Raw genomic sequence first — 57,022 nt, 5'->3', positions numbered from 1 at the left:
ACGCCGACTGGGCCTACTGGGAGCGGATGATCGACGTCCTGGCCCTGCACGGCTGCAACGAGGTCCTGGTGATAAGCGGGCACGAGGCGGTCTACGAACGCGTCCTGCGCGACTTCGGCTACACCGACGCCGAGGCCCGCGGCTGGCTGCCCGCCCCCTCCCACCAGCCGTGGTGGCTGCTGCAGAACCTCAGTGGCTACGGCGGCCCGCTCAGCCGCAGGCTCATCGACGCGCGCGCCGCCCTCGGGGCCCGGATCACCGCCCGGCTGCGCGAGCTGGGCATGGCGCCCGTCCTGCCCGGCTACTACGGCTCCGTGCCCGAGGGCTTCGCCGCGCGCAACGCGGACGCACGCGTCGTCCCGCAGGGCATCTGGCACGGCTTCCGGCGACCGGACTGGCTCGACCCGCGCTCCGGCGCGTTCGCCGCCGTCGCCGCGTCCTTCTACCGCCACCAGGAACGCCTCCTCGGCCCCGCGCGGCACTTCAAGATGGACCTGCTGCACGAGGGCGGCGCCGCGGGCGACGTGCCCGTCGCGGCCGCCGCCCGCGCCGTCGAGAGGGCCCTGCGCACCGCGCACCCCGAGGCGACCTGGGTGATCCTCGGCTGGGAGGACAACCCGCTGCCCGAGCTGCTCGGCGCCGTCGACCGGCAGCGGATGCTGATCGTCGACGGCATCTCCGACCGCTTCAAGGGCGTCACCGACCGCGAGAAGGACTGGGGCGGCACCCCGTACGCCTTCGGCAGCATCCCGAACTTCGGCGGGCGGACCACGATCGGCGCCAAGACGCACGTGTGGGACGAGAAGTTCTTCGCGTGGCGCGACAAGCCCGGCAGCGCCCTGGCCGGCACGGCGTTCATGCCGGAGGGCGCCGACCGCGACCCCGCCGCCTTCGAGTACTTCTCCGAGCTGGCCTGGCTGGAGCGGGCGCCCGACCGGGCACAGTGGTTCGCCGCGTACGCCGCCTTCCGCTACGGCCGTGCGGACAAGGCGGCGCAGGAGGCGTGGGCCGTACTGGGCGACACCGCCTACCGGCAGAGCGCGCCCGGACGCAGCGACCCGCACGACAGCCTCTTCGCCGCCCGCCCTTCCCTCGGCGCCGACCGCGCCGCCGAGTACGCGCCGAACGCCCCGTCCTACGACCCGGCCCGCTTCGACACCGTCCTCACCTCGCTGCTCGGCGTCGCCGCCGGCCCGCGCGGCACCGACACCTACCGCCACGACCTGGTCGACGTGGCCCGGCAGGCCGTCGCCCACCGCAGCCGGCAGCTCCTCCCCCAGCTCAAGGAGGCGTACGCGCGCAAGGACCTGACCGCCTTCCGCGCCCTGTCCGCGCTGTGGCTGAGGCTGATGCGGCTCGCCGACGACATCGCGGGGACGCACAAGGCGTTCCTGCTCGGCCCCTGGACCGCGGCCGCCCGGGCCATGGGCACCGACCCCGGCGAGGCCGCCGAGCTGGAGCGCACCGCGCGCGTCCTCGTCACCGTGTGGGGCGGGCGCGGCACCTCCGACGGCGGAAAGCTGCACGACTACGCGAGCCGCGACTGGCACGGCCTCGTCGGCGACTTCTACCTGCCGCGGTGGCGCCGCTGGCTGGAGGAGCTGGAGGACGCCCTGCGGGCGGGGCGGGCGCCGCGGGCCGTCGACTGGTACGCCATGGAGGAGTCCTGGACGCGCGAGCGCACCGAGCACGCGCAGCGGCCGGTGGGCGACCCGTACCGCACGGCGGTGCGGGTACGGGACACGCTGGCGGCCGCGCCCTACCAGGGGGCGCTCGCGGCCGCCCTGGAGCCGGCGGCCGTCGCGCCGGGCGGCACGGCGGTGCTCACCGTCTCCCTCGCCAACGTCAACGGCTTCCGCGCCACCGGCCCCGTCGCCCTCGCCGTCTCCGGCCTCGCGGCCGCCGCGCAGGGCCCCACGTCGCTGCCGCGCCTGGACCCCGGGGCCACCGGCTCGGCCCGCTGGCGCGTCACCGCCCCCGCCGCCCCGCTGGAGCGGCCGCTGCAGCCCCTGCCGTACGAGGTGAGCGCGTGCTACGGGCCGCAGGGCGAGGAGCCGGTGCGGGCCGTGCGCTCCGGGACGCTCTTCCTGGCCGGGCCCCTGGCCCCCGGGTGGCGGACGTTCACCAACAACGGCGCCGTCTTCGGCCAGTTGGGCGCGGACCGCTTCGCGATCGACGGCTCGGGCGACGACCTGTGGAGACGGACCGAGGAATTCGGTGCGGTGTACCGGGCGGGCGCCCTGGCGGCCGGCGCGGCCGCCCGGGTGCGCGTCCTCAGCCAGACGGACACGGGAAGCTGGGCGCGTACGGGCATCCTCGTGCGCAACGCCCTCGGCACGCCGTGGTCGGCGGGGGCCGTGAACCTGGCGGTGACGCCGGGGCAGGGCGTCGTGCTGTCCTACGACGCCGACGGTGACGGCACGTTCGAGACCTACCGCCAGGTGAAGGGCGTCCGCGCCCCGGTCTCCCTGCGCCTCACCCGCACCGGGAGCGGCACGTTCGACGCGGAGTACGCCACGGACGGCGAGACGTGGCTCCCGGTCGCCACGGCGACGGTGCGGGGTGCTGCCGCGTGGCAGGACGTGGGGTTGTTCCTGACGGCGGGCAACGACGGCAGCGGGGCGCGGGGGACCGCGCAGTTCGCGGACTGGGCGGTGGACGCGTAGGCCGGTCCGGCACCGCCGGATGCCGCCGTCGTGGTGGAGCGCCGTTGCGGCGGGAATCCTCCTGCCTGCGGCAAGTACCCCCGCACGGCTCTGGCCCGGGCCGCGTTCCCGGGTGACCATGGGCCGGTGATTTCCTTGCCCCGCATGTCTCAGGTACGCCTCGCGCCCGTCTACGTCGGCGGGCTGCTCGCCGGTTCGTACGCCGTGCACCGGATGCTCACGCCCGCCGCGCGCGAGCGCGTCCTGCGCCGGTGTTCGACCAATGTCGACAATCTCGACGCCGGGCGCTGGGACACCCTGGCGACCAGCGCGCTCCTGACCGAGGGGCCGCTGGAACTGCCCTACGCGCTGCTGCTCCTGGCGGTGCTCGGGTACACGGAGTACGCGTACGGCGCCTGGTGGGCGGCGGGCTCGTTCGTCCTCGGGCACGTGGGCGCGTCGCTCCTGGTCTACCGGGGGCTGCGCGCCGTGCGCGCCCCCGCGCGCACGCGGTCCGCGACCGACGTCGGCCCGAGCTACGGGTATTACGCCGCCCTCGGCACGCTGGGCGCACTCCTCCCTCGGGGCGCGGCCCGCACGGGCGCGTACGCGGCCCTCCTGGCCCTCTGCGCCCGCCCCCTCCTGCACCGCCGCCCGGCCTTCACGGACGCGGGGCACCTGGCGGCCCTGGGCCTGGGAATCGGCCTGGGGCTGGGGTGCGAGCGCGGGCTCGCTCTCCGTTCGGCACAATAACGATAGATAAACGGTAGATATCTGATCAATATCAGACACGCTGTGCGCTACAGACACAGGAGACGCCCGCATGCCGCAGTTCGACGCCTCGACGATCATCAACCTCCGGGACCTCGGAGGCATCGCGCTGGCCGGCGACTCCGCCGTCCGCCCCGGCCTGCTGCTGCGCTCCGGCCAGCTCGACCGGCTCGACCCCGCCGCGGACCCGGCGGTCGCCGCCCTCGGCATCCACACGGTCGTGGACCTGCGTACCGAGCACGAGCGCGAGGAGCGGCCCGACCAGGTGCCGGACGGCGCCCGGCTGATCGTCGCGGACGTCATGGCCGACAGCGCGGCGGCCCGCGCGGCCGCCGGCGACGACGTGCCGGCCAGGCTCGACTCCGTGCTGGGCAATCCCGCGATCGCCGAGGAGCACCTGGGCAACGGCAAGGCCGAGAAGCTGCTGTGCGAGTCGTACCGTGCCTTCGTCTCCTCCGAGTCCGCCTGCTCCGCCTACGGCCGCCTGCTGTCCGCGCTCGCCGAGCCGGACTGCGGCCCGCTGCTCTTCCACTGCACGGCGGGCAAGGACCGCACCGGCTGGGCCGCCGCCGTGATCCTGCTGCTCCTGGGCGCGGACGAGGAGGCGGTCCGCGCCGAGTACCTCGCGGTGAACCCGGCCGTGCGCACCGCCTTCACCCCCCTCATCGACCGCTTCACGACGGCGGGCGGCGACCCGGAGATCGCCGACGCGATCCTGGGCGTGCGCTCCGCCTACCTCACGGCGGCGCTGGAGGAGATGGACCGCGCCTACGGCGGGGTGGAGGCCTACGTCCGCGACGGCCTCGGCCTCCCCGACGACGCCGTCGACCGCATCCGCGCGCGCTGCATCGCCTGACGCAGCAGCACCGGGGGCCCCACCCAAGGGTGAGGTGACCATCTCACCATTCACTCGTTCTACGGATCGTGGAGCAGCAAGCAACAGCCCCCCGCCCCCTCCCCTCCCCCGTCGACGTCGAGCAGGCCGAGGCCGCGCTCATCGAGCACTACCCGCGCCTGGTGCGCCTCGGGTATCTCGTCCTGCCGCCGTCGCTGGGCCGCAACCGCCGTGTGCTGACCGCGCACGCCCTCGCCCAGCGGGCCCTGCCGCGCAACCGCGTCGCGGCGGGCGAGCAGTCCGGTCTGCCGGTGCCGCCGCCGCGCGGCCCCGACGGCTCCCCCGCCGACCCCGGCTACGCCTATGTACGGCTGCGGGTCCTGCGGGCGGCACTGGAGGCCGGCCGGCCGCGCGGGCGCTGGCAGTTGCCGCGCCCCGGCCAGCTGCCTCCGCTGCTGCCGCAGGTGTGGGGCCTGCGGCTGTTCCCCCGCTCGGGCGGGGCCGACGAGCTCGCGCTGGACCAGGCCCTGTCCGCCCTGTCGGGCCCCGGCCGCGCGGCGTACGTCCTGCGCGCCCTGGAGCTGCCCGCCGACCGTGACGTCCGCCAGGTGCTGGCGGCGGCGGGGGTGGAGGATCCCGGGGCCGCCGTCCTCGAAGCGGACGGGCTGCGCGCCCCCGCCGGCAGCCGGGACGCCTCGCTGCTGGAGTCGATGGAGTTCGACCCCTGTTCCCTGCAGGCCCGCCCGACGGACCTGATGCGCCGCCGCCAGCACACCCGGGCAGCCCTCGCGGCCCTGGCGGCGGCCGCCGTGTGCGGGATGCTCCTGGCACTGCCGGGCGACGGCTGGGGCCCCGACGGGGCGGCCGCCCCGCCCTACGCACAGAACGCCGCGGCGCAACAGGCCCTCGACCCCGCCAAGTTGACGAAGGCCGCGCCGGGCGCCTGGAAGACCGCCGACCGCCCCGGCTTCGCCGCCTGGCCCGCCCGCGGCGACCGCCTCGGCGACCGCGAGCTGCTGCACCGCGCCCTCGCCGTGTGGGCGCGGCCCGGCCGCTCGGTCCGGGTGACGGCCACGCCCGGCACCCCGTCGGGGCCGGCCGCGGGCCCGCCCCAGCTGCTGTACGCGGGCGAGGTCGGCCAGGCCGCGGTCGTCCTGCTCCACGACGGGCTGCGCGTCGTGCGCTACGCCGAGTCGAAGAGCGGCGGCGGGGCCGCCGCCCTGGACTTCGCCCGGACCGACGCCGCGGACGCCGACACCGCGACGGCCGTCGTCGTGGGCCGCGCCGACAACAACGTCCGCTACCTGACCGCCCCTTGGGTCGACGAGGTCTCCGTGCGCGACCTCCTCAAGCCCGGCGAGGCGCCGATCCCGCTCCGCCGCGGCGCCGACGGCGTCACGGACCCGACGCCCAGCCCCGCCCCCACCAGCGACTGCCACGGCTGGCCCGCCCTGCAGCTGGGCGGCCGCCTCGTCACCGACCTGGGCGAGCTGACGCCCGCGCGCCTGACCACCGGCACCCCCGCCGCCCCGCGCGACGTCAGCGACCGGGCCCGGGCCGGCTGGGCCCACGCCGCCTGCCACCTGCAGACCATGCGGGGCCAGGGCGTGCGCGCGGTCAACGCCTGGCCGTACGCGGTGCAGCAGCTGCCCGGCGGCGCCGGCAGCGCCGAGTGGACGTGCGCCAGGGCCGAGACCTGGCGGGGTGCGGGCAGCCGGGCACTGGGACTGTTCCAGGTGCCGGGCGCGCGGACCGCGGCGCCGAGCACCGTCGTCGCCCGCGCCGAGGACACCCCCGCCTGCGGCGCCCGCGACCCGCACGTCCTCGCGGGCGTCCTGTGGAAGTCGGCCGCGGGCACGTGGTACGCCCTGGCGGCGGCAGGAGGCGGCGACGTCCAGTCGGTCACGGCCTCGGGCGGGGTCCGCGGCAGCGCCCCCGGCGACCGGCTGGCGGTTCCGGCCAGGGCCGGGGCCCAGGCCGAGCTGAGCGCGCGCCTCGCCGACGGACGGCGGATTTCCACTCTGCGATAGCGGCGCTCCAGTAGCTGAAATGGAGTCAGCAGGCCGGAAACCAGAGGAGAATGACGGTTTCCGGTCTGCCCTAAGATGACCGCCATGAAGACCGGGATACGTCGCAGGATGGGTGTCGAGCAGCGCCGTGAGCAGCTGATCTCGGTCGCGCTCGAGCTGTTCGGGCACCGTTCCCCGGACGACGTCTCCATCGACGAGATAGCAGCCGCGGCCGGGATCTCCCGGCCGCTCGTCTATCACTACTTCCCCGGGAAGCAGAGCCTCTACGAGGCCGCGCTCGGCCGCGCCGCGCAGGAGCTGTCGGCCCTCTTCGAAGAGCCCCGCGAGGGCCCCCTCGGCGCCCGCCTGCTGCGGGTGATGGGCCGCTTCTTCGACTACGTGGAGGAGCACGGCACGGGCTTCGCGGCCCTCATGCGCGGCGGCCCCGCGGCGGGGTCCGGCAGGACGTGCGCCATGATCGACGGGGTGCGGCGGGCCGCGTACGCCCAGATGCTCGACCACCTGGGCATCCCCGCCCCCGGGCCGCGCCTGGACCTCGCCCTCCGGTCCTGGATCTCGCTCACCGAGACCACGGCCCTGCTCTGGCTCGACGGCCGCCGCATCCCGCGCGGCGAGCTGGAGCTGCAACTCGTCCACGCCTTCGCGGCGCTCGCGGCCGTCAGCGCCGCCCACGACGACGACATGGCGGCCGTCCTGCACCGCATCGTCGAGGACGAGCCGGTCCACGGGCCGTTCTCCGACCTCGTGAACCGGCTCGGCGGGGTGGCGCCCCGGCCCCAGCCCCAGCCGTCCTGACCTGCCGTCCTGACCTGCCGTCCTGACCCTCCGTCCCGACCCGCTAGCCGGCCCTGAAGACGGCGACGGTCCGGGCCGGGACGGTGAAGGTGCCCGTCGCGGGTGCGCAGGCAGCGGCCTTGACGGTCTCGTCCGCTCCGGCCGCCTGCACCGGGTGCAGGGCGCAGGGCCGCCCGGCGAGGGCCGCGATGTGCTGGTCCTGCCGCTGCGGAGTGGCGTTGAGGACGACGACCAGGCCGCCCAGGCGCATCGTGACGACGCCGGGCGTCTCGTCCGGGCCGGACAGCGGGAAGGACAGGGCCTCCTGGACGGCCCCGGCGGTCGCCAGGCCGAAGGCCTTCTCGGTCGTACGGATCCGCAGCAGGTCGCGGTAGGCGGCGGAGGCCGCCTCGACGGGGCCGCAGCCGGCCTTCAGCGCCGGGTCGGCGAGGAGCGGCCGGGCGTGGTCCCACTTGGAGGCGTTGTCGCGCGCCGGGGGCAGGCCGCGGCCGAAGCCGTTGCCGGCGGCGCAGTTCCACTGGATGGCGTTGAACCAGTCGCCGCTGTCGTAGGAGTTGCGGTCCAGCGACTTCGAGCGGAGCCGGTCCGTGCCGGCCTGGGAGAGCGCCGGGCCCTGGGACAGCGCGGCCGTGGCCATCGCGAGGACCTGCATGCGCGCCCGGTCGGCGGGCGACGTGCCCTGCGGGAGCTTGAAGGCGAGCGCGTCGTAGAGGGTTTCGTTGTCGTGGGCGTCGGCGTAGGCGAGGGCGTCCCCGGGGGCGGCGGCGTAGCCGGCCGGCGAGCCGTTGTAGTCGACGTCGGCGCCGCTGACGCTGCGGCCGGCGGAGTCGGTGAAGCGGTAGCCGGCGAGGTTGCCCGTCAGGCCGACCTTGATGAGGTCCTGCGCGTGCAGGAGCCGGGCGCGCTGCTCCGCCGGGGTGCCCTGCGGGGCGCCGTTGGGGTCGGTGAACAGCCCGGAGGCGAAGCCCTGGACGCGGGGGTCGGCGTCGAAGGGGCCGCCGCCGCGGACGGCGTCGCGGGCCCGGTCGGAGAAGGTGGCGATGCCCGTGCCGGCCATGTTCTTCTGCGTGGCCTGGACGAAGCGCGCGTCGTTCGCGGCCTCGCCGAAGTTCCAGCCCTCGCCGTAGAGGATCACGGACTTGCCGTCGACGCCGTCCCGGGCCGGGGTCAGGGCGTCGAGGGCCTTGCGCACGGCCAGGACGTTCGCCTTGGGGTGGTGGCCCATGAGGTCGAACCGGAAGCCGTCGACCTTGTACTCCTTCGCCCACGTGACCACGGAGTCCACGACGAGCTTGCCCATCATGGCGTGCTCGGGGGCGGTGCCCGCGCAGCAGGTGGAGGTCGCGACGCCGCCGTCGTCCAGGAGGCGCTGGTAGTAGCCGGGCACGATGCGGTCGAGGACGGACTTGTCGTCCTGGCCGGAGGCGGCGGTGTGGTTGTAGACGACGTCCATGACGGTCCGCAGCCCGGCACCGGCCAGCCCCTGGACCATCCGCCGGAACTCGAGGGTGCGGCCGGGACCGTCCGGGTCGGAGGCGTAGGAGCCCTCGGGGACGGTGTAGTGCAGCGGGTCGTAGCCCCAGTTGTACGCGTCGCGGGCGGCGGCCTTGCCGGTGCAGTCCTGCTGGCGGTCCGAGTCGGCCGGGAGCGCGGCGAGGTCGCAGGGCGGGGTCGCCTGGTCGGCGCGCCGCTCGGGGACGGTCGCGAAGTCGAAGGCCGGGAGGAGGTGGACGTAGGAGGTGCCGGCGCCGGCGAGCGACGTCAGGTGCCTCATGCCGGGCGAGGACCGGTCGGTGAAGGCGAGGTAGTCGCCCTTCGGGGAGAAGTCCCGGATGTGCAGTTCCTGGATCTGCGCGTCGCGCAGCGGAACGGCCTTCGGCTTGCGCAGGCCGCGCCAGCCCGCCGGGGCCAGGGCCGGGTCCGCGAGGTCGGTGACGAGGCTGCGGGCCGAGTCGGCGGTCAGGGCGGTGGAGTACGGGTCCGTGACGCGGTTGGTGACCACCTTGCCGGCGGCCGGGGCGTGGACGGTGACGGCGTAGCGGTACGGCTTGCCGGTCCAGTCGCGGCTGCCTGTGGCGCTCCAGACGCCGCTGTTGTCGTCGCGGTGCATCGGCACGGTGCGGCCGTCGAGTTCGAGCGCCACCCGGCGGGCCGTGGGGGCCCAGACGGAGAGCGTGGGGCGGCCGTCGCGGAAGGACGGGCCGAGGGCCGCCTTGCCGGCGGCGGACGCGTACAGGTCGTCGAGCACGCCGGGTATCTGGACGCCGGTGGCGACGTCGCCGGCGACGGCCGTGAGGGCGCCCTTGAGCGCGGCCTTCTCCTGGCCGGGGGTCGCGCTGACGCGGTAGGCGTCGTATCCGGCGAGGTGGGGGTACTTCGCCCGCTGGGCGGGGGTGAGGCCGCCGGGGGTTGCCGTCAGCTCGAAGCTGCCTCTGTCGTGCAGGAGGTGGTGGGGGCGGGCCGGGTCGCCCAGGCCCTTGGGCCAGGCGAGTGTGGTGCGGTCGATCCACTGGACCTTTGCCCCTGTCGGGGGTGGGGTGGCGGCGGTGGCCGTGCCGCCGCCGGCGAGTGGCACGAGGGCACCTATGGCTGCTGCCAATGCGGCCAGTCGTTTCACGGAGAGCTGCTCCTTCGCCTGAGGTCAAAGATGGAGGTCTCCCCTGACCCGCCCCTTCCCGTAACCGGGGGCAAGCCCCCGGACCCCCGTATCGCGCTGAACGCGCTCGTCCTCAAGCGCCGGACGGGCTGATTGGTGGCCGGGAAGGGGCGGGTAGGGGAAAAATCAACCGCACGTACGCGCCCCGGCATGCAACGCCAGCGCCGTGTTGGACGCCACGGTCGCCGTGAAGCGGCCGTTCGCGTCCACCGTCACCCGTCGCCCGCTCTGCACGTCGCAGTAGTCACCCCCGGGAAGCCCCGTCTCGAAGGTGCGCGTCAGCGCGGACTTCTCGTGGTTGACCACCACGTAGCCCTTGTCGCCGCGCCCGAACGCGACGGCCTGGTACCCGTTGTCCCACCAGTTGCCGACCGCCGTGCCCCGCACGGCATTGCGGAAGCCCACCATGCTCCGGATCTCCGGCCACTTGTGCTGGCACTTCCAGCCGTCCTGCCAGCAGGCCCCCACCGCACCGCCGTTCGGCGGCCCCGCGTCGCGGTCGGTGAATTCGTAGCCGGAGTGGACGTCGGGTGAGCCGTAGGGCCAGGCGAGCATGAAGACGTTGGCGAGGGTGTAGTCGGCGCCGTCCTTGTAGCTGAGGGTGTCGCCGCCGCGTTCGGTGTCGTGGTTGTCGACGAAGACGGACGCCTGCCCGCCGGGGAGGTAGCCCCAGCCTTCGCCGTAGTTCTTGAGGTAGGCCAGCCGTTCGTGCCGGAAGACCCGCTTGAGGTCGCGCGCGTAGCGGAACTCCTGGGCGTCGCCGGTGCCGAGGTACTCCTCGGGCCGGACGGCTTCGCCCTCGCCGTGGATGGTCTCGTGCTTCCAGTGGACATCGGTCCGGCTCAGCCGGGACTTGATGTCCGCGAGGTCCGCCGCGGGGACGTGCTTGGCGGCGTCGATGCGGAAGCCGTCGACGCCGAGCGACAGCAGGTCGTTCAGGTACCGGGCGATGCGCCCGCGCACGTGCTCCTCGCCCGTGTCCAGGTCGGCGAGGCCGACGAGTTCGCAGTCCTGGACGTTGCGCCGGTCGCGGTAGTCGCTGACGACGGCCGTGCAGTCGTCCATGTCCTGGCGCTGGTACGTACCGGGGTAGTCGTACTTCGTATACGCGGAGCCGCCGGTTCCGGTGCCGGATCCGGCCGCCATGTGGTTGACGACGGCGTCGACGACGACCTTGACGCCCGCGTTATGGCATGAATTCACCATGTTCGCGAAGGCGGACCTGTCCCCGAGCCGGCCCGCGATCGCGTAGCTCACCGGCTGGTACGAGGTCCACCACTGCGGTCCCTGCACGTGTTCCTGCGGCGGGGAGACCTGGACGTAGCCGTAACCGGCCGGGCCGAGGGCGTCCTTGCACTCCTTCGCGACCGCGTCGTACTTCCACTCGAAGAGGACGGCCGTGACGTCCTTGCCGCCGGGCGCGGCGGCCTCCGCCCGGGGGGCACAGACCGTGACGGCGGCCGCCAGGGCAAAAGCCGCAGAAAGGGTTCTTTGGGCTGTCGCAGGCATGCGGAGCTCCTGGGGGTGGGGGATGTGCAGCAATGAAGGTTCTTGCGCAAGCCGTTCGCAAGCCATCCGGAACCTGCTGCGCACGAGACCGTACGAGCCGGGTAACGGCCGGTCAACCCCTAGGACACGAGACGGTTACCACCGAGAAATCTCGCCGTTTCGTTCTTGCAAACCCTTTCGCAAGAGATTGCAGCCTGTTACGTTCCTCCACAGCTCGGGGCCGCCCGCGACGGTCGGCCTCCTTCATGAGGAGATCCATATGCGAAGAGGCATATCGGTCGCTGCCGTCGTCGGTGTGCTGGCTCTCACCGCGACCGCGTGCGGCGGTGACGGCGGGGGCGGGAACGACGGCGCCAAGGCGGCGAGCGACCCGGGCAGTGTGAGCGGCACGGTGACCTGGTGGGACACCTCGGACGCCACCAACGAGGCACCCGCGTTCAAGAAGCTGGTCTCGGCGTTCGAGCAGAAGTACCCGAAGATCAAGGTCGAGTACGTCAACGTGCCGTTCGACCAGGCCCAGCAGAAGTTCAAGACCTCCGCCGCCACCGGCAAGGGCGCCCCGGACGTGCTGCGCTCCGACGTCGGCTGGACGCCCGGCTTCGCCCAGCTCGGCTACCTCAAGGACCTCACCGGCACGCCGGCGCTCGACAAGCCCGAGGACTTCCTGGAGGGCCCGCTGAAGAACGCGGCGTACCAGGGCAAGACGTACGGCGTCCCGCAGGTCACCGACACCCTCGGACTGCTCTACAACAAGGAGCTGTTCCAGAAGGCGGGCGTCGACAAGCCCCCGGCCACCTGGCAGGAGGTCAAGGACGCCGCCCTGAAGATCAAGGAGAAGACGGGCGCCGAGGGCATCGGCCTCAGCCCCGACAGCTACTACTCGCTGCCCTTCCTCTACGGCGAGAAGAGCGACATGGTCGACGTCGCCAAGAAGAAGATCACCATCTCCTCGGCCGCGTCCCGCAAGGGCATCGAGACGGCCGTCGACCTGGTGAAGTCCGGCGCCGCGCCCAAGCCGGCCGGCACCGACGGCTACAACGCCCTCAAGACGGACTTCAAGAACGGCAAGCTGGCGATGCTGCTCGACGGTCCCTGGGCGACCAAGGAGATCTTCGGCGGCGACGCGTACAAGTCCAAGGACAACCTGGGCATCTCGGCCGTCCCGGCCGGTTCCACGGGCACCGCGGGCGCGCCGGTCGGCGGCCACAACCTGGTGGTCTATGCCGGCTCGAAGAACTTCGACGCCTCCTACCTCTTCACGCGCTTCATGACCGACGCCGCGCAGCAGGAGCAGGTCTCGACCGGCGTGGGCGTGCTGCCGACGCGCAAGTCCGCCTACACCAAGGACGTCCTGGCCGACCCGGTGCGCAGCGCGTACCACCAGGCGCTGTCGAAGGCCCACCCGCGGCCCGCGATTCCGCAGGGCGGCGACCTGTTCACGGACTGGCTCCAGCACTACACGAAGATCCTCACGCTCAAGGAGGAGCCGAAGGAAGGGCTGGACGCCACGGCCAAGGCCTGGCAGTCCGCGCTCCTCAAGGACTACGGCATCGAGGAGTAGGGCCTGATGGCCACTGTCGTCACCAGGGTCCGGCGCTCCTTCGGCACCCACTGGTACGCGTGGGCGATGGTGCTTCCCGTCGTAATCGTCCTCGCGGTCCTCGTCGGCTACCCGCTGGGCAAGGGCGTCTACCTGTCCTTCACCGATGCCAACGAGGCGAACGTCGCGCGCACCATCGGGGTCAACCACATCGAGGCGACCTACCGGTCGGTCGGCCTGGACAACTACTGGAAGGTGCTCTCCGGGCAGGAGGGACACTTCTACTCCCGCCTCGGCTGGACGGTGGTGTGGACCGCGTCGTGCGTGTTCCTGCACTACACGCTCGGCCTCGGGCTCGCCCTCCTGCTCAACCGGCCGATGCGGTTCCGGGCGCTGTACCGGGTGCTGCTGATCCTGCCGTGGGCGGTGCCGGCCTTCGTCGCCACCTTCTCCTGGCGGCTGATGTTCAACGAGAAGTACGGCGTGCTCAACGTCTTCCTGACGAAGCTGGGCATGGACCCGGTGGACTGGCTGGGCGACGCGACGCTGCAGAAGGTGTCGGCGGTGGCGGTGAACGTCTGGCTGGGCGTGCCGTTCATGATGGTCGCGATCCTGGGCGGGCTGCAGTCCATCCCGCGGGAGCTGCACGAGGCCGCGGAGATGGACGGCGCCACCCCCTGGCAGCGCTTCCGGCACGTGACGCTGCCGGGGCTGAAGTCGGTGAGCGGGACGGTGATCCTGCTCGGCGTGATCTGGACGTTCAACATGTTCCAGGTCATCTACCTGCTGATCGGGCAGGGCGCGAGCTCCGAGAGCGAGATCCTCGTGACGTACGCCTACCGGCTCGCCTTCCAGGGCGTCCGCGACTACGCGGGCTCGGCCACGTACGGCATCCTCATCCTCTCGCTGCTGCTGGTCTTCGCCGTCTTCTACCGCCGGATGCTCACCCGACAGGAGGCCGTGCGATGAGCACCGCCCAGCCCGTACGCCCCCTCCGGCACCGCCCGCGCGAGCAGCGCTCGCGCACGGCGTCGGCCGCGCTGCACACGGCGCTGGCCGCCGCGAGCCTGGTGTCGGTCTTCCCGGTCGCCTTCATCGTCTTCGTCTCGCTGCGGGGGCGCGACGGCTGGCAGGAGCCCGCGCGGTTCGTGGGCTTCGACGTCTCCAACTACAGCCACATCCTCGGCGAGACGAAGTTCCTGACGTGGTTCGGCAATTCGGTGATCGTGGCGCTGGGGGCGACCGTCCTCGGCGTGCTCATCGCGGCGACCGCCGGCTACGCCGTCTCGCGGATGCGCTTCCCCGGTCACCGGCCGCTGATGTGGACCTTCCTGGTCGTTCAGATGTTCCCGATGGCGGTGCTGATCGTGCCGCTGTACAACATTCTCGGTGAGCTGGAACTCCTGGACTCCTACACCGGGCTGATCGTGACGTACTGCTCGATCTCCGTGCCGTTCTGCGCGTGGATGCTCAAGGGGTACTTCGACACCGTCCCCGTCGAGATCGACGAGGCGGGGCGGGTGGACGGGCTGACCCCCTTCGGGACGTTCTGGCGGCTCATCGTGCCGCTCGCCCGCCCGGGCCTGGCCGTGACCGGCTTCTACTCCTTCATCACCGCCTGGGGCGAGGTCGCCTTCGCCACCCAGTTCATGAGCAGCGAGGAGCACTACACCCTCGCCGTGGGCCTGCAGACGTTCGTCGGCCAGCAGAAGGCCGAGTGGGGCCTGATGACGGCCGCGGCCGTGCTGATCACGGTCCCGGCGGCCCTGGTGTTCTTCGTCGCCCAGCGGCACCTGGTGGCCGGCCTGACCGCGGGCGGCACCAAGGGCTGACCGCCACCGGCACCCGCTGACCTTGTCCGCCCGCCGTCGTTGACCCGTTGGGATCCACGAGATCCACCGCTTCCGCCTCCGCAACCGAATCGATAGGACGTACATGACCCAGGACCTCGCGCCCTCCGTCCGCCCGGCCGCCGCCGCCCCGTCCGAGGCCGTATCCGAGGGATGGTGGCGCAGCGCCGTCATCTACCAGGTGTACGTGCGCTCGTTCGCCGACAGCGACGGCGACGGCATCGGCGACCTGCGCGGGATCCGCGACCGCCTGCCGTACCTGGCCGAGCTGGGCGTGGACGCGGTGTGGCTCACGCCGTTCTACGCCTCGCCGCAGGCGGACGGCGGCTACGACGTCGCGGACTACCGGGCCGTGGACCCGCTGTTCGGGGACCTGTCCGACGCGGACGACCTGGTGCGGGAGGCGCACCGGCTGGGCCTGCGGGTGATCGTCGACATCGTGCCCAACCACACCTCCGACCAGCACGCCTGGTTCCGGGCGGCCCTCGCGGAGAGAGAGGGCGGTCCGGCCCGGGAGCGCTACCACTTCCGGCCGGGCCGCGGCGCGTCCGGGGAACTTCCGCCGAACGACTGGGAGTCGGTCTTCGGCGGCCCGGCGTGGACGCGCACGGCGCGCCCGGACGGCACGCCCGGCGAGTGGTACCTGCACCTGTTCGCTCCGGAGCAGCCCGACCTCAACTGGGAGAACCGGGAGGTGCGCGAGGAGTTCGAGTCCGTGCTGCGGTTCTGGCTGGACCTGGGCGTGGACGGCTTCCGCATCGACGTCGCGCACGGCATGGTCAAGGCGCCGGGGCTTCCGGACATCGGGCTGAGCGAGCAGGCGAAGCTGATCGGGGCCCAGGTGCTGCCGTTCTTCGACCAGGACGGGGTGCACGAGATCCACCGCGCCTGGCGGAAGCTGCTGGACTCCTACCCGGGCGAGCGGATCGGCGTGGCGGAGGCGTGGGCGCCCACCTCGGAGCGGCTCGCGCTGTACGTGCGCCCGGACGAGCTGCACCAGGCGTTCAACTTCCAGTTCCTGACCTGCGACTGGGGCGCCGGCGCGATGCGCGCGGTGATCGACGACTCGCTGGCGGCGACCCGCTCGGTGGGCGCGCCCACGACCTGGGTTCTCTCCAACCACGACGTGGTGCGGCACACCACGCGCTACGGCGGCGGCGAGCGGGGACTCGCGCGGGCGCGGGCGGCGGCGCTGCTGATGCTGGCCCTGCCGGGCTCGGCGTACGTCTACCAGGGCGAGGAGCTGGGCCTGCCGGAGGTCGTGGACCTGCCGGACGAGGTGCGCCAGGACCCGGCGTTCTTCCGCGGCGACGGGCAGGACGGCACGCGCGACGGCTGCCGGGTGCCGATCCCGTGGTCGGGCGGGGACGCCCCGTACGGCTTCGGGCCGGGCGGCAGCTGGCTGCCGCAGCCGGAGCAGTGGGCGGAACTGTCGGTGGCGGCGCAGTCCGGCGACCCGCGCTCGACGCTGGAGCTCTACCGCTCGGCGCTCGCCCTGCGCCACGAGCTGCCGGGGCTGGGCGACGGGGAGATGACGTGGCTGGAGGCGCCCGAGGGCGTGCTGGCCTTCGCCCGGCCGGGCCTGGTGTGCACGCTGAACACGCGCGAGGAGGAAGTGGCGATGCCGGTGCCCGGCCGCCCGGTGCTGGCCACGGCCGCCCTGGAATTCACCGGTGGTACGGTCCGTATCCCCTCTGATTCATGTGTTTGGTGGGCAGTCTGAAATGCGACCGGTAAGGTCCAGTCCCGTGACCGCACGGCTGGCCGACATCGCGGCCCAAGCGGGTGTCAGCGAAGCGACCGTCAGCCGGGTACTCAACGGGAAGCCGGGGGTCGCCGCCTCCACCCGCGAGTCCGTGCTGGCCGCGCTCGACGTCCTGGGCTACGAGCGCCCCGTGCGGCTGCGGCAGCGCAGCGCGGGCCTGGTCGGGCTGATCACGCCCGAGCTGGACAACCCCATATTCCCGGCCTTCGCCCAGGTGATAGGCCAGGCCCTGACGCGCCAGGGCTACACCCCGGTGCTGGCCACGCAGACGCCCGGCGGCTCCACGGAGGACGAGCTCACGGAGATGCTCGTCGACCGCGGGGTCTCCGGCATCATCTTCGTCTCCGGGTTGCACGCCGACACCTCGGCGGACATGCAGCGCTACGAGCGGCTGCGGGCCCAGGGCGTGCCGTTCGTGCTGATCAACGGCTTCTCGTCGAAGGTGCGGGCGCCGTTCGTCTCGCCGGACGACCGGGCCGCGGTGCGGCTGGCCGTCACCCATCTGGCCGCACTGGGGCACCGGCGGATCGGCCTGGCGCTGGGTCCGCGGCGGTACGTGCCGGTGCAGCGCAAGATCGAGGGGTTCCTGCGCAGCATGCGCGAGGAGCTGGGCATGGCGGAGGCCGAGGCCGAGCAGCTGGTGCAGCACTCGCTGTTCACGCTGGAGGGCGGTCAGGCGGCGGCAGCGGCGCTCATCGAGCGCGGCTGCACGGCCGTGGTGTGCGCGAGCGACATGATGGCGCTGGGCGTGATCCGGGCGGCCCGTCAGCACGGTCTGGAGGTCCCGCGCGACGTGTCGGTCGTGGGCTTCGACGACTCGCCGCTCATCGCCTTCACGGACCCGCCGCTGACGACGATCCGGCAGCCGGTGCAGTCGATGGGGCAGGCCGCGGTGCGCGCGCTGCTGGAGGAGATCGGCGGCACCCCGGCGCCGCACAGCGAGTTCGTCTTCCTCCCCGAACTGGTGGTTCGGGGTTCAACCGCATCGGTCCCGGAAACCCGGCCGAAAGCGGGCGAAGACCAGACTTGGGGATGATCTGCCGCAGGCCGGTTTCTGGCAGACTGTTTCCCTATGGGTGAAGCGACGGCAAGGACACTGGAAGGCCGGACGGCCGCCCCGCCACCCACCGAGGAGCGAGCGGACCGGCCGCCGGCGGATGGTGCCACTCAGCAGCGGACCGGCCTGCGGAGGCTTCGTGCTCCGCGCAGGCCGCGTCTGTGGTTCGAGGTGCTGCTGATCGCGGTGAGTTACTGGACGTACTCCCTGGTGCGCAACGCCGTTCCCGAGCAGCGGGCGGCCGCCCTCCGCAACGCGGACTGGATATGGCGGGCCGAGCACACGCTGCAGATCGCCGTGGAGAATTCGATCAACCACGCGGTGAATTCGGTGACGTGGCTGATCGTGGGCATGAACTACTACTACGCCACCTTGCACTTCGTGCTGACGATCGGCGTGCTGGTGTGGCTCTACCGATGGCATCCGGGCCGATATTCGGCCGCCCGGCTGGCCCTCTTCGCCACCACGGCCGTGGCGTTGCTCGGCTATTACCTCTTCCCCCTGGCCCCGCCCCGGCTGATGCTGGGCGAGAGCTTCGTCGACACCGTCGTGGTGCACCACACCTGGGGCTCCATGGCCTCCGGCAACCTGGCCGACATGTCCAACCAGTACGCGGCGATGCCGTCGATGCACATCGGCTGGTCCACCTGGTGCGGCGTCATCATCGCGATGGTGGCGCGCCCGGTGTGGGCGAAGGTCCTCGGCCTGCTGTATCCGCTCGCCACGCTGGTGGTCATCGTGGCGACGGCCAACCACTTCTGGCTCGACGCGGTGGGGGGCCTGCTCTGCCTCTCGTTCGGCTTCGCCGTCTCCTTCGCGTGGTTCGGTGCGACGCCCGGCCGGCTCGAGCGGCGCGTGGCCTAGCCTCGCCGGGGGCCCGGGCCGCAAAGCCCCGGGCCGCGGTTCACGCCCCGTAGAACAGCTCGTCCACGACGGCGCGGGCGCGCCGCGTCGTCCGCCGGTATTCGTCGAGCATGTCCCCCACGTGGCCCGGCTCGTAGCCGAGGTAGCGGCCCACGGCCGCGAGCTCCCGGGGCTCCGTGGGGAAGGTGTCCCCGGACCGGCCGCGCACGAGCATGACCGCGTTGCGCACGCTCGTCGCGAGAACCCACGCATCATCCAGGATGGCAGCCGCCTCCGTGCTCAGCAGCTCGGCGGCGCAGGCCGCGGCGAGCGCCTTGCGGGTGCGGGTCGTGCGCAGCCCGGGCTCGGCCCAGGCGTGCCGCAGCTGCAGCAGCTGGACGGTCCACTCCACGTCCGACAGGCCGCCGCGCCCGAGCTTGGTGTGCGTCGTGGGGTCCGCGCCACGCGGCAGGCGCTCGCGCTCCATGCGGGCCTTGAGCCGCCGGATCTCGCGCACGGCGTCCTCGCCGAGGCCCTCGGCGGGGTAGCGCAGCGGGTCGATCAGGTCGATGAACCGCTGCCCCAGCCCGGCGTCGCCCGCGACCGGCCTGGCGCGCAGCAGCGCCTGGCTCTCCCACACCAGCGACCAGCGCCGGTAGTAGGCGGCGTACGAGGCGAGGCTGCGCACGATGGGGCCCGACTTGCCCTCGGGCCGCAGGTCCGCGTCGATGTGCAGGGGCGGATCGGTCGTGGGAAGTTGGAGGAGGCGGCGCATCTCCCCCGCGACGGCGGCGGCCGCCTTGGCCGCCTCCTCGTCGGGGACGCCCTCGCGGGGCTCGTGCACGAAGAGCACGTCGGCGTCCGAGCCGTAGCCCTGCTCGTGGCCGCCGAAGCGGCCCATGCCGATGACGGCGAAGCGCGTGGGCAGGGTGTCGCCCCACTCGGCGCGCACGGCGGCGCGCAGGGCGCCCGCGACGGCGGCGGCGTTGAGGTCGGAGACGGCGTCGCCGACGGTGTCGACGCGGACGTGGGGGTCGCGCTCGCCGTTGGGCGTGCCCGCGCCCTGGGAGCCGTTGCGCTGCCCGTAGGCCCCGATGATGTCCGCGGCGGCGGTGCGGAACAGCTCGCGGCGGCGGACCCCGCGGACGGCGACGATCGCGGCCTCGGCGTCCCCGGAGCGGTTGACGGCGGCCAGCGTCTCCTGTTCGAGGGCCTCCCGGCCGCGCGGGCGCAGGCCCTCGGGGTCGCCGAGCAGGGCCACGGCCTCGGGGGCGCGCAGCAGCAGGTCGGGGGCGAGGCGGCCGGCGGAGAGCACGCGGGCGAGGTTCTCGGCGGCGGCGCCCTCGTCGCGCAGCAGCCGCAGGTACCAGGGGGTGCGGCCGAGGGCGTCGGAGACCTTGTGGAAGTTGAGCAGGCCGGCGTCGGGGTCGGCGGAGTCGGCGAACCAGCCGAGCAGGACGGGCAGCAGGGTGCGCTGGATGGCGGCCTTGCGGGACACGCCCGAGGCGAGCGCCTCCAGGTGGCGCAGGGCGGCGGCGGGGTCTGCGTAGCCGAGGGCCTGCAGGCGGTTGCCCGCCTCCTTGGCGCTGAGCCGGATCTCGCCGGGCTCCAGCTGGGCGACGGCGTCCAGCAGCGGCCGGTAGAAGAGCTTCTCGTGCAGCCGGCGCACCTCGCGCGCGTGCCGCTTCCACTCGCGGCCGAGGCCGTCGACCGGCTCCGTGCCCGGCGGCCACTGCAGCACGCGGGCGAGGGAGCGGCCGAGGCGGCGCTGGTCGGCCTCGGCCTCCGGCATCAGGTGCGTGCGGCGCAGGCGGTGGAGCTGGATGTGGTGCTCCATCGTGCGCAGGAAGCGGTAGGCGGCGTCGAACGCGGCGGCGTCGGAGCGGCCCACGTAGCCGCCCGCGGCCAGGGCGGTCAGGGCGTCGAGGGTGCCGGGGGCGCGCAGCGTGGCGTCGCCGCGGCCGTGGACGAGCTGCAGCAGCTGCACGGCGAACTCGACGTCGCGCAGGCCGCCCGGGCCCAGCTTGAGCTCGCGGTCGACCTGGCCGGCGGGGATGGAGGCGATGACGCGGCGGCGCATCTGCTGCACGTCGGGCACGAAGTTCTCGCGCTCGGCGGCCTGCCACACCAGGGGGGCGACGGCGTCCGCGTAGGCCTGCCCCAGGGCGAGGTCGCCGGCGACCGGGCGGGCCTTGAGCAGGGCCTGGAACTCCCAGGTCTTGGCCCAGCGTTGGTAGTAGGCGAGGTGGCTGGAGAGGGTGCGCACGAGGGGGCCGTTGCGGCCCTCGGGCCGCAGGTTGGCGTCCACGGGCCAGATGGTGCCCTCGGGCGTGACGTCGGAGCAGACGCGCATCATCCGGGAGGCCAGCCGCGTGGCGGCCTGCAGGGCGGGGCCCTCGGCCGTCCCCTCCTTCGCCTCCGCCACGAAGACGACGTCCACGTCCGAGACGTAATTGAGCTCCCCGCCGCCGCACTTGCCCATGCCGATGACCGCGAGCCGGCAGGCCGCGGCGTCCCCGGGCCGCTCCTCGGCGGCGATGCCGAGCGCGGCGCGCAGGGTGGCGGTGGCCAGGTCGGCGAGCTCGGCGGAGGTCTGGGCCACGTCGGTGGTGCCGCACACGTCCCGCGCGGCGATGGTCAGCAGGCAGCGGCGGTAGGCGGCGCGCAGGGCGTCCGCGGCGTCCAGCCCCGTCTCCCGGCCGACGCGCGCGCCGCCGGCCAGCGCCTTCTCGAACTCGGGGATGCCCGGGTTGAGATCGGCCGCCTCGTAGGTGACGAGCGCGTGCCAGTCGCCGGGGTGGCGGGCGAGGTGGTCGCCGAGGGCCTCGGAGGCGCCGAGGACCCCGAGCAGCCGGTCGCGCAGCGGTTTGGCGGTGACGAGCGTGTCCATCAGGGCCTGCCGGTCGCCGCCCTCCCTGGCGTCGAGCGCCTCCGCGATCCGCACGAGGCCGTGCAGCGCGAGGTCGGGATCGGCGGTGGCGCCGAGGGCGTCGAGCAGGACGGGGTCGGTGCGTCTCGCCGCGAGCGCCGGAGCCTCCAGCCGCCGCTCCGCGGCCGCCGGATCGGTGAAGCCGTACTTCAGCAGCCGGGTGTACGAGCTGCTGCGACGCCCTTCAGGCAGTGTCATCGGCACCTCTCGCTCGCGCGCTGCGGCCATGATAGCCGCGGGACCTCACGGCCCCGCGGCCCCGGCTCCCGCCTACAGCACCGGCAGCATCTTGCGCAGCTCGAACGCCGTGACCTCCGAGCGGTACTCCTCCCACTCCTGCTTCTTGTTGCGCAGGAACTGATCTCCCGGACTGCCTGCCTCGATCGATTCGCTGGAACACCGCTCTGACCAGCCTGAATGCCGTCGTTGGTCGTCGTCGTTGGTCGTCCTTGGTCACCTTCGCACGGCCCACAGGCGGCCCGGGACGGACCCTGGGCAGAGTGCTCGGCGTTAGCCTGCTGCCCCGCTAACGTTAGCGCCCCCGCTAGCGGCACAAAGGGCAACTGATCAGCATGTTAGCGGTTAGCGGCACCCGCGGCAGATGGACAGAATCTGGCCTGTGAGGGGTGCGGGAGCCCTGGGGGCCGCGCGCCAGGGCGAGCCTGGACGCTGACGAACCGCGCGGCGAACGCGCGGCAGCGCGTGGCAGGAGACAGAAGGCGCGCGGCAGCGCGCGGATGCCGCGCGGATGCCGCGCGGCTGGAGGATGGCACCGCGCGGCACAACTGCTGATCACCCAGAGCCGCAACTCACAGTGACGGACACCGGGCGTGTAGGGCACATGTTCTTTCTGTCGGGCTTACGGCGTAGGCATCTCGCACACGATCGCGTTTGCGCTGGTAAGCCGGTTCCGGGCGGGTGGATCGGTATGCGACAGATGTCGGGCACCGGGTGTGAGAAGGCCAGCTGTCAGAGGATGGCGGAGTCGAGCCTCACTGCCGGCGCTGTGAGCGAGGCGGTCGCCGACTGCCGGGCGGCCGGTAGCGTGAGCCCCGACTTCGCAGAGGCAGAAGGGCTGATGGAGGGGTTCACGGTGTGGCTGGCGCGGCACGTGATGGATCAGGACGTCGTCGGTGAGGTCGCCAGGGGGGCGGCAGCCGATCCGAACTGGCCCGAGGGCCCGAACCGGCTGGAGACTTTCACCGATCACCTGGAAAGCCGCGGTGCTTCTGAGACGGAGCTCCAGAGCCTTATGGACGCCTGGATTCGCTATGCCTCCCACTGAGGCCCTCGAACCGCGGCTGGCCAGTGAGGTGCTGACCGGATGCCGACGTCCCGATCCAGAGTGACGCAACTTCCAGTTTCTGCCGTGAAGTTGGATGGCCCCGCCGCTGTGGAGCCTGCGCAGGTCAGTCACAATATAGCTCGAACAGTTCCGTTGACGGTGTGAGGGAAAACATGGGCTTTGCGCGGCTTCGTGCAGGAGTTGTTGTGTCGGCAATCGTGGTGACCGGAACGATGGCGGTGCCTCCGGCGACTGCCGCCTCGCAGCCGCCGAACTGTAGACCCGGGCTCCTGTGTCTCTACCGGGACTCCTACTTCCAGAGTGGTCAGCTGAACATCCTGTCGCACAACCTGGCCAACGTCGGTCCCAGCGGCTACCGGAGTTCTCTTGGCCTCTTCAACAACGTGACATCGTCCCTTTCCAACCAGACCAACATGCGGGTCTGCCTGTACAGCGGGCAGAACCGGACGGGCAACGTCATGGCTGTCGGACCGTACGAGAACTGGGATCAGCTTCCGTTCTGGGCCGTTGACGACATCGAGTCCGTCTTCAAGTGTGAGTGAGCAGGTAGAGGGACTACCTGATGATCTTGTGGCTCTGGCCCCGCCGAAGGCGGGGCCAGAGCTCTTTTGTGCAGGTGTGACACGGCGAAGCCGTGGCGACGGAGCCACCCCGTTGCGCCCGCAGGTCGTGAGTTTGAGAGGAAGGGGGCTGGTCAGCCTGTGCGGTAGGTCTGTGACGACACACCGCCGACAGACTGCCCGGCTCTGCTGTTCAGCGGGATCGGTGAGGGGCGCTGTTCAGCTGGGTCATCAACTCCCGGTTGGTGGTCCGGGCAGCTCGGAGGTCACCTACAGCGGCATCACGCTCACCAGTGGCGCCCGCATTGAAGAAAGTCGCGTCTCAACGCGTCTCACGGGCTACGGAAACTCTCTGAGACGCGATGAGACGCGACCCAGCCCATTGCAGCTCCCACACGGCGAACTGCCTCTGTGCGCGGGATGCGGTGAGCCGTTCGAGGCGATCGAGCCCGGCCAGACCACCCACCCCCTATGCAGCCCGGTCGGCGAAGGGATCCCGCGATGAGCAGCGCCCTGCCCGACCGGTACCTCACCCCCGAGGACATCGCCGCCCTCTTCGATGTGCCCCTGGAGACCGTCTACCAGTGGCGCCGCAAGCGCATCGGCCCTCCCGGGTTCCGCGTCGGCAAGCACCTGCGGTACGACCCCGCCGACGTCCAGCGCTGGACCGCCGAACGCAAGGCCGCCCACTCGGCAGCCTGACCCGCTAGGCCTAGCAGCCGCCCCTGCTAGGCCTAGCACCTCCGCTAGCACCCCACACCACAGCTGATCTGCGATCTAGCACCTAGCGGCCTGGCGGCCGGCACCCCCGCAGACCGCCCCAGGGGGCCTCTCCGCCCTCGTGCCGGGGCGCTAGGCACCCTCCTCACTAAGAGCTACCGAGTACTGGGTAGTGGGGCGCGCCCCACTACCCAGTAACTCCCCCTCAACCCGCACCACCAGCTGCCGACCGGCAACTTTCCCCAGTACCCCACTACCCACTACCCAGTACCCACTAGCTGCACCAGCTACAGAACGTAGCCAGCAACACCCTGCGGCAGCCGGGACGTGACGACGAACCCCGTCGGGACACGCCCCGGCCGCTGCGCCCCGAACCACGCAGCGAACTACCCGATCACGCGAAAGCGAGGCAGTTCGCCCATGGCAGGCCACGTCCAAGACCGCTGGTACAAGACCGAACCCGGACCCGACGGAAAGCCCACCCGAGTGAAGACCGACCGCCACGGCACTGGCAAGCGCTACCGCGCCCGCTACGTCGGTCCCGACGGCACGGAGCAGAGCCAGTCCTTCCCCGACGGACAGAAGCGCCGCGCAGAGAAGTGGCTCACCAAGATTGAGAACGACATGGACAGCGGCCGGTACGTCGATCCGAAGGCAGCCAGGACCACCTTCCGTCAGTACACCGAGAAGTGGATATCCGCGCAGACCACAGACATGACGACGCGTGAATCCGTGGATGTGCAGCTTCGGCGCCACGCCATTCCCTACCTGGGCTCACGCCCGCTCGGCTCGTTCAGGCCCGAACACATCAGGGACTGGCTCAGCGAACTGGAGCGTGCTGTACCCGCGTCTTCCTACCGCCGCGTCATCTTCGCCAGTGTTTCCGCGGTGTTCACCGCGGCCGTGGAGGATGACTACCTGCACAGGAACCCGTGCAAGGCAAGCACGGTGAAAGCGCCGGGGCCGAACAGACGCCAGGTCGTACCGTGGCCGGCCGCCCGGACGTTCGCCGTGCGGGCCGCTCTCCCTGAGCCGTACCAAGCAATGGTGGATCTCGGGGGTGGTTGCGGACTTCGGCAAGGTGAGATCTTCGGCCTCCCGGATGGTGATCTCGACACCGGATGGCTGCATGTCGCGATTCAAGTAAAAGTCGCAGGCGGAAGGCTCGTCTTCGCGCCGCCCAAGCGCGATAAGGAGCGAGACGTACCGCTCCCCGACCGTGTAGCGCATGTGCTCAAGCAGCACAGGAAGGCGCACCCGCCAGTGAAAGTCACGTTGCCCTGGCAGCGGCCGGACGGCCCGTTGGTGACCAAGCGGTTGTTGTTCACGCGCCCTGATGGTGAAGGCGCGATTCGACGGACCGACTTCAACACGCGGATCTGGAAGCCTGCGCTTGTGGAAGCCGGGGTCATCCCGGAGCCCAAGCCAGGAGAGCGGTTCCTCGCTGCTCGTGAACACGGCATGCACGCGCTGAGGCACTTCTACGCGTCCGTGCTCCTCGATGCCGGCGAGAACATCAAGGCGCTCAGCACCTACCTGGGCCACACGGATCCCGGCTTCACGCTACGGGTGTACACGCATCTCCTCCCCAGCAGCGAGGGGCGTACCCGGAAGGCCGTGGACAGCCTCTACGAGAGCCTCAGTTCGAGGCCTCACGGCCCACAGACGGCCCAGGAAGGCTGAGCGAGACATAGGGGCCCGCAGAGATCGACTGCAGGCCCCTATGTCGCAGGGCTGTGAAAGCCTGCTGACCTGGGCTTACAGCACCGGCAGCATCTTGCGCAGCTCGAACGCGGTGACCTCCGAGCGGTACTCCTCCCACTCCTGCTTCTTGTTGCGCAGGAAGAAGTCGAAGACGTGCTCGCCGAGGGTCTCGGCCACCAGTTCGCTGCGCTCCATCAGCTCGATGGCCTCGCCGAGGTTCTGCGGCAGGGGCTCGATGCCCATGGCGCGGCGCTCGGAGTCCGACAGCGCCCACACGTCGTCGTCGGCGCCGGCCGGGAGCTCGTAGCCCTCCTCGATGCCCTTCAGGCCCGCGGCCAGCAGGACCGCGTAGGTCAGGTAGGGGTTGGCGCCGGAGTCGATGGAGCGGACCTCCACGCGCGTCGACCCGGTCTTGCCGGGCTTGTACATGGGGACGCGGATGAGCGCGGAGCGGTTGTTGTGGCCCCAGCAGATGTACGAGGGGGCCTCGCCGCCGGCGCCCGCGGTGCGCTTCGAGCCACCCCAGATGCGCTTGTAGGAGTTGACCCACTGGTTGGTGACGGCGGAGGTCTCCGCGGCGTGCCGGAGCAGGCCGGCGATGAAGGACCGGCCGACCTTGGAGAGCTGGTACTCGGCGCCGGACTCGTAGAAGGCGTTGCGGTCGCCCTCGAAGAGGGAGAGGTGGGTGTGCATGCCCGAGCCGGGGTACTCGGAGAACGGCTTGGGCATGAACGTGGCCTGCACGCCCTGCTCCAGCGCGACCTGCTTCATCACGAGCCGGAAGGTCATGATGTTGTCGGCGGTGGAGAGCGCGTCGGCGTAGCGCAGGTCGATCTCCTGCTGGCCGGGGGCGCCCTCGTGGTGGCTGAACTCGACCGAGATGCCCATCGATTCGAGCATGGTGATCGCCTGGCGGCGGAAGTCCATGCCCACGTTCTGCGGGGTGTGGTCGAAGTAGCCGGAGGAGTCGGCGGGCACCGGGCGGGTGCCGTCCACCGGCTTGTCCTTGAGCAGGAAGAACTCGATCTCGGGGTGGGTGTAGAAGGTGAAGCCGAGGTCGGAGGTCTTGGCGAGGATGCGCTTGAGGACGTAGCGCGGGTCCGCGTAGGAGGGCGAGCCGTCGGGCATGAGGATGTCGCAGAACATCCGGGCGGTGCCGGGGGCCTCGGCGCGCCAGGGCAGGATCTGGAAGGTGCCCGGATCCGGCTTGGCGATCATGTCGGACTCGTAGACGCGGGCGAAGCCCTCGATCGCGGAGCCGTCGAAGCCGATGCCCTCGTCGAAGGCCTGCTCCAGCTCGGCGGGGGCGACGGCCACGGACTTCAGATAGCCGAGCACGTCGGTGAACCACAGCCGCACGAAGCGGATGTCGCGCTCTTCCAGAGTGCGGAGCACGAACTCCTGCTGCTTATCCATAGCTACCCATCCTCGCTGGTCAGGCCGCCCCTTCCCAAGCCGCGGGGCACGTCGGGGGGCATAGAGCATCCCACCACATGATGTCGGGCGCGTTGCATGCGTGAGTCCGAACGCGAAGTCCGGGTGCCCGGGATGCCCCCACCCCCCATAGTGCCTGCTCACCCGCCGGTGCCGCACGGCCGGGCCGCCCGTCAGGCCACGGCCGGCCCGCGCTCCGAGAGCCGCATCAGCAGCCGCCGGGGGTACTGCACCGTGGCCAGGGGCCGCGGACGGGTGTCCGTGCCGGGCGCGAAGTCCATCCGCCAGCGGTGGCAGAGGGTGGCCAGGGTGAGCGTCGCCTCGGTCATGGCGTAGACGTCGCCGACGCACTTGCGGGCGCCGGTGCCGAAGATCGCGAAGCCTTCGCGGGGCGGCCGCCCGGGCTGGTCCGCGGCCCAGCGGGCGGGGCGGAACTCCGCCGGGCACCGGTGCACGGCGGGGCTGTGGTGGACGACCGGCGGGCTGACGACCATCGTGGTCCCGGGCGGCAACCGCCGGCCGGCCAGCTCCACCGGGGCCGTCGTGACGCGGGTGAACAGCCAGGCGGGCGGGTAGAGGCGCAGCGATTCGGTGACGACCTGCCCGGTGCGGGGCAGGTGCGGGAGGTCGGCGGGCGTCACGGGCCGGCCGCCGAGGACGGCGTCGAGTTCGGCGTGCAGCTCCCGGGCGGCCTGCGGGTGCCGGGCCAGGGCGTACAGCGACCAGGTCAGGGCCGCGGCCACGGTCTCCGAACCGCCGAAGACCATCGTCGTCACCTGGTCGTGGATCTCGGCGTCGGTCAGTCCCCCGCCGCCGTCCTCCTCCCGGGCGGCGATCAGGGTGGACAGCAGGTCGCCGTGGTCCCGCCCGCCGCGCCGGTACGCGGTGACGAGGCGGTCCACCGTGGCGTGCAGGTCGGCGAGGGCCCGCGCGTAGCGCCGGTTCGCGGGCAGGGGCAGGCGCTGCACCGGCCCGGGCACGAACATCCGCCGGAAGAGCCCGCCGAGCGCGACGCGGAAGGATTCCTGGAGGCGGGCCGCGTCCTCCTCGGCCAGATGGGCCGAGAAGAGGGTGCGGGTGACGGTGCGCAGGGCGAGCCCGAACATGGCGGGGAAGACGTCGACGACCCGGCCGCCGGACCAGGACGCGGACAGCCGGGCGGCCTCCTCCGCCATCACCTCCGCGTAGCCCTCCAGGCGGGTGCGGTGGAACGACGGCTGGACCAGCCGCCGCTGGCGGCGGTGGTCCCGGTGCTCGCAGCTGCCCAGGCCGTTGCCGACGACGTCCCGGAACCGGGTGAAGAACGCCCCTCCCTTGTCGAACGTCCGGTCGTCGAAGAGCACCTGCCGCAGGAGGTCGGGATGGCAGGGGACGTAGGCCGGGACGGAGCCCAGGCGGATCTCCACCAGGTCGCCGTGCGCGGGCAGGGAACGGAGGAAGTCGAGGGGCCTGCGCATCAGCGGCCAGGCATGGCCGACGAGCGGCAGGGCCCCGGGGGCGATTCCGGACACATACGTGGCGGGCATGGCGGTCCCTCAATCGGCGGTGCACCGAACGCGCCACGAGGTTTTCCACCGCGATGGGGCCCAAAACCCCGGCTTTCTCCGGTTTGACGGCTCCTGAACGCCTGGGGTGGGGCGGGTGGACGCGGGATGGAGGGGCCGGTTCCGTACGCTCGGCCCCCCGGCAGCGGCGGGTCAGGAACCGTCCGGCTGCCGGAAGCGGGTCGGCGGGGTCGCCAGGATCGCCGTCGCCACCGACTGCGGGCGGTCGTACATCAGCAGGTGGCCCGCGGGGGCCACCGCCTCGAAGCGGCCGTCGAGGCGCTCGGCGAGCGCCCGCTGCCGCTCCAGCCAGCGGCGTTCCAGCCAGGAGCCGGTGCCCGGGGAGGCCGCGAGGACGCTCACGGGCACGGGCGGCATGGGCCGGCTCTCGCGCAGGGCGTCCAGCTCGGCGGCCACGTCGCGGTAGCGGGCGTTCTCCATCAGCAGGGCGCGCACCACCCGCCCGGTGCCGTACGTGCGCCGCACCAGGTCGGCCGGGGCGGGGTCCTGGCGGTTGACGGAGGAGACGCGGACGGTGAGCCGGCGCAGGGAGGGGCCGAGCGCCCGCGGCAGCCCCGCGGCGGCGACGACCATGCCCCGGGCGTGCGCGGCGGTGGTGCGCAGCTCGCGGGCAGGGGCGGGGCGGGCGTCCTCCTCGACGCTGCCGTCGACCAGCACGATGCCGGCCGTGCGCTGCGGGTGCAGCCGGGCGAACGCCTCGGCGTGGAAGCCGGCCAGGGAGTGGCCGACGACCGTCGCGGGCTCGCGCAGGCCCAGCGCGTCGAGGACGCCGGCTATCCGGTCGGCCTCGCCCGCGGCGGTGGGCGGTTCCACGGGCGGGGCGCTGAAGCCGAGGCCGGGCCGGTCGAAGCGGACGACGGTGCGGTGCGGGGTGAGGAGCGGCACGACGGGCTCCCAGTCGAACCAGCCCATGCCGAGCCCGGCGCTGAGCACGCACACCGGCCCCGTGCCCTCGCGCACCACGTGCAGCGGCACCCCGCCGACCCGCAGCATGCGTCCCGGCGGCCGGGCCGCCTCGCGCCCGGTCGTCCGCGGCCGCACCGTGCCGTTCACGCCGCTGCCGCCGTTCGCGCTGTTCATGGGCTCCCCCTCGTCGCTCTCCGACAAGCTAACGGACGAGGCTCTCCCGGTGCTCCGGTGCCACCCAGTGGGGTTTGCGGAACTTCAGGAACGCCAGCGGCGCGAGGAACCCGAGCACGAGCAGTCCGCCGCCGACGGTGAGCAGGTAGCGCCACAGCGGCCCGCCGCCGAACTGCTCGGGCGGCACGAAGCCGATGCACATGGCGGCGAGGGAGGCCGCGAAGCCGACGCCCGCGACGAGGTGCAGGGCGGGCACCCGGAAGCCGCGCGGCCGGTCCGGCTGGGTGGCCCGCAGGCGCACGGCGGCGGCGAACATCAGCAGGTAGACGACGAGGTAGATCTGCGTGGTGATCACGGAGAAGATCCAGTACGCGCTGGAGACGTCCGGGACGAACGCGTAGAGGAGCGCGATGACGGTGGTCAGCCCGCCCTGGGCGACCATGATGTTGCGCTGGACGCCGTTCTTGTTGAGCTTCTGCAGCACGGGCGGCAGGTAGCCCTCCTGCCGGGCGACCATCAGCAGCCCCTTGGACGGCCCGGCCAGCCACGCGAGCATGCCGCCGAGCGCCGCCGCGACGAGCAGCACGCCGACGACCTTGGTCAGCCAGCCCACGTGGAAGTGGTCGAAGAAGCCCTGGAAGGCCTGCATCACTCCGGCGGTGAGGCTCAGGTCCTCGCCGGGCATCACCCAGCTGATGGCCAGGGCGGGCAGGATGAAGATCAGCAGGACGAGGCCGGTGGCCGCGAACACCGAGCGCGGGAACTGCCGGCCGGGCTCGCGCAGCGAGGAGACGTGGACGCCGTTCATCTCCATGCCCGCGTACGACAGGAAGTTGCCCACGATCAGCACGAGGCTGGCCAGGCCGGTCCACGGCGGCAGGAGGTGGCCGCTGTCCATGGGCGCGGCGGAGGCGTTGCCCTGGCCGAGGAAGACCAGGCCGAGGACGACGAGGACGACGCCCGGGATCAGGGTGCCGATGACGAGGCCCATGCTGGAGAGCCCGGCCACGGCCTTCGTGCCGCGGGAGGAGATCAGCACGCCGGCCCAGTAGACGACGACGATCACGATGGCGACGTAGACGCCGTTGTCGGCGAGCCGCGGGTCGACGACGTACGCGAAGGTGCTCGCCACGTAGGCCAGCAGGCTCGGGTAGTAGGCGATCGTCATCGCGAACTGGCACCACACGGCCAGGAAGCCCAGCGGCTTGGAGAGCCCCTCGCTGACCCAGCGGTGGATGCCGCCGGTCCAGCCCGAGGCCAGCTCGGCGGAGACCAGGGCGGTCGGCAGCAGGAAGACCACGGCCGGGAGGAGGTAGAGGAAGACGGCGGCGAGCCCGTAGAGCGCCATGGACGGCGAGGGCCGCAGGTTGGCGACGGAGGCGGTGGTCATCATCGCGAGGGTCACCCACGAGATGAACTGCGGCTGCGGGGCCGCCGGCGGTGCGGGGACGGCGGCGACGGGACGGTCGTCCCTCACCTGTTCCGTGATGGTCATGGGAGGGGGAGCGTCCTTCAAGCCGTACGTCAATCGTTTTCGCCCCATAATCCCATTTCCACGGCCATGGAACGGGCATACCCCGAGGGGGTAGGGTGCGAGGATGATCCAGGAGGGACGGCAGGGGACGGCGGCCGCGTGGTGCGGGCGTCTGCTGCTGCTCTCCGCCCTGCTGCTGGGCATCGTCACGATGCACACGCTGGGGCATCCGACGGGGCACGCGGGTTCGGGTACCGGTACGGGTACGGGCCACATGGCCGGCACGCATGCGGCGGCCGGCACGCATGCGGCAGCCGGGGCACATGCGGCAGCCGGGGCGGACGCGACCGCCGGGGCGCATCCGCAGGCGCACTCCGCCGCCCACGCCCCCGCCTCCGGCCCCGTCGCCGGCGATCCCCTCTCCGCCCCCGGCATGGACCCCATGTCCGTCTGCCTGGCCGTCCTCGGCGCCGCCCTCCTGGCGCTGGTCCTGCTGCTGGTCACCGCCGCCCTCCGCCGTCCCGCCGCTGCCGTGGCCGCGGTCCGGGCGCGGCTGCTGCGGGCCCTGTGGCCGATCCCGCCGCCTCCGCGGCACAAGTCCCTCGCGCGGCTGTCGGTGCTGCGGGTGTAGGAGCGCGCGTCCACGCGCCCCCACCCTTTCTTCACCGATCCCTCAGAGGTGCACTCACCCATGCGTACGCACAGCCATACCCACACCCGTACCCACACCCGCCGCGCCGTGCTCGGCGCCGGCCTCGCCGCCGCCGGGGGCGGCCTGCTCGCCGCCTGCTCCGACGGCTCCGGCGGCTCCTCCTCCCCCTCCGCCGCGCCCGCCTCCTTCGTCGCGCCGGACGGCGCGGAGGTCGCCGCGGCCGAGGCGAAGCGCGGGAGCGGCCCCGTCCGCGACGTCCGGCTCACCGCCACCCGTGCGCAGATAGACCTGGGCGGCCGTACGGTCGGCACCTGGGCCTACGGCGACCGGCTGCCCGGCAAGGAGGTCCGGGTCACCGCGGGCGACACGCTCGCCCTCACCCTCGCCAACCACCTGCCCGAGCCCACCTCGATGCACTGGCACGGGCTCGCGCTCCGCAACGACATGGACGGCGTGCCGGGCGTCACGCAGCAGCCGGTCAAGGCGGGGGCGTCGTTCACCTACCGCTTCGCGGTCGCGCACCCCGGCACGTACTGGTTCCACCCGCACTCGGGCGTCCAGCAGGACCGCGGGCTGTACGCGCCGCTGATCGTGGAGGACCCCAAGGAGCCGCTGCAGTACGACAAGGAGTGGGTCGTCGTCCTCGACGACTGGGTGGACGGGGTGGACGGCAGCACGCCGGACGCGGTGCTGGCGGAGCTGGCCAAGGGCATGGACCACGACATGGGGGGCATGGACCACGGCGGGAGCGGTGGAGGCCACGGCGGGGGCGGCATGCACCACATGTCGATGACGTCCGCGACATCCACGGCGTCGGAGAAGGCATCGGAGAAGGCATCGGAGAAGTCGCCGTCCCGCATGCTGATGGGCGCCACCAGCCCCCTCCTCGGCGGGGACGCGGGCGACGTCGCCTACCCGTACTACCTGGTCAACGGGCGTGCGCCCGCCGATCCCGAGACCTTCACGGCCAAGCCGGGCGACCGGATCCGCATCCGCCTCGTCAACGCGGGCGGGGACACCGCCTTCCGCGTCGCCCTCGGCGGCCACCGGATGACGGTCACCCACACCGACGGCTTCCCCGTCGAGCACGCGGAAACGGACGCGCTGCTGCTGGGCATGGGCGAACGCTACGACGTGCTGGTCGAGGCGAAGGACGGCGTCTTCCCGCTGACGGCGCTGGCCGAGGGCAAGAAGGAGGCCGCGCTGGCGCTGCTGCGGACGGGCGGCGGCGCGGCCCCCGGCGCGTCGGCGCGCCCGCGCGAGCTGGACGGGAAGCTCCTCACCGCCGACCGGCTCAAGTCGGACAAGGCCGTACGGCTGCGTGACCGCGCGCCCGACCGCACGGTCACGCTCCGGCTGACCGGCTCGATGGCGAAGTACGACTGGGCGATCAACGGGGAGAAGTACGCGCCCTCGCGGCGGCTGCCCGTGGCGGCGGGCGAGCGGGTGCGGCTCTCCTTCGTCAACGCGACCACGATGTGGCACCCCATGCACCTGCACGGCCACACCTTCGCCCTGCCGGGCGGGGGCCCGCGCAAGGACACGGCGATCGTGCTGCCCGGCAAGCGGCTGGACGTGGACTTCGACGCCGACAACCCTGGTCTGTGGATGCTCCACTGCCACAACGTCTACCACTCCGAGTCGGGGATGATGACGCTGCTCGGCTACCGGAAGTAGGCGCGGGCGGGGGCCGGGACGGGCTGACCGCGACCCGCCCGGCCCTCCGGCGTGGGAGCCCCGAGATCGCGTCAGTTAGACGAGTACTCTGGGCGGCGTGCCTCAACTTCGCCTCGCTCTGAACCAGATCGACTCCTGCGTCGGGGACCTCGCCGGGAACGCCGAGTCGATCGTCCACTGGACCCGGCACTCCGCCGGGCAGGGCGCCCACCTGGTGGCGTTCCCCGAGATGGCGCTGACCGGCTACCCCGTCGAGGACCTGGCCCTGCGCGGCTCCTTCGTGGAGGCCTCGCGCGCCGCGCTGCACGCGCTCGCCGCGCGCCTCGCCGACGAGGGCCTCGGCGAACTGCCCGTGATCGTCGGGTACCTGGACCGCAGCGAGGAGGCGCGCCCGCGCCTGGGCCGCCCCGCGGGCGCCCCGCGCAACGCCGCGGCCGTGCTGCACCGCGGCGCGGTCGCCCTGTCCTTCGCCAAGCACCACCTGCCGAACTACGGCGTCTTCGACGAGTTCCGGTACTTCGTGCCCGGCGACACCATGCCGGTGATCCGGGTGCACGGCGTGGACGTGGCCCTCGCGATCTGCGAGGACCTGTGGCAGGAGGGCGGCCGGGTGCCCGCCGCACGCTCCGCCGGCGCCGGGCTGCTGCTGTCCGTCAACGCCTCCCCGTACGAACGGGAGAAGGACGACACCCGCCTGGAACTGGTGCGCAAGCGCGCCCAGGAGGCCGGCTGCACGACCGCGTACCTGGCCATGACCGGCGGCCAGGACGAGCTGGTCTTCGACGGCGACACGATCGTCGTCGACCGCCACGGCGAGGTCGTCGCCCGCGCTCCCCAGTTCGAGGAGGGCTGCATGCTCCTCGACCTCGACCTGCCGGCCGCCGCCGGCGGGCCGCCGGCCGGGACCGTCGACGACGGCCTGCGCATCGACCACGTCACCCTCTCCGCGGACCCGCTCCCGCCCTACGAGCCGGAGACGCCGGGCGGCGCGGTGCCGCACCTCGGTGACGACGCCGAGGTCTACCGGGCCCTGGTCACCGGCCTGCGCGCGTACGTCGCCAAGAACAACTTCCGCAGCGTCCTGATCGGCCTGTCCGGCGGCATCGACTCCGCGCTCGTCGCGGCCCTCGCCTGCGACGCCGTCGGGCCGGAGAACGTGTACGGCGTCGCCATGCCCTCGCGCTACTCCTCCGAGCACTCGCTCTCCGACGCCGAGGAGCTCGCCCGCCGCACCGGGCTGAACTTCCGCACCGTCCCGATCGCGCCGATGTTCGACGCCTACATGGGCGCCCTGGGCCTGACCGGCCTCGCCGAGGAGAACCTGCAGTCGCGGCTGCGCGGCACGATGCTGATGGCCATCAGCAACCAGGAGGGCCACATCGTCCTCGCCCCGGGCAACAAGTCCGAGCTGGCGTGCGGCTACTCCACGCTCTACGGCGACTCGGTCGGCGCGTACGGCCCGATCAAGGACGTCTACAAGACCTGGATCTTCCGCCTGGCGAAGTGGCGCAACGCGGACGCCGCGTCCCGCGGCGAGACCCCGCCCATCCCGGAGAACTCCATCACCAAGCCCCCGAGCGCCGAACTCCGCCCGGGCCAGGTGGACACGGACTCCCTGCCGGACTACGACGTCCTCGACCGCATCCTGGAGCTCTACGTCGACCGCGACCGCGGCCACGCCGAGATCGTCGCCGAGGGCTTCGACACGGAGCTCGTCACGCGTGTTCTGCGGATGGTCGACACGGCGGAGTACAAGCGCCGCCAGTACCCGCCGGGCACGAAGATCTCGGCGAAGGGGTTCGGGAAGGACCGGCGGCTGCCCATCACCAATCGGTGGCGCGAGACGGGGTGAGGGGCCCGTCCCCGCCCATCCCTCCGGATATTCGGACAACCAAGGTCGTACTGCGTGGTAGCTTGCGGACCTGACTTTTCTAGATCCGGGGGGATACTTCGTGTTTTCTCGTACGCACAAGCTTCTGATCAGCGGCGTCGGCGCGGCAGCCGTCGTCCTGGGCGCGGCCGCGCCCGGCATCGCGGCGGGTGAGGACACCACCTTGCCCTCCGCCGTGGAGACCTTCGAGTACCCCGGCGCCGCGAAGATCTTCAAGGAGCGGGGCATCAAGCTCGAGCGGGGCGACGGGCACATCCTGTTCGCCGACTGCAGCGCCTCCGAGGACATCGTCGTCTACACGAAGACGACCGAGGGGCCCAACCACGGCAGGTACTGCTTCCGGGTCACCGGGAGCGGCAAGAAGGGCTACCTCGCCCTCGAACTTCCCGACGCGATCGGCATCAGCGCCAAGAAGTACACCGTGTGGGCATCCGTCACGGGCAGCGGCTTCGTCGAGGTGCCCAAGAACGACTTCAAGGCCGTCGGCGAATCCGCCACGGGCAAGCCCGGCTCGCTGCTCGCGCTCCAGGTCTGACCGCACCCCGGGCCCGACGGACGCCGCCGCGTCCGCGCTCACGCACCACAGCTCATGACCCGGGCCCGGCGCCGCACGACGGGCCCTCGAGGAGAACATCAATGTCTGCCATACGTCCGCGCGCTGCGTGGATGACCGGAGTCCTCGCGTCCGCCGTTGCGGCGGGCCTGCTGACCGGCGCTCCGGCACACGCCGTCGCCGGCGAGCCGGTCGCCGACGGCGAGTACGCCTTCACGGCGAAGCTCGACATCAACGAGGGCGCGCGCAGCTGCTCCGCCACCCTCGTCCAGCAGGAGTGGCTGATCAGCGCTGCCAGCTGCTTCTCCGACGACCCGGCGAGGAGCTTCAAGGTCGCCCCGGGCGCCCCGAAGTGGAAGACGACCGCCACCATCGGGCGCACGGACCTCGGCCGGGAGGGCAACGGCGCGGTCGTGGACGTCGTCGAACTCGTGCCGCGCGAGGACCGCGACTTGGTCATGGCGCGGCTGGCGCAGCCCGTCGCCAACGTCAAGCCGGTGGACGCCCTCGGGTACGAGCTGCCGCTGCCGCACAACGCCCTGCGGGCGACCGGTTACGGCCGGACCAAGGACGAGTGGGTTCCCGACCGTCTGCACACCGCCGAGTTCAAGGTCAGCTCGACGACCGCCACCACCCTGAACATCGAGGGCGTGTCTCCTGACGCCACCGTGTGCCAGGGCGACACGGGCGGCCCCCTCTTCACGTACCACCAGGACTACGCCCAGCTGTACGGCATTCACAGCACCTCCGGCCAGGCCGGTTGCTTCGGCACGGACGAGTCGGAGAAGCGACGTGCCGCGTCCGAGACCCGCGTCGACGACATCGCCGGCTGGATCCAGGCCGTCGCCTCCCGCAACGTCCTGTCCCGGGTGAACTGGAAGGACGCGGTCCATGTCGTCCCGGGCCACTTCGCCTCGCTCGACGGTGAGCGCTCCGACCTCTTCGTCGTCTGGGCCGACGGCTCGGCCAGCGTCTTCGAGAGCTCCGGCAAGCAGGACCCCAAGTACCCGTTCGTGAACGAGTACAAGATCGCTCCCCCGGGCAGCTACTGGAAGGACGCCGAGGCCGTCACCAGCACCCAGGCCGATCCTTCCGGGTACGACGGGCTCACCGTCCGCTGGAAATCCGGCAAGCTCTCGACCTACCGCGAGGTCACCACGCGCGGCGTCGGGTACGAGACCACGCTGGCGTACAGCAGCAGCTGGAAGAACGCCCGCTCCATCGCGGCCGGCCGCCACACCGACAAATACCGGCGCAACGACCTGGTCGTCCTGTGGGCAGACGGCTCGACCTCCATGTACTCCGACACCGACGCCTACGGCGTCTCCAAGGAGACCCAGCTGACCCGGGGCGACAAGACCCGCGTCGATGCACAGATCACCTCTGGCCAGTTCACCGGCAAGGGCCTGGACGACCTGATCGTCCGCACCAAGAACGGCAAGACCGACCTCTTCCCCGGCCTGGGCACGACCGGCTTCCGCGACAGCATCGCCCTCCGCCCCGACGGCTCCGCCTGGAAGTACGCCCAGCCGCTGGTGGCCGGCTCCTTCGGGGGCGGCGAGAAGGAGGATCTCCTCGCTCGCTGGGCCGACGGCAACCTGAGCTACTACCCGGAGGTCGACGCCGCCGGCACCCACGGCGAGATCCAGCTCGTCGGCTGACGGCGGTTCTCCGGCCGCTCGCGTTAGCATTGCTTGATCGTTCAAGCAATGCTAACGGAGTGAGTCCGCAGTGAAGGTCGAGATCTACAGCGACATCGCGTGCCCCTGGTGCCACGTCGGCAAGAGCCGCTTCGAGCAGGCCCTGGCCGCGTTCCCCGGGGCCGACGGCGTCGAGGTGGTCTACCGGCCCTTCCAGCTCGACCCGCACGCCCCCGAGGAGCCGCTGCCCCACCGCGAGGTGCTGGCCGCCAAGTACGGGCCGCAGTCCGTCGCCATGGACGACCACATCACGCGGCTGGGGGCGGACGAGGGGCTCACCTTCGACTTCGACACCGTCGTGGAGAACAACTCCCTCCTCGCCCACCGCCTCCTGCGCTTCGTCCTGGAGGAGTACGGGGCGGACGCCCAGGCCCGGTTCAAGGGGCGGCTGCTGGAGGCCCACTTCGGCGAGGGTCTCGACATCGGCGACCGCGAGCACCTGACGGACGCCGCCGTCACCGTGGGCCTGGACCGGGATCCCGTCGCCGTCTTCCTCGACGGCGACGACCTGCACGACGAGGTCCTGGACGAGATCGAGGAGGCGCGGCAGCGGGGCGTCACCGCGGTGCCGACGTTCGTGTTCGAGGGGCAGTGGGCCGTCCAGGGCGGGCAGGACCCGGCCACCTTCCTGAAGATCCTCCAGCAGGTCGCGGAAGCGACCGGGGCCAAGGCCGAGGCCCAGGCCCGGGCAGGAGCCGGCGAGGCCTGCGCGGACGGCGCCTGCGCGGTCTAGCCCGAGCCCCGGGCGCCGCGCACCTCGAGCCCGTCCAGGAGCCGCTGCGTGGCCGCCGCGACGGCGGTCACCGCCTCCTCGAACACGGCCTCGTTGTGCGCGGCGGGGTGGTGGAACCCCGACACCTTCCGTACGTACTGCAGGGCGGCGGCGCGGATGTCCTCGTCCTCGACGGAGGGCATCATCGGCGGGCGCAGGGTCTTAATGCTGCGGCACATGAGTCCAGTGTGCCGCAGCGTGACAGTATCGCTGTCATGACTACTTCTGATGTTGCCCAGGACGCGAAGAAGGCCCCGGCGAAGGACCCTTGGGAGCTCCCCGACGTCTCCGGCCTGGTGGTCGGCGTGCTCGGCGGCACCGGTGACCAGGGCCGCGGCCTCGCGTACCGGCTGGCCAAGGCCGGCCAGCAGGTGATCATCGGCTCGCGGGCGGCCGAGCGGGCGCAGGCGGCCGCCGGCGAGCTGGGCCTCGGCATCGAGGGCGCCGGCAACGCCGAGTGCGCCCGCCGCAGCGACATCGTGATCGTCGCCGTGCCGTGGGACGGCCACGCCAAGACCCTCGAAGGGCTGCGCGAGGAGCTCGCGGGCAAGCTCGTCGTCGACTGCGTCAACCCGCTGGGCTTCGACAAGAAGGGCGCCTACGCCCTCAAGCCGGAGGAGGGCAGCGCCGCCGAGCAGGCCGCCGCGCTGCTGCCGGACTCGCGCGTCACCGCCGCCTTCCACCACCTCTCCGCGGTGCTGCTGCAGGACCCGGAGATCGAGGCGATCGACACCGACGTGATGGTGCTCGGCGAGGCGCGCGCCGACACCGACATCGTGCAGGCCCTGGCGGGCCGCATCCCCGGCATGCGCGGCGTCTTCGCGGGCCGGCTGCGCAACGCCCACCAGGTGGAGTCGCTCGTCGCCAACCTGATCTCGGTGAACCGCCGCTACAAGGCCCACGCCGGGCTGCGCGTCACCGACGTCTGACCGGCCGCGGGTGGGGGGACGCCACGGCGGCGCGCCGCCTGAGCGACAATGGCCGGGATCGTGACCGTATGCGCCCCCGGACAGGAGCCGTCCCCCATGCCCCGCCTCGCCCTCTACGCCCTCGCCGTCTGCGTCCTCTCGGTCGCGGCGGCCGTCGTCTCCTTCGCGCAGGGCAGCTGGCTCGGCATCGTCTGGATCCTGATGCTCGGCGTCTCGTCCAACATCGCCTGGTACTACGTGCGCAAGGCGAAGAACGACAAGGCCGCCGCCGAGGGCGGGGACGCGTAGGGCGGGCCCCTGTCCCGCCCCCTGCCCTCCGCCCCTGCGGGGCGTCATGCCTCGGGTGCCGGTTCCCATCCCTGTGGCGAGCCCGGCGGCTGCTGGTAGACGGGCCTGCCCCCGGCTCCGCTGGTGCGGAAGGGCCTGCCCCGGTCGTCGAGCCGGAGGACGCCGCGCCGGTCGCCGCTGGACCACTGCAGCTCCAGGTACCACTTCACGTCGTGCTGCGCGGCGGCCGCCTTGACGTAGAAGACCTCGGGGTCGCTCTCGCTCACCTTGTACGGGAAGTCGCGCTGGCCGGCCTTCGGGGTGACGGCGGGCCGGGCGGCGTCGAGGTCGACGCCGAAGGACTTCGTCGACACGTCCCCGCCGCAGCCGACGCCCATGATGTAGCTGTTCCAGGGCAGCGGCGCCTTCGTGCCCTGCACCCGCACGTGCAGCCCTTCGAGGACGACGGTGTCCTTGCCGGTGCCCTGCAGGGTGATCTCGATGAACTGCGAGCCGGCCGCGACGCCGCCCAGCGCGGACACCCACGGGGGCGCGTCCTGCTCCGACGGGGGCGGCGTGACGTCGCCCGGTGCCCGGTCGATCAGATAGCGCTGGGAGCAGGGGTCCTCGAACGCGTACGGGCGGACGTGGGCGGTCAGGGGGACGCCGCTCTCCGCGGGGGCGCCGTGCGGCTTGCCCCCGGAGGCGGCGGGGGCGGAGCCGCCCTGCGACGGGGACGCCGCGGGGGCGCCGCTCTCCTTCCCCCCTTCGCTCCCCTCGCCCCCTTCCTGCTTCTCCTTTCCGGGCGCCGACGAGGACGGGCTGCCGCCCGGGCCCGTGCTCGGCCCGCCGGAGCTCCCCGGGTTCCCGTGCGCCCCGGACACCGCCCGGGAGGCCGCTCCCGCGGGGCGCTTCGCGGCGGACCCGGGCCCGTCCTCGCCTCCGAGGCCGACGGCGAGCGCGGTGGAGCCCAGCACGGTGGCCGCGGCGACGGCCGACAGCGTGGCGAGGACCGCCTTCCGGGACGGGCGCCGCCGCCATGGCGCCACACTCCCCCCTGATGGAGCCCGTGATGGCGCCACCGGCGCCGGCGAGGCGGAACGGGCGGAAGCGGCGGCCGGAGACGACTCGACAGCCGGTTCCGGGGCGGCCCCGGATACCGGCTCCGCGGCAACCGCAGCCGCAGCTGCGGGTGCCGGCTCCGAACCGGCCGCAGGAGCCGGGGCCGCCGAATCCGGTGGCTGCGGCTGCCCCGGAGACGGAGGCGCAGGCGGCGCCGGAGCCGACGCCGGATCCGGAACGGCGGCCGCCGCCTGCGCCTTACGTCCGCGCGTCGCGTCCGCGACGATCCACCGCCGGTGAACCTCCATCAGTTCTTCCGGCGTGGCCTTGCACAGCCGGGCCAGCCGCTCCACCGGAGCGAACTCCGTCGGCACGGCGGAGCCGCTGCAATACCGGTGCAGCGTCGACGTACTGACGTGCAGCCGCTTGGCCAGCACCCCGTAACTCACGCCCGACCGCTCCTTCAGCGACCGCAGCATCTCCGCGAGATCGCCCGCCTCCACGTCACTCCCCCATCCCAGGTACCCGTTCCAGGGAACCGACGTTCCCCCAGGTCAGAGCCTATGCAAGCGTTCCCGCGTCCCTGATCCGCCGACAGCCCTGGCGCCCGGGACGAGGTACCGCACAAGCTTTCGCCATCCAAGCACGCCGCTCCCGCAATCCGTTCGAGCGGCACTCCGCTGCCCACCCGCGAAGAAAGAGACCAGCCATGCGCGCCTCCGCCCGCCGAGCCCACCCCCGTCCCCGCCCGTTCGCCACCGCGGGCCTGGCGGCCGCCGCGCTCGCCATGCTCTCGCTGGCGGCGTGCAGCGGAAGCGGGGAGGGCGAGGGCGTCCGCAAGGAGGGTGCCGCCTCTTCGCAGCCTTCCGAGCCGGGCGCGGCCTCCCTGCCCCCGGAGTCCGCGAAGTCCCCGCAGGCGGGGCAGGCACCCCAGGCCAAGCCGGGCGCACAGAAGGGCGGGTCGGCCGGCGCCACGCCGCACGGCGCGCAGCGGACCGGAACGACGACGCACGACCCGTACGCCCCGGAGAACCGCGTGCCCTGCACCGCCGCCAACACCAAGGTCGCCGCCGCACCGCTCCCCCGCCCCCTCAACCACATGCTCATCACCGTCACCAACACGGGATCCAAGATGTGCGACCTGAAGGGGTACCCCGCCGTGAAGTTCGAGGGCGCCCAGTCCGTCCCGCCGGTCATGGAGAACACCAAGCCGCAGGCGGTCACTTCCCTGCCGCCGGGCGGGAAGGGCTACGCGGCCGTGATCCTCTCCGCGGGCGACGGCAGCGGCGGCGAGGGCCGCACGGCGCGCAGCCTCGAAGTCGGCTTCGAGGGCGGCGACAGGATGGCCAGGGCCGCCCTCCCGGCCGAGGGCGTGCACATCGACGACTCGCTGCGCGTCACGTACTGGGTGTCCACGGTCGAGGACGCGCTCTCCTGACCCTGCCGCCCCGCCCCCGCCCCCGCACCATCCCCCGAGCCCCAGGCCGCCCCGGCCCGGGGCTCTCCCCTTCGGCGCGCCCCCACCCCGCGACGCCACCAAGCCCTGCGTTGCGCCACCCCCTCTTGCATATGGCGCCACAGCGGTGCCATGATGACGTCACGGCGCGGGAAACCGCGCGGGTTTCCCGAGAGGCACCCCCTGCAACCGGAGGACTTCCATGGAACGCGAACTGCCCGCCGCCGAGCCCCTGGCAGCGCTGCCGACCGCCCGCCCCGCGGGCTGCCCCTTCGACCCGCCCGCCGGGCTGGCCGGACTGCGCGAACAGCAGCCGCTGATACGGATGCGCTACCCGGACGGTCACGTGGGCTGGCTCGCCACCGGCTACGCCACGGTCCGCGCGATCATGGCCGACCCGCGCTTCAGCTCGCGGTACGAGCTCATGCACTTCCCGGTCGAGCTGCCCGGCCTGCCCGAAGGCGGCAGCCTGCCCCCGGCGCCCGTAGGAGACATGACGGGGATGGACGCCCCCGAGCACACCCGTTACCGGAAGCTGCTCGCCGGGAAGTTCACCGTCCGCCGGATGCGGGCCCTGACCGAGCGCGTCGAGCAGATCACCGCCGAGCACCTGGACGCCATGGAGCGCCGGGGCCCGTCCGCCGACCTGGTGGAGGCCTACGCCCAGCCGATCCCCGCGCTGATGATCTGCGAGCTGCTCGGCGTGCCCTACGCCGACCGGGAGCTCTTCCACCGGCACACGCTGACGCTGACCGACATGCGCTCCTCGGACGAGGAGAGGTACGCCGCCGTCACCGGGATACACGAGTACCTGAACACGCTGGTGCCGGCCAAGCGCGCCGAGCCCACCGACGACGTGCTCAGCGAACTGACCACGAGCGACCTCACCGACGAGGAACTCGCGGGCCTCGGCGGCTTCCTGCTCGGCGCCGGCCTCGACACCACCGCCAACATGATCGCCCACGGGGCCTTCGCCCTCCTGCGGAACCCGGGTCAGCTCGCCGCGCTGCGCAGCGACCCGGACCTCGCCGACCGGGCGGTCGAGGAGCTGATGCGCTACCTGACCATCGCCCACACCGGCATCAAGGCGGCCCTGGAGGACGTCGAGCTGGACGGTCACCTGATCAAGGCCGGCGAGACCGTCACCGTCTCCTTCGAGGCCGCCAACCGCGACCCCCTCCGGTTCCCCGGCCCCGACGTCCTCGACCTGCACCGCAAGGCCACCGGGCACCTGGGCTTCGGCCACGGCATCCACCAGTGCCTGGGGCAGCAACTGGCCCGCGTCGAGATGCGGGTCGCCCTGCCGGCGCTCTTCGAGCGGTTCCCGACGCTGCGCCTGGCCGTCCCGGCCGGGGAGGTGCCGCTGCGCACCCACTCGAACATCTACGGGGTGCACAGCCTCCCGGTCACCTGGGACGCCGCGTGAGTGCGGCATGAGACCGGCCCCGGGCCCACACGGGGGGGCCTGGGGCCTTCGCGCGCCGCGGACCGACGGATCAGCGGCCGGCCGGCCCGGCGGCTCAGAGGACGATGCCCGACAGCGGCGGGATGTCCGGGGTGCCCTGCCAGAAGCGGAACAACTCCTGGCCCCAGTACGTGTCCCACGCCGTCACGTCGAGGAACCGCAGCACCGCGTCGATCATGTCGAAGAACGCGTGGTTGACCTCGGGGATCCACAGGAAGCCGAAGACGGCCAGTATCCCGAACGGCGCGAACGGCTCCACCTGGCGCCGCACCTTGTACGACAGCCACGGCTCGACCACCCCGTAGCCGTCCAGGCCCGGCACCGGCAGGAAGTTGAGGATCGCGGCGGTCACCTGGAGCTGCGCCATGAAGCCGAGCGCGTAGCGGAAGTGGTCCGGGACGCCGTCCATCGCGCCGAGCCAGAACGGGGCGGTGACCACCACGGCGAACGCGGCGTTCGCCAGCGGGCCCGCGGCCGAGATCATGCTGTGCTTCCAGCGGCCGCGGATGCGGTGCCGCTCGATGAAGACCGCGCCGCCGGGCAGGCCGATCCCGCCCATGATCACGAAGATGACGGGCAGGACGATGCTCAGCAGCGCGTGCGTGTACTTCAGCGGGTCGAGCGTCAGATAGCCCTTGGCGCCCACCGTGAGGTCGCCGCCGTGCAGGGCGGTGCGCGCGTGCGCGTACTCGTGCAGGCACAGCGAGACGACCCAGCCGGAGACGACGAAGAGGAAGACGGCGAAGCCGGGGCTCGCCGAGAAGTCCGTCCACACCGCCCATATGGAGACGCCCATGATGGCGACGAGGGCGAGGAAGACGGGACTCACGCGCCGTTCACCGCGGGTCGCTGTCGGCATGACTTCTGCTCCTGTGAGGTGGGCGGCACCGCCCGGCCGCCCGGGCGGGCGGCTGCGGCGGACGTACCGGGTGACGGTACTTCCTCCACCCCTCCGGGCCGTAACCCGGCCGGTACGGGCCCGGGAGAGAATGGGGCCGTGCGTTACGGCATCCTCGGCACCACCCAGGCCCACTCCGGCGACGGCCGGCCCACCGCCCTCGGCGGCGCCCGGCTGCGCGCCCTCCTCGCCGCGCTCGCCCTCCACCCGGGGCGCGTCCGCACCGCCGAGGCGCTGATCGACGAGGTCTGGGGCGGCGAGCCGCCCGCCGACGCGGCGGGCGCCCTGCAGGCACTCGTGGGCCGGCTCCGGCGGGCCGTCGGGCACGACGCCGTCGCCTCGGCGGCCGGCGGCTACCGGCTCCGTGCCGCGCCCGAGGACGTCGACCTTCACCGCTTCCAGCGGCTCGCGGAGGAAGGCGCCCGGGCCCTGGCCGACGGCGACCCCGCCAGGGCCGCGGACCTGCTCGGCGCCGGCCTCGCCCTGTGGCGCGGGCCCGTCCTCGCCGACCTCCCGGGCCGGGCGGCCCTCGCCGTCCGCTACGAGGCGCGCCGCCTGGACGCCCGCCGCACGCAGCTGGCCGCCGCGGTCGCCCTCGGCCGGGCGGAGCAGGTCCTTCCGGAGCTCGCCGCGCTGTGCGAGGAGCATCCGCTGGACGAGCCCCTGCACGCCGTGCGGCTGCGCGCCCTGCGGGCGGCGGGGCGCCCGGCGGAGGCGCTCGCCGCGTACGCGGACATCGCCGACGACCTCTCCACCCGCCTGGGCACGGACCCGGGCCCGGAACTCCGCACCCTCCACGCGGAGCTGCTGAACCCGGAACGGGGAGCGGCGTACGGTGCGCGGCACGACGCCGCACCGCGCCCGGGGACGCCCTACGCGCCGGGTGGTTCCGCGCCGGACGGCCCCACGGGCCCCCGGAGCACGCCCTGCCCGCCGGACCACCCCGCCGCGCACGGCACCGCCGCGACACCACAGGGCACGCCTCACCCGTCGCCCGGCACTGCGGCGTACGGCGCCACGGCACCGCATGGCGGGGCCGCGCCGGGCAACGCCGTGGAGCCGCACGACCGCCCGTACCCGCCCGCCGCGCCGGCGCCCGGCGCCACCACGCCGTCCCCGGGCGCGGGGGCGACCGCCGGCGGCACCCCCCTGCCCCCGCCCGGCAACCTCCGGGCCCGGCTCACCTCCTTCGTCGGGCGGGAGGACGACATCGCGGCCATCGGGGGTGATCTGCGGGCGCACCGGCTGGTGACGCTGCTCGGGCCCGGGGGTGCCGGCAAGACGCGGCTGTCGCTGGAGGCGGCCGAGGCCGTTGCCGGGGACGGGGGCGGGTGGCGCGACGGCGTGTGGTTCGCCGAGCTCGCGCCCGTCGACGATCCGGCCACCGTGCCCGAGGCGGTGCTGACCGCGCTCGGCGGGCGCGAGACCGTGGTGCGGACGACCGCCGACGGGCTGCGGGCCGCGGGGGACGCCTCCGCGACGGACCCGCTGGCGCGCCTCGCCGAGCACTGCGCGCCGCGCCGCATGCTGCTCGTCCTCGACAACTGCGAGCACGTCGTCGACGCCGCGGCCCGCCTCGCCGAGACGCTCCTCGCCCACTGCCCGGGCGTCACCGTGCTGGCCACCAGCCGCGAGCCGCTGGGCGTGCCCGGCGAGGCGGTGCGGCCCGTGGAGCCGCTGCCCGACACGGTCGCCCTGCGGCTGCTCGCCGACCGCGGGGCCGCGGCCCGCCCGGGCTTCCGCATCGAGGACGACCCGGAGGCGTGTGCCGAGATCTGCCGCCGCCTGGACGGGCTGCCGCTGGCCATCGAGCTCGCCGCGGCCCGGCTGCGGCTGCTCGGCCCGCGCACCCTGGCCGACCGCCTGGACGACCGCTTCCGGCTGCTGACCTCCGGCAGCCGCACCGTCCTGCCGCGCCAGCAGACGCTGCGCGCCGTCGTCGACTGGTCGTGGGACCTGCTCGACGGGCCCGAGCGCGCCGTGCTGCGCCGCCTGTCGGTCTTCTCCGGCGGCTGCGACCTGGCCGCCGCGGAGGAGGTGTGTTCCGACGGGCCGGACGCGGGCACGGACACAGGTACCGACACGGGCACGGCCGCTGCGCACCCCGGCGCCGTCGGGGCCCGGGACGTCGCCGCCCTCCTCGGCTCGCTCGTCGACAAGTCGCTGGTGGTCGCCGAGCCCGCGGCCGGCGGCGAGATGCGCTACCGGCTGCTGGAGACCGTCGGGGAGTACGCCGCCGAGCGGCTGGACGAGGCGGGCGAGCGGGCGGGCGCCGAGCGCCGCCACCTGGTGGCCTACCGCGAGCTGGCCCGCACCGCGGACCCGCTGCTGCGCGGCCCGGCCCAGGGCGTCTGGCTGGAGCGGCTGGAGCTGGAGCACGACAACCTGCGCACCGCCCTGCGGCGTGCCGTCGCGGCGCAGGACGAGCAGGAGGCGCTGTGCCTGGCGCTGTCCATGGGCTGGTTCTGGCAGCTCAGGGACCACCGCGCGGACGCCGCGCACTGGGCGGAGGTCGTGGGGGCGATGGGCCCCGACCCGTTCGCCGGGCCGGTCGCCCCGGTCGCGCCGCTGTACGTGGCGTGCACCGAGCAGCCGCCGCCGATGGCGCCCGAGGTGCTGGCGGAGGCGCGGCGCGGGGTGCACCTGGCGCGGCTGGTCAGCATCACGGACATGGCCGTGATCCATTCGCCGGACATGCAGCGCAGGCTGCGCGTCATCTCCGCGGCCTACGCGGACGGGCAGCCGCAGACCTGCCGCGTGCCGGGCTTCATCGTCTTCTTCGCCATCCTCATGACCGGCGATTTCGAGGCGCTCTACCGGACCTTGGACACGATGGTCGCGCGCTGCCGCGAGCTGGGTTACGCATGGGAGCTCGGCCACGCCCTGCAGCTGCGCTCGAAGATATTCAACGACCAGCCCGGCGGGCTGGACCAGGCCACCGCGGACGCGGAGGAGAGCGTACGGATCTTCCGGCGGCTCGGGGACTCCTGGGGCGTGGCGGAGGGGCTGACGGGCCTGGGCGAGGTGCACGAGCGGCGCGGGCAGTTCGGCCTGGCGGCCGAGGACTACCGGGAGGCCGTCGAGCAGGTCCGCGAGCTCGGCTCGACCGGGCAGCTGCCGGCGCTGCGCGCCCGGCTCGCCGGGGCGCTGGTGGAGGCGGGCACGGTCGGCGACGACGAGGGCGAGCAGATGCTGCGCGACGCCATCGCCGAGGCGGAGCAGGGCAATACGGACGCCGCGATCTTCGGCAGGCTGCAGCTCGGCGTGCGGGTGGCCCGCGCCGGGCGGACGGCCGAGGCCCGGGAGATCTTCGAGGAGCTGGTGTCGGACTTCGGCATCCGCTCGGTGGTGATGTTCGAGAGCCTGATGTGCGGTCAGATGGCCTGGCTGGACACGCTGGAGGGCCACCCGGAGGACGCCCTGCCGAGGCTGCGCAAGGCCCTGTCGATGTCCGGGGACCCGCTGTCGACGCTTGCGGTGCCGCAGCTGCCGATGACGCACCTGCTGTTCGCCGCCTTCGCCCACGCCGGGCTGGCCGGCGGGGAGCACGCGGAGCCCGCGGCCCGCGGGGAGCACGCGCTGCTGGCGGCCCGGCTGCTCGGTGCCGCCGAAGGCCTGCGCCCGGCCGACTTCCCGGTGGCGTCGGTGGAGCGCGAGGTGTACGAGCGCACGGAGGCCGGGGTGCGGGAGGTGCTCGGCGACGGCGCGTACGAGCGCGCGTACGCCGAGGGCGACGGCCTCACCCTGGAGGAGGCCGCCGCCCTCGTATGACGCGGACACGGGACCGGCTCAGGTCTTCTTGCGGAACTTCGAGACGGCCAGTGGCGCGGTCGCGAGGGTGATGGCGACGGCCCAGGCCAGCGTCATCCACACCGAATGGGCGACGGGACCGCCGCGCATCAGGTGCCGTGCGGCGTCGGCGAGGTTGGACAGCGGGTTGTACTCGGTGAAGCTCTCCAGCCAGCCGGGCATCTTCGCGGTCGGCGCGAAGATCGAGCTGCCGAACTGCAGGGGCATCAGGACGAGCATCCCGATGCCCTGGACGGCCTGCGGGGTCTTCAGGGACAGGCCCAGCAGGATGAAGACCCACATCAGCGAGGCGCCGAACACCACGGACAGGGCCACCGCGGCCAGCAGGTGCAGCGGGCTCGTCGTGATGGACAGGCCGAGGGCGAAGCCCATGCCCAGCAGGATGGCGGTGGCGATGAGCATCCGGCCGATCTCGACCACGATCTTCGCGACGAGGACGGAGGACCGGGCTATCGGCATGGTGCGGAAGCGGTCCATCACCCCCTTCTTGAAGTCGTCGTTGACGCCGGTGCCGACGGCCATGGCGATGTTCATGCCCTGCATGGCCATCAGGCCGGGCACCAGGTAGTTGAGGTACTCCTGCTCGTGGCCCTTGCCGGCCATCGAGCCGCCGAAGACGTAGGTGAAGAGCAGGATGAAGATGATCGGCATGATCACGGCGTCGAACATCGACTCCGGGTCCGCCTTGATCTGCAGCATGTTGCGGCGCGCGAGGGCGCCGATGTGCCGCAGGTTGGCCCGCGGGCCGATGCGGCCCTCGCGGGCGGGCGCCGCCGCGGGCGGGCTGAGCGTAGCCGCGCTCATGCGGCGACCTCCTGGGGTGCGTCGGTGTCGGCGGCGTCCTGCTGCGGGGCGGACGCCTTCTGGCCGGTGACGGCGAGGAAGACCTCGTCGAGGCTCGGCAGGTGGGTGGAGATGCCGGAGATCGCGAAGCCGCGCGAGCCCAGCAGGGCGACGACGGCGGTCAGCTGCTCGTCGCTGATGATCGGGACGTTGACGACGCCCTCGGCCTCGTCGGCGGTGGCGCCGGCGATCCCGTCGAGCTGGGCCTGGGCCAGCGCGCCGACCATGCGGGGCAGCTCGGCGCGGTCCGCCGGGCGGATCTGCAGGGTGCGGCCGCCGACCTTCGCCTTCAGCTCGTCCACCCGGCCGCCCGCGATGACCCGGCCGCGGTCGATGACGGTGAGCTCGTGGGCGAGCTGCTCGGCCTCCTCCATGTACTGCGTGGTGAGGAGGACGGTGGCGCCCTCGGAGACCATCCGCCGGACCTCCTCCCACACCTCGTTGCGGGTGCGGGGGTCGAGGCCGGTGGTGGGCTCGTCCAGATACAGCACCGACGGCCGGCCGATCATGGAAGCGGCGAGGTCCAGCCGGCGGCGCATGCCGCCGGAGTACTGCCCGGCCGGGCGCTTGGCGGCCTCGGTGAGGGAGAAGCGCTCCAGCATCTCCTCGCCGCGGCGGCGGGCGTCCTTGCGGGAGAGGTCCAGCAGCCGGCCGATCATGTACAGGTTCTCGAAGCCGGACAGCTTCTCGTCCACCGAGGCGTACTGGCCGGTCAGGCCGATCACGCGGCGCAGCTGGCGCGGCTGGGCCACCACGTCGTACCCCGAGACGCGGGCGGTGCCGCCGTCCGGCCGGAGCAGCGTGGACAGGCAGCGCACGAGCGTGGTCTTGCCGGCGCCGTTGGGCCCGAGCACGCCGAGGACGGTGCCCTCGCGTACGTCGAGATCGACGCCGTTGAGCGCCTTGGTCTCCCCGAAGTGCTTGACGAGGCCGCGGACTTCGACGGCGTTCCCGCCGCTGCCCGCTCCTCGTGAGGTGTCGTTTCGCGTCATGCCCACCACAGTGCCAGCCCCCACTGACAACGCACCGACAGGCCACCGACAGCGGTTTGTCGGTGACCTGTCAGCGGCCTGCCGGCCGGGCCCGCGCCTAGTGGAAGGCGTGCTCCTCGGCCGGGTACGCGCCGTCCACCACGTCCTCCGCGAAGGCGCGCGCCGCCCCGCCGAGGACCTCGCGCAGCTGCGCGTACTGCTTGACGAAGCGCGGCACGCGGCCGGACGTCATGCCGGCCATGTCCGTCCACACGAGCACCTGCGCGTCGCACTGCGAGCCCGCGCCGATGCCGACGGTCGGGATGTGCAGGGTGCGGGTGACCTCGGCGGCCAGCTCGGCCGGGACGAGCTCCAGGACGACGGAGAAGGCGCCCGCGTCCTGCACGGCCTTGGCGTCGCGCAGCAGCTGCTGCGCGGCCTCCTCGCCGCGGCCCTGCACGGGGTAGCCGCCGAAGGCGTTGACGGACTGGGGGGTGAGGCCGATGTGGGCCATCACCGGGATGCCGGCGTCGACCAGCAGCTTGATCGCCTCGGCGGACCGCTCGCCGCCCTCCAGCTTGACCGCGTTCGCGCCGGTCTCCTTGATCAGCCGCGTGGCGCTGCGCAGCGCCTGCACCGGGCCCTCCTGGTAGGAGCCGAAGGGCAGGTCGGCGACGATCAGGGCGCGCTTGGTGCCGCGGACGACGGCGGCGGAGAGGACGGCTATCTCGTCCATGGTGACGGGCACGGTGGACTCGTAGCCGAGGTGACAGTTGCCCATGGAGTCGCCGACGAGCAGGACGGGGATGCCGGCCTCGTCAAAGACGGAGGCGGTCATCGCGTCGTACGCGGTGAGCATGGGCCACTTCTCGCCGCGCGCCTTGGCGGCGGCGATGTCGCGGACGGTGATGCGCCGGGATCCCTTGCCCCCGTACAGCGCCTTGGGGTCGCGGCTGCTGTCGGGGGTGTTCGAGGCATGCGTCGTCGTCATGGCGGTGTGCTCCTGTGTTGATGTCGTCTCGAGGCGCCCTGACGGCGTCCCCGGATCCCCTCCATGCTGACACGCGCGCCCCGGGCGGGGAAGGGACCCCCGCGCACACCCGTTCGCCGGACCGGGGTAAAGGTTTTCCAATACGAGACGGGTTCGTATCGGAAAGGATCTAGGCTGGCGGGCATGACACCCGCTCCCTCCGGCGCCCCGGGCGCCGCACCGCCCCGGAAGGTCCCGGAGGCGGTGCACCGCAGGCGCTGGGCGATCCTGGCCGTCCTGCTGTTCAGCCTGCTCATCGTCGTGCTGGACAACTCGATCCTGAACGTGGCGATGAAGACGATCGCCACCCCCGCGCCCATCGGCCTCGGCGCCACCCAGAGCCAGCTGGAGTGGGCCGTCAACTCCTACACGCTGGTCTTCGCGGGGATACTGTTCACCGCCGGTCTGCTGGGCGACCGGCTCGGCCGCAAGAAGGTCCTGCTCGCGGGCATGGTCGTCTTCGGCGCCGGCTCCGTGCTCTCCGCCTTCTCCGGCTCGCCCACCGAGCTCATCACCTTCCGCGCGCTCATGGGCTTCGGCGGCGCGTTCGTGATGCCCGCGACCCTCGCGATCATCATGAACGTCTTCGAGCGCGAGGAGCAGCCCAAGGCCATCGGCATCTGGGCGGGCGCCGTGGGCCTCGCCGTGGCCATAGGGCCGATCACCGGCGGCATCCTCCTGGAGCACTTCTGGTGGGGCTCGGTCTTCCTGGTCAACGTCCCCATCGTGATCACGGCCCTGATCGCGATGTCCGTGCTCGTCCCCGACTCCAGGGACCCGCGGCCGGGCCGCCTCGACCCGGTCGGCGCGGGGCTCTCGGTCGTGGGCCTGGTCCTGCTGGTCTACGGGATCATCAAGGGCGGCCAGCTGGCGGACTTCACCGACCCCGAGGTCTTCGGCACGGCCGGCTCCGGCCTGCTCGTCCTGGTCCTCTTCGTCCTGCACGAGCGGCGCTCGGACCACCCCTCGCTCGACGTGCGCTGGTTCCGCAACCCCGCCTTCGCCGCCGCCGTCTCCGCCATCGCGCTGGTCTTCTTCGCGCTGATGGGCGTCACGTTCATGACCGTCTTCTACACCCAGAGCGTGCGCGGCTTCACACCGCTGCAGAGCGGGCTGCTGATGCTGCCGCTCGCGGCCGCCCACATGTTCTTCGCCGTGCGCGTGCGCCGCGTCGTGGAGAAGTTCGGCGTGCGCGTCGTGTGCACCGGCGGCATGGTGATGGTCTCCGCGACGATGGCCGGCTTCCTGCTGCTGGACCGCGACACCCCGGTCTGGGTGCTGGAGGTGCTGCTGTTCTTCCAGGGCGCCTCGATGGCGCACATCATGCCGCCCGCCACCGTCTCGATCATGCAGTCGCTGCCGCGCGAGAGGGCCGGCTCGGGCTCCGCCGTGAACAACACCTTCCGCCAGGTCGGCGCCTCGCTCGGCATCGCCGTGCTCGGCTCCGTCCTGTCCACCACCTACCGCGACGACATCTCCGGCCGGATCGCCGCCCTCCCCGGCCTGACGGACGAGGCGCGGCACGCGGCGGCGGAGTCCGTCGAGGCCACCCTGAGCGTCGCCGCGACGCTCGGCCCGGAGGGCAGGGCGCTCGTCGGCCCCGCCCACGACGCCTTCGTCCACGCCATGCACGTCACGCTCGTCGGCGCCAGCGCCACGGCCCTGGTCGGCGCGGCCGTCGTCGCACTCTTCCTGCCCAAGCGCGGGGCGGTCCGCACGGCGCCCGGCGCCGCCCGCCCGGACGGCCAGAAGGAACAGGCGGGAGCAGGCGCATGACCCACCCCCGGGCCGCAGCCCCCGAGCGCCGTGGCCGCCCCCGCAACGCCGCCCTCGACACGGCCGTCGTCGAGACCGTCCTGCGCCTGCTCGAAGAGGGCGTGACGCTCGGCGAGCTGTCGATGGAGCGCATCGCGCGCGAGGCCGGCGTCGGCAAGGCCACGGTCTACCGCCGCTGGCCCGGCAAGGAGGCGCTGATGCTCGACGTCATGCGCTCCCTGGAGCACGCCGCCCCCGAGCTCGCCGGGGAGTCCGTACGGGACGACCTCGTGACGCTGCTGGAGACGCTGCGCCGGCGCGGGCTGGCCAAGCGCTCCTCGGCCGTCCTGCGCACGGTCCTCGCCCAGATCAAGGCCCACCCCGGGCTCTGGCAGGAGTACCACGAGAAGGTCGTCACGGCCCGCCGGGAAGCGGTCCACGCCGTCCTGCGGCGCGGCGTGGCCACCGGTGAGATCCGCTCCGACCTGGACGTCGAGCTGATGGGCGACCTCATCGTCAGCCCGATGCTCTCGCGGGCCATGTTCCACGAGCGGGCGGAGCTGCCGGAGGACCTCCCCGGGAAGATCGTCGACGCGGTCCTGGAGGGCGTGCGCCCCCGCTGACGACCGGTCGCGCCCGCCGTACGGGACCGGGCAGCCGCCCGTACGGCCCCGGACCCCGGCGAATATGCCCGTTGTGTCACAGCACGCCCCGGCAGGCCCCCGGCCCGGAACCCCGGTCCGCCGTGACGTCGTCCTTTCCACCGACACCCCCTCCAGGGGTGGCACGTCGGAAGCGGAAGCGGCGCATGCCGCACTCGCCGGGTGATCACCTATCGTCTGGTGGGCGGGGCCGCAGCGGATGAAGAGTTGAGGACGACGGATGGCGCAGGCGTACATGCAGGAGACGGGCCGAGACGGAGCCGGTCCGGAGGGGACCGGATCCGGGGCCCGGCGCCTCATGGACCGGTGGCGGGACCGCGACATCTGGCGGCGCGGCCTCGTCCTCGCCGCCCTCGCGGTCCTGCTCGGCCTGCTGATGCTCCTGCACACCCAGCTGCCCAACCGGGTCGGCAACCTCGGCAGCCTGACCGAGACCTTCCTGCCCTGGCTCGGCCTGGGCATCCCCGTCCTGTTCGTCCTGGCGATCGTGCGCCGCTCGGCGACCGCGCTGATCGCGCTGCTGCTCCCCGTGGTCACCTGGGTGAACCTCTTCGGCGGCCTGCTCAGCGACAAGACCGGCAAGGGCGGCAACTTCACGGTGGCCACCCACAACGTCAACGCCGAGAACCCCGACCCCGCCGCCACGGCCCGGGCCGTGGCCGCCTCCGGGGCCGACGTCGTGGCCCTGGAGGAGCTCACCAACGCCTCGCGCTACGAGAAGGCGCTGGCGGGCACGTACAAGCACCACTCCGTGCAGGGCACGGTCGGCATATGGAGCAAGTACCCCCTGGAGCTGGTCCAGCCCGTCGACATCCGGCTCGGCTGGGTGCGCGCCCTGCGCGCCACCGTCCGCACCCCCCAGGGCCCCGTCGCCGTCTACGTCGCCCACATGCCGTCGGTGCGCGTCAAGTTCAACGCCGGCTTCACGGCCGGGCAGCGCGACCGCAGCGCCGAGGCGCTCGGCCAGGCCATCGCTCAGGAGCCCGAGAAGCGCGTCATCCTCCTCGGCGACCTCAACGGCACCATGAACGACCGTTCCCTGGCCCCCATCACCTCCCAGCTGCGCTCCGCCCAGGGCGCCGCGGGCGACGGCTTCGGCTTCAGCTGGCCGGCGAGCTTCCCGATGGCCCGGATCGACCAGATCATGGTGCGCGGCATGGACCCGGTCTCGGCGTGGACGCTGCCCGCGACGAAGAGCGACCACCTGCCGGTGGCGGCGCGGGTCAGGATCTGACCCGCCGACGCCTGCGCCCGCACCAGCACCCGCGCGACCGGGAAGCGGCTACCTCAGGAGCCACTTCCTGGTCAGCCGCATCACTTCCTCGTGGCTGCGCCCCTCGTGGTCGGCGGCCATGAAGCGGGTGCCGATCCGCGAGGAGAACGTGAGCAGGCTGCGGACCTCGGCCTCGTCCTCGTCGGCGCAGATCGGGCCGAACAGCTGGCGCAGGTAGTCCATGCGCCGGTTGTCGACGCGCCGCAGCCGCTCGGCGACCGCCTCGTCGCGCCGGGCCCACTCGCGGATCGCGAGCTCGGCCTCCACGCTCGTCACCGGCCGGCCGGCGGCGGCCGACACGATCGTGAACAGCCGCTCCAGCTTGGCCCTGGCGTCTCCCCCGCCGCTCTCGGCCCGCTCCACCACCGCCTCGGTGACCTCGCGCTCCCACGTGTCGAGCATCTCCGCGAGCAGCGCGTCCCGGTTGCGGAAATAGCCGTAGAAGCCGCCCTTGCTGACGCCGAGGGCCTGCGCCAGGGACTCGATCCGGACGGCCTCCGGGCCGCCGGTGCAGAGCGCGCGCAGCCCCTCCTCGATCCACTTCTCGCGGGGCGTGCGGATGGCGCCCATGACTGTGTCTCCCCTCACGTTCCCCCCGTCTATACGGAGCCGTATAGACGGGTCTAGCCTCGATCCATACGGCATCGTATAGATGGGGGACCGATCATGAGGCTGCCGATCACGGCACACACTTCCCGTCCCTGGCGCATCCACGAGATCGCCGCCGACTTCCGCCTGGAAGACGTCTGGGCACTCCCGACACCGGGCGGCCCGGACGACCTCGCGCACCTGGTCAAGCAGTTCTCGACCGGCGACGGGGACTACGTCGACTCCCCCGTCGGGCGCGCGCTCTTCGCGATCCGCTGGAAGCTCGGGGCCCTGCTCGGCTGGGACGAGTCCGGCACCGGCGTGGGCGACCGGCAGCCGGGGCTGCGGGACCGGCTGCCCGCAGACCTCCGCGAAGGCCCCCGGGGACCCGACTTCCGCAAGTTCACCTCCGTCTACCAAACGCACGACGAGTGGGCGGCCGAGATGTCCAACCGGACCGTACGGGGAGTGCTGCACCTCGGCTGGGTGCCGGACGGGAGCGGGGGCCACCACGCGCAGATGGCCGTCCTGGTGAAGCCGAACGGGCTCTTCGGCGCCGTCTACATGGCGGGCATCAAACTCTTCCGGTACGTGGGGGTGTACCCGGCGCTGCTCCGGCAGATCGGACGCGAGTGGGAGGCGACGGCCGACGCGAGGTCCGCCGGGAGCACCGCCGGGAGCGGCGCGGTCTGACGGGGGCGGCGGCCTGACGGGGGCGGCTTGCACGAGGCAGGCCCACGGGGCAGCCGGCCACGCCGGGCCATCCCGTAGGCTGGACGGCTTGCCCCGCACGCCCGTCCGAAAGGCCCCCTCCTCATGCCTCTGGCTCTGCTGGCGCTTGCCGTCTCCGCCTTCGGCATAGGGACGACCGAGTTCGTGATGATGGGCCTCCTGCCCAACGTCGCCGACGACCTGGGGACCTCCGTCCCCACCGCCGGCTACCTGGTCTCCGCCTACGCCCTCGGCGTCGTCGTCGGCGCCCCCCTGCTCACCGCCCTCGGCTCGCGCATCCCCCGCAGGCGGATGCTGATCCTGCTCATGGCGGTCTTCACGGCCGGGAACCTGGCCTCCGCGATCGCGCCCTCCTTCGGGACGCTCGTCGCGGGCCGGGTCCTGGCCGGGCTGCCGCACGGCGCGTTCTTCGGCGTGGGCTCCGTGGTCGCCGCCCGCCTCGCGGGCGAGGGACGGCAGGCCCGGGCCGTCGCCATGATGTTCCTCGGCCTGACGGTCGCCAACATCATCGGCGTCCCCGCGGCCACCCTCCTGGGCCAGCACCTGGGGTGGCGCGCGACGTTCCTCGTCGTGGCCGCGATCGGCCTCGCGGCGATGGCCGCGCTCGCCCGGCTGATCCCCGAACTGCCGCGCGAGCAGGGCGCCGGCCTGGGCAAGGAGCTGCGGGCCCTGGGCGGCCGGCAGGTGCTGCTGGGCCTGCTGACCACGGTCTTCGGCTTCGCGGGCGTCTTCGCCGTCTACAGCTACCTGTCCGCGATGGCCGTGGAGGTCACCGGCTTCTCCGAAACCTCGGTCACGTTCGTGCTGGCGCTCTTCGGCATCGGCATGACCCTGGGCGTCCTGGCCGCCGGCCCCCTCACCGACCGCGCCCTGCGCCCCACGCTCTACGGAGCCCTGGCCGGCCTCGCGGCGGTCCTCGTCGTCTTCGACTTCACCGTGCACGTGAAGTGGGCGGCGCTGGTGACGGT

The 57,022-nt window shown here is 72.8% G+C and carries 43 protein-coding genes and 4 pseudogenes (2 of these 47 running past the window's edge); 31 read left to right on the top strand and 16 right to left on the bottom strand.

From position 1 onward, the window contains the following. The 5 genes from ACFPP6_RS05135 to ACFPP6_RS05115 form a co-directional block, all read left to right on the top strand. A protein-coding gene (locus ACFPP6_RS05135; RefSeq protein ID WP_382037610.1) for an alpha-N-acetylglucosaminidase crosses the window boundary here: on the top strand, positions 1–2,666 show its 3' portion. The gene continues 475 nt to the left of window position 1, outside the view; 2,666 of the gene's 3,141 nt are visible here — the last part of the coding sequence; its start codon lies off the left edge, out of view; it ends in the stop codon at positions 2,664–2,666. A 144-nt stretch (positions 2,667–2,810) separates the two neighbouring features. Continuing rightward, entirely contained in the window at positions 2,811–3,398 is a 588-nt protein-coding gene (locus ACFPP6_RS05130) for a rhomboid-like protein (protein WP_382037609.1), read from the top strand. 70 nt (positions 3,399–3,468) lie between these two features. Further along, a complete protein-coding gene (locus ACFPP6_RS05125) occupies positions 3,469–4,272 on the top strand; it encodes a tyrosine-protein phosphatase (RefSeq protein WP_382037607.1) in 804 nt (267 codons plus the stop codon). A 68-nt stretch (positions 4,273–4,340) separates the two neighbouring features. Beyond that, positions 4,341–6,281, top strand: coding sequence for a hypothetical protein (locus ACFPP6_RS05120; RefSeq protein ID WP_382037606.1), 1,941 nt, complete (start codon positions 4,341–4,343; stop codon positions 6,279–6,281). 84 nt (positions 6,282–6,365) lie between these two features. Continuing rightward, on the top strand, positions 6,366–7,076 hold the full coding sequence (locus ACFPP6_RS05115) for a TetR/AcrR family transcriptional regulator (RefSeq protein ID WP_382037605.1): 711 nt from the start codon (positions 6,366–6,368) through the stop codon (positions 7,074–7,076). A 43-nt stretch (positions 7,077–7,119) separates the two neighbouring features. Here the strand turns inward: ACFPP6_RS05115 and pulA are convergent. Continuing rightward, positions 7,120–9,675 (bottom strand): annotated as a pseudogene (pulA, locus tag ACFPP6_RS05110) (pullulanase-type alpha-1,6-glucosidase); the annotation flags it as partial. 186 nt (positions 9,676–9,861) lie between these two features. Further along, positions 9,862–11,241, bottom strand: a pseudogene (locus tag ACFPP6_RS05105) (alpha-amylase); the annotation flags it as partial. A 259-nt stretch (positions 11,242–11,500) separates the two neighbouring features. Between ACFPP6_RS05105 and ACFPP6_RS05100 the strand changes: the two are divergent. From ACFPP6_RS05100 to ACFPP6_RS05075, 6 genes are all read left to right on the top strand, one after another. Next, positions 11,501–12,802 (top strand): extracellular solute-binding protein, encoded by a 1,302-nt coding sequence (locus ACFPP6_RS05100; RefSeq protein WP_382037603.1) that lies wholly within the window; start codon positions 11,501–11,503, stop codon positions 12,800–12,802. 6 nt (positions 12,803–12,808) lie between these two features. Then, positions 12,809–13,750 carry a carbohydrate ABC transporter permease gene (locus ACFPP6_RS05095; protein ID WP_382037601.1) on the top strand — a complete coding sequence of 314 codons (942 nt, stop codon included), beginning with the start codon at positions 12,809–12,811 and terminating at the stop codon, positions 13,748–13,750. Continuing rightward, entirely contained in the window at positions 13,747–14,613 is an 867-nt protein-coding gene (locus tag ACFPP6_RS05090) for a sugar ABC transporter permease (protein ID WP_382037599.1), read from the top strand. Before ACFPP6_RS05095 ends, ACFPP6_RS05090 begins: the two co-directional genes overlap by 4 nt. A 103-nt stretch (positions 14,614–14,716) precedes the next feature. Continuing rightward, positions 14,717–16,354 carry a glycoside hydrolase family 13 protein gene (locus ACFPP6_RS05085; RefSeq protein ID WP_382037598.1) on the top strand — a complete coding sequence of 546 codons (1,638 nt, stop codon included), beginning with the start codon at positions 14,717–14,719 and terminating at the stop codon, positions 16,352–16,354. Between the two features lie 25 nt (positions 16,355–16,379). After that, positions 16,380–17,432 (top strand): LacI family DNA-binding transcriptional regulator, encoded by a 1,053-nt coding sequence (locus ACFPP6_RS05080; RefSeq protein WP_382037596.1) that lies wholly within the window; start codon positions 16,380–16,382, stop codon positions 17,430–17,432. Between the two features lie 36 nt (positions 17,433–17,468). Continuing rightward, entirely contained in the window at positions 17,469–18,317 is an 849-nt protein-coding gene (locus tag ACFPP6_RS05075; protein ID WP_382037594.1) for a phosphatase PAP2 family protein, read from the top strand. Between the two features lie 40 nt (positions 18,318–18,357). Here ACFPP6_RS05075 and ACFPP6_RS05070 read toward each other — a convergent pair whose 3' ends face one another. Together ACFPP6_RS05070 and ACFPP6_RS05065 are read right to left on the bottom strand one after the other, a co-directional pair. Next, positions 18,358–21,423, bottom strand: a complete 3,066-nt coding sequence (locus ACFPP6_RS05070; protein ID WP_382037592.1) for a bifunctional [glutamine synthetase] adenylyltransferase/[glutamine synthetase]-adenylyl-L-tyrosine phosphorylase — start codon at positions 21,421–21,423, stop codon at positions 18,358–18,360. Positions 21,424–21,495: 72 nt separating this feature from the next. Then, a pseudogene (locus ACFPP6_RS05065) lies at positions 21,496–21,588 on the bottom strand (glutamine synthetase); the annotation flags it as partial. A 643-nt stretch (positions 21,589–22,231) separates the two neighbouring features. Here ACFPP6_RS05065 and ACFPP6_RS05060 point away from each other — a divergent pair. The 4 genes from ACFPP6_RS05060 (at position 22,232) to ACFPP6_RS05045 (ending at position 25,494) form a co-directional block, all read left to right on the top strand. Then, positions 22,232–22,510 carry a YozE family protein gene (locus tag ACFPP6_RS05060; RefSeq protein ID WP_382037591.1) on the top strand — a complete coding sequence of 93 codons (279 nt, stop codon included), beginning with the start codon at positions 22,232–22,234 and terminating at the stop codon, positions 22,508–22,510. A gap of 206 nt (positions 22,511–22,716) precedes the next feature. Next, on the top strand, positions 22,717–23,073 hold the full coding sequence (locus ACFPP6_RS05055) for a peptidase inhibitor family I36 protein (protein WP_382037590.1): 357 nt from the start codon (positions 22,717–22,719) through the stop codon (positions 23,071–23,073). A gap of 489 nt (positions 23,074–23,562) precedes the next feature. Continuing rightward, complete coding sequence (locus tag ACFPP6_RS05050) at positions 23,563–23,793, top strand: helix-turn-helix domain-containing protein (RefSeq protein ID WP_382037589.1); 231 nt, start codon at positions 23,563–23,565, stop codon at positions 23,791–23,793. 438 nt (positions 23,794–24,231) lie between these two features. Further along, positions 24,232–25,494, top strand: a complete 1,263-nt coding sequence (locus tag ACFPP6_RS05045; RefSeq protein WP_382037587.1) for a tyrosine-type recombinase/integrase — start codon at positions 24,232–24,234, stop codon at positions 25,492–25,494. A 75-nt stretch (positions 25,495–25,569) separates the two neighbouring features. Here ACFPP6_RS05045 and glnA read toward each other — a convergent pair whose 3' ends face one another. The 4 genes from glnA to ACFPP6_RS05025 all read right to left on the bottom strand — a co-directional run bounded on the left by glnA (position 25,570) and on the right by ACFPP6_RS05025 (position 31,089). Further along, positions 25,570–26,931 carry a type I glutamate--ammonia ligase gene (glnA, locus tag ACFPP6_RS05040; RefSeq protein ID WP_168092976.1) on the bottom strand — a complete coding sequence of 454 codons (1,362 nt, stop codon included), beginning with the start codon at positions 26,929–26,931 and terminating at the stop codon, positions 25,570–25,572. A 191-nt stretch (positions 26,932–27,122) separates the two neighbouring features. Next, a complete protein-coding gene (locus ACFPP6_RS05035) occupies positions 27,123–28,475 on the bottom strand; it encodes a cytochrome P450 (RefSeq protein ID WP_382037584.1) in 1,353 nt (450 codons plus the stop codon). 171 nt (positions 28,476–28,646) lie between these two features. Continuing rightward, positions 28,647–29,507 (bottom strand): alpha/beta fold hydrolase, encoded by an 861-nt coding sequence (locus tag ACFPP6_RS05030; protein ID WP_382037729.1) that lies wholly within the window; start codon positions 29,505–29,507, stop codon positions 28,647–28,649. Positions 29,508–29,622: 115 nt separating this feature from the next. Next, positions 29,623–31,089 (bottom strand): glutamate/gamma-aminobutyrate antiporter GadC, encoded by a 1,467-nt coding sequence (locus ACFPP6_RS05025; protein ID WP_382037583.1) that lies wholly within the window; start codon positions 31,087–31,089, stop codon positions 29,623–29,625. 103 nt (positions 31,090–31,192) lie between these two features. Here ACFPP6_RS05025 and ACFPP6_RS05020 point away from each other — a divergent pair, with 103 nt between their 5' ends. From ACFPP6_RS05020 to ACFPP6_RS04995, 6 genes are all read left to right on the top strand, one after another. Continuing rightward, positions 31,193–31,699, top strand: a complete 507-nt coding sequence (locus tag ACFPP6_RS05020) for a hypothetical protein (RefSeq protein ID WP_382037581.1) — start codon at positions 31,193–31,195, stop codon at positions 31,697–31,699. Between the two features lie 60 nt (positions 31,700–31,759). After that, the gene (locus ACFPP6_RS05015; protein ID WP_382037579.1) at positions 31,760–33,397 is read left to right on the top strand and encodes a multicopper oxidase family protein; all 1,638 of its coding nucleotides are present in this window, start codon (positions 31,760–31,762) and stop codon (positions 33,395–33,397) included. A gap of 97 nt (positions 33,398–33,494) precedes the next feature. Beyond that, positions 33,495–35,249, top strand: coding sequence for an NAD+ synthase (locus ACFPP6_RS05010; protein ID WP_382037577.1), 1,755 nt, complete (start codon positions 33,495–33,497; stop codon positions 35,247–35,249). A gap of 100 nt (positions 35,250–35,349) precedes the next feature. Then, entirely contained in the window at positions 35,350–35,823 is a 474-nt protein-coding gene (locus ACFPP6_RS05005; RefSeq protein ID WP_382037575.1) for a hypothetical protein, read from the top strand. 101 nt (positions 35,824–35,924) lie between these two features. Continuing rightward, complete coding sequence (locus ACFPP6_RS05000; protein WP_382037574.1) at positions 35,925–37,502, top strand: S1 family peptidase; 1,578 nt, start codon at positions 35,925–35,927, stop codon at positions 37,500–37,502. 70 nt (positions 37,503–37,572) lie between these two features. Next, on the top strand, positions 37,573–38,274 hold the full coding sequence (locus tag ACFPP6_RS04995; protein ID WP_382037573.1) for a DsbA family oxidoreductase: 702 nt from the start codon (positions 37,573–37,575) through the stop codon (positions 38,272–38,274). Here the strand turns inward: ACFPP6_RS04995 and ACFPP6_RS04990 are convergent. Then, positions 38,271–38,492, bottom strand: coding sequence for a DUF2277 domain-containing protein (locus ACFPP6_RS04990; protein WP_382037571.1), 222 nt, complete (start codon positions 38,490–38,492; stop codon positions 38,271–38,273). The genes ACFPP6_RS04995 and ACFPP6_RS04990 overlap by 4 nt on opposite strands. A 36-nt stretch (positions 38,493–38,528) precedes the next feature. On the opposite strand from ACFPP6_RS04990, the gene npdG reads away from it, so the two are divergent. After that, the gene (npdG, locus tag ACFPP6_RS04985) at positions 38,529–39,242 is read left to right on the top strand and encodes an NADPH-dependent F420 reductase (protein WP_382037569.1); all 714 of its coding nucleotides are present in this window, start codon (positions 38,529–38,531) and stop codon (positions 39,240–39,242) included. Between the two features lie 96 nt (positions 39,243–39,338). Beyond that, entirely contained in the window at positions 39,339–39,530 is a 192-nt protein-coding gene (locus ACFPP6_RS04980) for a hypothetical protein (RefSeq protein ID WP_058044698.1), read from the top strand. Between the two features lie 44 nt (positions 39,531–39,574). Here ACFPP6_RS04980 and ACFPP6_RS04975 read toward each other — a convergent pair whose 3' ends face one another. Next, positions 39,575–40,558 carry a hypothetical protein gene (locus tag ACFPP6_RS04975; RefSeq protein WP_382037735.1) on the bottom strand — a complete coding sequence of 328 codons (984 nt, stop codon included), beginning with the start codon at positions 40,556–40,558 and terminating at the stop codon, positions 39,575–39,577. 381 nt (positions 40,559–40,939) lie between these two features. Then, positions 40,940–41,050: pseudogene (locus tag ACFPP6_RS04970) on the bottom strand (helix-turn-helix domain-containing protein); the annotation flags it as partial. Positions 41,051–41,280: 230 nt separating this feature from the next. On the opposite strand from ACFPP6_RS04970, the gene ACFPP6_RS04965 reads away from it, so the two are divergent. Beyond that, entirely contained in the window at positions 41,281–42,009 is a 729-nt protein-coding gene (locus ACFPP6_RS04965) for a DUF4232 domain-containing protein (RefSeq protein WP_382037567.1), read from the top strand. Positions 42,010–42,229: 220 nt separating this feature from the next. Continuing rightward, the gene (locus ACFPP6_RS04960; protein WP_382037565.1) at positions 42,230–43,453 is read left to right on the top strand and encodes a cytochrome P450; all 1,224 of its coding nucleotides are present in this window, start codon (positions 42,230–42,232) and stop codon (positions 43,451–43,453) included. Positions 43,454–43,547: 94 nt separating this feature from the next. Here ACFPP6_RS04960 and ACFPP6_RS04955 read toward each other — a convergent pair whose 3' ends face one another. After that, the gene (locus ACFPP6_RS04955) at positions 43,548–44,351 is read right to left on the bottom strand and encodes a site-2 protease family protein (protein WP_382037563.1); all 804 of its coding nucleotides are present in this window, start codon (positions 44,349–44,351) and stop codon (positions 43,548–43,550) included. 138 nt (positions 44,352–44,489) lie between these two features. Between ACFPP6_RS04955 and ACFPP6_RS04950 the strand changes: the two genes are divergently transcribed. Beyond that, positions 44,490–48,161 carry an AfsR/SARP family transcriptional regulator gene (locus ACFPP6_RS04950; protein WP_382037561.1) on the top strand — a complete coding sequence of 1,224 codons (3,672 nt, stop codon included), beginning with the start codon at positions 44,490–44,492 and terminating at the stop codon, positions 48,159–48,161. 18 nt (positions 48,162–48,179) lie between these two features. On the opposite strand, the gene ACFPP6_RS04945 is transcribed toward ACFPP6_RS04950, so the two are convergent. The 3 genes from ACFPP6_RS04945 to panB form a co-directional block, all read right to left on the bottom strand. Next, complete coding sequence (locus ACFPP6_RS04945; RefSeq protein ID WP_382037559.1) at positions 48,180–49,004, bottom strand: ABC transporter permease; 825 nt, start codon at positions 49,002–49,004, stop codon at positions 48,180–48,182. Further along, a complete protein-coding gene (locus ACFPP6_RS04940) occupies positions 49,001–50,035 on the bottom strand; it encodes an ATP-binding cassette domain-containing protein (RefSeq protein ID WP_382037557.1) in 1,035 nt (344 codons plus the stop codon). The genes ACFPP6_RS04945 and ACFPP6_RS04940 overlap by 4 nt, the downstream gene beginning before the upstream one ends. A gap of 97 nt (positions 50,036–50,132) precedes the next feature. After that, positions 50,133–51,005, bottom strand: a complete 873-nt coding sequence (gene panB, locus ACFPP6_RS04935) for a 3-methyl-2-oxobutanoate hydroxymethyltransferase (protein WP_168093621.1) — start codon at positions 51,003–51,005, stop codon at positions 50,133–50,135. A 183-nt stretch (positions 51,006–51,188) separates the two neighbouring features. On the opposite strand from panB, the gene ACFPP6_RS04930 reads away from it, so the two are divergent. From ACFPP6_RS04930 to ACFPP6_RS04920, 3 genes are all read left to right on the top strand, one after another. Continuing rightward, positions 51,189–52,820 carry an MFS transporter gene (locus ACFPP6_RS04930; RefSeq protein ID WP_382037555.1) on the top strand — a complete coding sequence of 544 codons (1,632 nt, stop codon included), beginning with the start codon at positions 51,189–51,191 and terminating at the stop codon, positions 52,818–52,820. After that, positions 52,817–53,422, top strand: a complete 606-nt coding sequence (locus tag ACFPP6_RS04925; RefSeq protein WP_382037553.1) for a TetR/AcrR family transcriptional regulator — start codon at positions 52,817–52,819, stop codon at positions 53,420–53,422. The genes ACFPP6_RS04930 and ACFPP6_RS04925 overlap by 4 nt, the downstream gene beginning before the upstream one ends. Positions 53,423–53,759: 337 nt before the next feature. Beyond that, on the top strand, positions 53,760–54,695 hold the full coding sequence (locus ACFPP6_RS04920; protein WP_382037727.1) for an endonuclease/exonuclease/phosphatase family protein: 936 nt from the start codon (positions 53,760–53,762) through the stop codon (positions 54,693–54,695). A 48-nt stretch (positions 54,696–54,743) separates the two neighbouring features. Here ACFPP6_RS04920 and ACFPP6_RS04915 read toward each other — a convergent pair whose 3' ends face one another. Further along, positions 54,744–55,304 (bottom strand): TetR/AcrR family transcriptional regulator, encoded by a 561-nt coding sequence (locus ACFPP6_RS04915; RefSeq protein WP_382037551.1) that lies wholly within the window; start codon positions 55,302–55,304, stop codon positions 54,744–54,746. A gap of 96 nt (positions 55,305–55,400) precedes the next feature. On the opposite strand from ACFPP6_RS04915, the gene ACFPP6_RS04910 reads away from it, so the two are divergent. Next, positions 55,401–56,015, top strand: a complete 615-nt coding sequence (locus ACFPP6_RS04910; RefSeq protein ID WP_382037549.1) for a DUF2867 domain-containing protein — start codon at positions 55,401–55,403, stop codon at positions 56,013–56,015. Between the two features lie 123 nt (positions 56,016–56,138). Continuing rightward, positions 56,139–57,022, top strand: partial view of an MFS transporter gene (locus ACFPP6_RS04905; protein WP_382037547.1) — the 5' portion only. 340 nt of this gene lie beyond the right edge of the window; 884 of the gene's 1,224 nt are visible here — the first part of the coding sequence; the start codon lies at positions 56,139–56,141; its stop codon lies beyond the right edge, outside the window.

Source organism: Streptomyces aureoversilis, from assembly GCF_042657885.1.
Classification (GTDB): Bacteria; Actinomycetota; Actinomycetes; order Streptomycetales; family Streptomycetaceae; genus Streptomyces; species Streptomyces aureoversilis.
Note: the sequence above shows the minus strand (reverse complement) of the source record. Positions and strands in the feature narration are given on the sequence as shown.

What these genes read in the sequence shown, in the direction of transcription:
- ACFPP6_RS05130 (WP_382037609.1), top strand. Translation starts at nt 2,811, where the DNA reads ATGTCTCAGGTACGCCTCGCGCCCGTCTACGTCGGCGGGCTGCTCGCC.
- ACFPP6_RS05125 (WP_382037607.1), top strand. Translation starts at nt 3,469, where the DNA reads ATGCCGCAGTTCGACGCCTCGACGATCATCAACCTCCGGGACCTCGGA.
- ACFPP6_RS05115 (WP_382037605.1), top strand. Translation starts at nt 6,366, where the DNA reads ATGAAGACCGGGATACGTCGCAGGATGGGTGTCGAGCAGCGCCGTGAG.
- ACFPP6_RS05100 (WP_382037603.1), top strand. Translation starts at nt 11,501, where the DNA reads ATGCGAAGAGGCATATCGGTCGCTGCCGTCGTCGGTGTGCTGGCTCTC.
- ACFPP6_RS05095 (WP_382037601.1), top strand. Translation starts at nt 12,809, where the DNA reads ATGGCCACTGTCGTCACCAGGGTCCGGCGCTCCTTCGGCACCCACTGG.
- ACFPP6_RS05090 (WP_382037599.1), top strand. Translation starts at nt 13,747, where the DNA reads ATGAGCACCGCCCAGCCCGTACGCCCCCTCCGGCACCGCCCGCGCGAG.
- ACFPP6_RS05085 (WP_382037598.1), top strand. Translation starts at nt 14,717, where the DNA reads ATGACCCAGGACCTCGCGCCCTCCGTCCGCCCGGCCGCCGCCGCCCCG.
- ACFPP6_RS05075 (WP_382037594.1), top strand. Translation starts at nt 17,469, where the DNA reads ATGGGTGAAGCGACGGCAAGGACACTGGAAGGCCGGACGGCCGCCCCG.
- ACFPP6_RS05070 (WP_382037592.1), bottom strand. Translation starts at nt 21,423, where the DNA reads ATGACACTGCCTGAAGGGCGTCGCAGCAGCTCGTACACCCGGCTGCTG.
- ACFPP6_RS05050 (WP_382037589.1), top strand. Translation starts at nt 23,563, where the DNA reads ATGCAGCCCGGTCGGCGAAGGGATCCCGCGATGAGCAGCGCCCTGCCC.
- ACFPP6_RS05045 (WP_382037587.1), top strand. Translation starts at nt 24,232, where the DNA reads ATGGCAGGCCACGTCCAAGACCGCTGGTACAAGACCGAACCCGGACCC.
- glnA (WP_168092976.1), bottom strand. Translation starts at nt 26,931, where the DNA reads ATGGATAAGCAGCAGGAGTTCGTGCTCCGCACTCTGGAAGAGCGCGAC.
- ACFPP6_RS05035 (WP_382037584.1), bottom strand. Translation starts at nt 28,475, where the DNA reads ATGCCCGCCACGTATGTGTCCGGAATCGCCCCCGGGGCCCTGCCGCTC.
- ACFPP6_RS05030 (WP_382037729.1), bottom strand. Translation starts at nt 29,507, where the DNA reads ATGCTGCGGGTCGGCGGGGTGCCGCTGCACGTGGTGCGCGAGGGCACG.
- ACFPP6_RS05025 (WP_382037583.1), bottom strand. Translation starts at nt 31,089, where the DNA reads ATGACCATCACGGAACAGGTGAGGGACGACCGTCCCGTCGCCGCCGTC.
- ACFPP6_RS05020 (WP_382037581.1), top strand. Translation starts at nt 31,193, where the DNA reads ATGATCCAGGAGGGACGGCAGGGGACGGCGGCCGCGTGGTGCGGGCGT.
- ACFPP6_RS05015 (WP_382037579.1), top strand. Translation starts at nt 31,760, where the DNA reads ATGCGTACGCACAGCCATACCCACACCCGTACCCACACCCGCCGCGCC.
- ACFPP6_RS05000 (WP_382037574.1), top strand. Translation starts at nt 35,925, where the DNA reads ATGTCTGCCATACGTCCGCGCGCTGCGTGGATGACCGGAGTCCTCGCG.
- ACFPP6_RS04990 (WP_382037571.1), bottom strand. Translation starts at nt 38,492, where the DNA reads ATGTGCCGCAGCATTAAGACCCTGCGCCCGCCGATGATGCCCTCCGTC.
- npdG (WP_382037569.1), top strand. Translation starts at nt 38,529, where the DNA reads ATGACTACTTCTGATGTTGCCCAGGACGCGAAGAAGGCCCCGGCGAAG.
- ACFPP6_RS04980 (WP_058044698.1), top strand. Translation starts at nt 39,339, where the DNA reads ATGCCCCGCCTCGCCCTCTACGCCCTCGCCGTCTGCGTCCTCTCGGTC.
- ACFPP6_RS04965 (WP_382037567.1), top strand. Translation starts at nt 41,281, where the DNA reads ATGCGCGCCTCCGCCCGCCGAGCCCACCCCCGTCCCCGCCCGTTCGCC.
- ACFPP6_RS04960 (WP_382037565.1), top strand. Translation starts at nt 42,230, where the DNA reads ATGGAACGCGAACTGCCCGCCGCCGAGCCCCTGGCAGCGCTGCCGACC.
- ACFPP6_RS04955 (WP_382037563.1), bottom strand. Translation starts at nt 44,351, where the DNA reads ATGCCGACAGCGACCCGCGGTGAACGGCGCGTGAGTCCCGTCTTCCTC.
- ACFPP6_RS04945 (WP_382037559.1), bottom strand. Translation starts at nt 49,004, where the DNA reads ATGAGCGCGGCTACGCTCAGCCCGCCCGCGGCGGCGCCCGCCCGCGAG.
- ACFPP6_RS04940 (WP_382037557.1), bottom strand. Translation starts at nt 50,035, where the DNA reads ATGACGCGAAACGACACCTCACGAGGAGCGGGCAGCGGCGGGAACGCC.
- panB (WP_168093621.1), bottom strand. Translation starts at nt 51,005, where the DNA reads ATGACGACGACGCATGCCTCGAACACCCCCGACAGCAGCCGCGACCCC.
- ACFPP6_RS04930 (WP_382037555.1), top strand. Translation starts at nt 51,189, where the DNA reads ATGACACCCGCTCCCTCCGGCGCCCCGGGCGCCGCACCGCCCCGGAAG.
- ACFPP6_RS04925 (WP_382037553.1), top strand. Translation starts at nt 52,817, where the DNA reads ATGACCCACCCCCGGGCCGCAGCCCCCGAGCGCCGTGGCCGCCCCCGC.
- ACFPP6_RS04920 (WP_382037727.1), top strand. Translation starts at nt 53,760, where the DNA reads ATGGACCGGTGGCGGGACCGCGACATCTGGCGGCGCGGCCTCGTCCTC.
- ACFPP6_RS04915 (WP_382037551.1), bottom strand. Translation starts at nt 55,304, where the DNA reads ATGGGCGCCATCCGCACGCCCCGCGAGAAGTGGATCGAGGAGGGGCTG.
- ACFPP6_RS04910 (WP_382037549.1), top strand. Translation starts at nt 55,401, where the DNA reads ATGAGGCTGCCGATCACGGCACACACTTCCCGTCCCTGGCGCATCCAC.